Here is a 57,218-nt window from a genome sequence, read left to right as displayed (position 1 = left end):
TTCGGCGAGACCGCCAACAGCACGGCGTTGTCGGGTGACGGCACCTTCGCCAAGATCTGGCGGGCCGTCGCGGCCGTGTCGTCGCCGAGGTCCCCCAGGTACACCGCGAACCGCGCCTTGGCGGCGCGTGAGCCGTACTTGAGCGCGTCGTCGAGACGGACCAGATCCGTCACCGGGAACGGGTACGTCACCGACAGCTCGCCGGGCTCGGTGACCCCGGAGATCCGTCCGCTGCTCGTGACGACGAAGCCGCGCGGCAGCTCCGCTACTTGCGCAGACGAGGTCGTTGCGACATCACCACTTGCCACTTGCGCCGCCTCCTACCGTGACCGGGTGCGAACCATGTCCGCCGTGACCGTGGTCGGCGGGTTCATCGGCCGCCCACAGGATCGGTTCGTGCGTCCAGGGCTCGGACAACTTGTAAGTCGCCGGGTGCGGGTTCTTGCGCTTCGGGCCGACCACGTAGACCAAGAAGATCAACACCAGCAGCACGGCCAGCGGAATCCCCCCGATGAGGGAATGGGTAAGTGCTGTGCTCACGCGCAAACCGTATCAGTCACGCGTCAGGCCGCACCTTCACCCAGATATCGCACCCACGCCGGGTCGAGTTCCTTCACGCTCGACAGCAGTCGCCAGTGTTGGCCCTTGGGCGGTACCGGGACCGCGCGCAGCGACCAGCCCAGCTCGGTGAGCAACCGGTCGGCCTTGCGGTGATTGCACGTCGAGCAGGCCGCGACGCAGTTCTCCCATGAGTGGTCGCCGCCCCGGCTGCGGGGCACGACGTGGTCGACAGTGTCGGCCTTACCGCCGCAGTAGGCGCAGCGGAACCGGTCGCGGTGCATGAGAGCGGCCCTGGTCATCGGGATGCGCGCCCGGTAGGGCACCCGCACGTAAGTGTGCAGGCGGATCACCGAGGGGACGACGATCGAGCGGGTCGCGGAGTGGATGACGGGACCGTTCGGGTCGTCGTGGACGACGGTCGCTTTTCCGCACATCAGCATGATGACCGCCCGCCGCATGGGCAGAGCGGTCAACGGTTCGTACGTGGAGTTCAGCAGGAGCACCCGCCGCCGGCCCCAGATCGAGCCTTCGCCGGTACTGGGCGGATGGGTGTCGACGCTGTGCAGGACGCGCGACTGCGCATGGGGTACCGCGGGCCCGGATATGCCCGCCGCGGCACCTTGCAGCCGCTGGCCAGCCCTTCTGGACGGGCCTTTCTTGCGATGCGCCATACGTCCTCCGCCCGACAGTTCACCATGGATTCCTGTCAATCGCACGACAATTCTGCACGTGTTCGCTGGTCAGTCCGATGAACATCGAGTGACGTGCCCGGCCGAGCGCCGGTTACCGGCGACAAGACACAATGGTGGCGTGACACAGGCGCAGCGGTCGTTCTACGACGAAGTCGGTGGCCATGAGACCTTCAACGCCATCGTGTCGCGCTTCTATCAGCTGGTGCGCGAGGACGAGATCCTGCTGCCGCTCTACCCCGAGGACGAGCTCGACGCTGCCGAGGAGCGGCTCCGGATGTTCCTCGAGCAGTACTGGGGCGGCCCGCGGACCTACTCCGATCAGCGCGGTCATCCACGGCTGCGCATGCGGCACGCGCCGTTCGTGATCGGCTACATCGAACGCGACGCGTGGCTGCGCTGTATGCGCACGGCGGTCGCGGAGATCGACTCGGAGACGCTGGACGACGAGCACCGAGCCGAGCTGTTGGCCTACCTGGAGATGGCCGCGCAGTCGATGGTCAACTCGCCCTTCTAGTCATGCGTGACACCTATGCGAACGCCCAGCCGATGTCGGCCCCGTGGTGGTCGCGAGCGCTCTTCTACCAGGTTTATCCGCGATCGTTTTACGACAGCAACGGCGACGGCCTGGGCGACCTCGACGGCGTGACCGCCAAGCTGGACTACCTCAAGGCGCTCGGCGTCGACGCGATCTGGCTCAACCCGGTCATGGTGTCGCCGATGGCCGACCACGGCTACGACGTGGCGGACCCGCGCGATGTCGACCCGATGTTCGGCGGCATCGAGGCGCTGGACCGGTTGACCGACGCCGCCCACGCGGCGGGCATCAAGGTCACGATGGACCTGGTGCCCAACCACACCAGTTCGGCGCACCCGTGGTTTCAGGCGGCGCTGGCCGCCGGTCCCGGCAGCGAGGAGCGTGACCGCTACATCTTCCGCGACGGCACCGGCCCCGGCGGCGTCCGCCCACCGAACAATTGGGTGTCGATCTTCGGGGGGCCGGCGTGGACGCGCGTCGTCGAGGCCGACGGCAGCCCCGGCCAGTGGTATCTGCACCTGTTTGATGCCGCGCAGCCGGATCTGAACTGGGACAACCCCGAGGTGTTCGACGATCTCGAGAAGACGCTGCGGTTCTGGCTGAAGCGCGGCATCGACGGTTTCCGCATCGACGTCGCACACGGCATGGCCAAGCCGCCGGGACTACCCGACATGGAGGTCATCAAGGGCGAGGTGCTGCTGGCCGACATGGACGACGACCCGAGGTTCAACAACGACGGCGTCCACGACATCCACCGGCAGATCCGCAGGGTGTTCAACGACTATCCGGACGCCGTCGCGATCGGCGAGGTGTGGGTTTACGACAATGAACAATTCGCGCGGTATGTCCGCCCCGACGAACTTCATCTCGGCTTCAATTTCCGGCTGCTGCGCGCGAAGTTCGACGCCGACGACATCCGCGGCGCCATCGCCAATTCGATGGAAGCAGCGGAACTGGTGGATGCGACGCCCACCTGGACGCTGGCCAACCACGACGTCGACCGCGAACCCACCCGCTACGGCGACGGTGCGGTCGGCCTGGCCAGGGCGCGGGCGATGATGATGGCGATGCTCGCGCTGCCCGGCGCGGTGTTCGTCTACAACGGTGAAGAACTCGGCCTGCCGAACGTCGAGCTGCCCGACGAGGCGCTGCGCGACCCGGTGTGGGAACGCTCGGGCCGCACCCGACGCGGACGCGACGCGGCCCGGGTGCCCGTGCCGTGGCAGGGTGACGGGCCGCCGTTCGGCTTCTCGGACAATCCCGACACCTGGTTGCCGTTGCCTGCGGATTGGGCGGCGTTGACGGTTGAGAAGCAGATCAACGATCCGGCATCCATGCTTTCGTTCTACCGGACCGCGATCGAATTGCGTCGGGACCGAAGCGAATTCGACGGCAAATCGATCGAATGGCTCGACTCCCCCTCAGACACTCTGGCGTTCCGGCGCAGCGGCGGGCTGGTGTGTGTGCTCAACGCGGGCACGCGCACGATACCGCTGCCCGTGGGCGAGGTGCTGCTGGCCAGCGCGGAACTAATTGACGGCAAGCTGCCGCCCGACACCGCCGCCTGGCTGGTCTAGCGGAGGACCAGGGCGGGGTCGCCGCGCCGCCGGTACACCGAACCGAAGCGGGCGTCGACACGCAACCACGCAGGCTGCACACGCACGCGAACGATCTCGTCGCCGGCCAACCCCTCCCCCGACTGCGGCAGGAAACCCATTGCGGTCAAGGCGAATACACACCGCATCGGAATCCCGACGCTGACATCGCCCGCACTGACCGCCACCACCTCCTGATCCAGCAACGACGCGGGCGGACCGAACGAGCTCGAGTGCTCCTTCGCGAGTGCGATACCGCGCTGCGCCAGATCGAGCATCACTCTCGCAGGAACATCGTCGAGATGCTCGAACCCCGAGTCGGGCGGCAAACCGCCGCGCCACGCCGAGTCCATGCCGAAACCGGGGTCGACGTAGCCCCCGGCGCTCATCGCGGAAAGACCGGCGGCCAAGGCATCGGCACCCGCGGACAGGTCAGCGGGTTTGACCCGACCGACCACTACGCGGCTGGCCAACACGTCGAAACCCGTTGAGACCCAGGCCACGATCAGCCCGCCTTCGCGTTCTCGCAACCGGATCACCGCCGCGTCGTCCAGTCGTAGTGCCCGCTCGACGAATGCCGCGAGGTCCTTGCGGTCGGCGGGGCTGTCAACCCAGAGACCCCGCTCCGGCTGTGTCATCTCAGCCACTGCTGCAAGTACGCGCGTTGGCTCTCCGAAAGCCGTTGCAGTCGTTGCTCCTTGATGTGCACGGCGGCCAGCTGTGTCTCAGCGATCACCGCCGGCTTCGAGTCGGGCGGCGCACCGACCGACCGCACCTCGTATCCGATGGTGAAGTCGACGGACCGCACCCGCTTCGACCACATCGTCACCTGCAACGGCGAATCGATGAGCCGCAGCTGCGCCTTGTAGGTGATGTGCACGTCCGCGATGAGCAGGCCGATGGTCTCGATCTCGGGGCCGAACGGCTCACGCAGAAACGGGATCCGGGCCTCCTCGAGGAGGGTGACCATCGTGGCGTGGTTGATGTGTTGGTACATGTCGATGTCCGACCAGCGGACATGCACCGGCGCCACAAAACCAACTGTCACCCTCAGGTCCCCGTTCCACTCGTCCGTGTCATGCTGCGGATCTGGCGGGCCGCCACCGACAGCGTCGCCAGGTCGAGGTTGCCGCCCTCGTAGATCTCGGCGAGCGTCCGTCGCGCACGCGTGACGCGGGAGCTGTTGGTCAGCTCCCATTCCGCGATCTTCTCCTCGCCGCTCTCGTCGGGTTCGCCCACCGCAAGCACGTCGAAGCACAGCGCCCGCAGCGACCCGTAGATGTCATCCCGAATCGCCAGCCGCGCCAACGAATGCCAGCGATCCTCGCGTTCGAGTCGCGACACCGCGGTGAGCAGACCGTCGGTGTTGAAGTGATCCATCAGCGCGAAGTACGTGTCGGCGACCTCGGCCGGCTCGCGGTCCACGATGTCGGCGATGTCGATGACGTCGAGCAGGCTGTACTGGTAAAGCCCGGTGGCGACCATGTATGCCAGATCGCTCGACACACCGTGGGAGCTGAACTCCCCGGCTTCCTTGGCGACGATCGCCTTGTCGTCGCCGCGCAGCCACTCCGACATCCGCGGTGTCAAGGCTGCGACTTTGGCTGCGAACCGGTTGATCTCGGCGCCGACGGCGAGGGGCTGTGGCCGGTAGTTGAGCAGCCAGCGCCCGGCGCGATCGATGAGCCGACGCAGATCCAGCGTCATCCGATCTGACACCGCGACCGACACACCGTTTTCGCTGGCCGCACGGATCTGCCGTAGGACGTCGCTGATTCGGAAGATCGCATCGGTGGCGGCATAGCTGCGGACCGCGTCCACCGGTCCCACCCCGACGTCCTCCGTCACGCGATAGGCATAGGTGATGCCGCTGGTGTCGACGAGGTCGTTCACGAGCATCGTGGTCACGATCTCGCGGCGCAGTTGGTGCGAGCGGATTTCGCTGCTGAACCTGTCACGGAGCTGGGCTGGGAAGTACGCAGGCAGCCGCGACGCGAACACCTCCTGATCGGGCAGGTCGCTGGCCAGCACGTCGTCCTTGAGGGCCAGCTTGACGTGAGCCATCAGCGTCGCGAGTTCCGGTGAGGTCAAACCGATCCCGTTCTCAGTGCGACGCCCGATCTCCTTCTCCGAGGGCAGCGCCTCGAGTTCGCGGTTGAGGCCGCGATCCGCGACGAAGTCCTTGATCATGCGCGCATGTACCGGCAACAGGCTGGCCGCATTCGCGCGGCTGGTACCCATCAGGTCGTTCTGATCCTTGTTGTCCTGCAGGACAAGACGACCAACCTCGTCGGTCATCGACAGCAGCAGTTCGGTGCGGTCCTCGGGGCGGACTTTGCCCGCGGTCACGAGCGAGTCGATCAGGATCTTGATGTTGACCTCGTGGTCGGAGCAGTCGACACCGGCCGAGTTGTCCAGCGCGTCGGTGTTGATCCGCCCGCCGGCGAGGTCGAACTCGATACGCCCCAGCGAGGTGACGCCGAGGTTTCCGCCCTCGCCGATCACCTTGGCGCGCACCTGATTGCCGTTGATTCGCACCGGATCGTTGGCGCGGTCACCGACGTCGGCGTCGGATTCGCTCTCGGCCTTGATGTAGGTGCCGATGCCGCCGTTGAAGAGCAGGTCGGCAGGCGCCTTCAGAATCGCCTTCATCAAAGCGGGCGGCGTGAGTTCCTCGACATCGTCCTCGATGCCCAGTGCGGCGCGGGCCTGCGGGCTGATCGGGATGGCCTTCTGCTGCCTGCTGTAGACGCCGCCGCCCTCGCTGATCAGCGAGGGGTCGTAGTCCTCCCAGCTGGACCGCGGGAGCTCGAAGAGGCGCTTGCGTTCCTCCCACGACCGCGCGGCGTCGGGGTTGGGGTCGATGAAGATGTGCCGGTGGTCGAAAGCCGCGAGCAGTCGAATGTGCTTGGACAGCAGCATCCCGTTGCCGAACACGTCGCCGCTCATGTCGCCGACACCGACCACGGTGAAGTCCTCGGTCTGGGTGTCGACGCCCATCTCCCGGAAGTGCCGCTTGACCGACTCCCACGCACCCTTGGCGGTGATACCCATCGCCTTGTGGTCGTATCCCACCGATCCGCCGGACGCGAACGCGTCACCGAGCCAGAAGCCGTACGACTTCGCCACCTCGTTGGCGATGTCGGAGAACGTCGCAGTGCCCTTGTCGGCCGCGACCACCAGATAGGCGTCGTCACCGTCGCGCCGGACCACGTCTTCGGGAGTCACCACGGCCCCGGTGGCCTTGTCCACGTTGTCGGTGACATCCAGCAGGCCGGAGATGAAGAGCTTGTAGCAGGCCACGCCTTCTTCACGCTGCGCATCGCGGTCGGCGGCGACACCGCCGGTCGGCAACGGCGGGTCCTTGACCACGAATCCCCCCTTGGCGCCCACCGGCACGATGACGGCGTTCTTCACCGCCTGGGCCTTGACGAGGCCGAGGATCTCGGTGCGGAAGTCCTCGCGACGGTCCGACCAGCGCAGGCCGCCGCGGGCCACATACCCGAACCGCAGATGTACGCCCTCTACCCGCGGCGAGTAGACGAAGATCTCGAATTTCGGTCGAGGCAACGGAAGCTCGTCGATCAAGCCAGGATTGAGCTTGAAGGACAACACGTTCTGCGCGCGGGCGGAGTCCTGCCGTCTGATGAAGTAGTTGGTGCGGAGGGTGGCCTGGATCATCGATGCGAACGCGCGCAGGACGCGGTCGGTGTCCAGGCTGACCAATGCGTCGATGTCGGCGGCGACGGCCGCGGCGGCCGCCTGGGCGTCGCGTCGTCGCGGCTCGCCCTCCGTCGGAGTAGAGGGGTAGAACAGCGCCTCGAACAGTTCGATCAGCGACCGCGCCGTGCCGGCGTTGTCGTTGATGACGGTCTCGATGTGTGCCTGGCTGTACGGGAAGCCCGCCTGCCTCAGGTACTTCGCATAACTGCGCAGCACCGCCACCTGCTGCCAGGACAGACCGGCGCGCAGGACCAGTTCGTTGAACCGGTCGATCTCGGCGTATCCGTTCCAGATGGCGGTCAGCGCATCGGCGAAACGTTCTTCCGTCGCTTCGCGTTCCGGACCGGCCGGCACCTCCGGAATCGACTTGTGGGGCGAGATCTTGAACTGATAGATCCACACCGGCAGCCCGTCGGGGCGGGTCACGGTGAACGGCCGCTCTTCCAGCACGACGACGCCCATCGACTGCAGCATCGGCAGCAGATCGCTCAGCGACGCGGAGTGGCCACCCAGATAGAGGGTGAGTTGGGCGATGCCATCCTCGGCGGTGTCGACGAGGACCGGCTTGACCGAATCGTCCTGCAGCTCTTCGATGATCGCGATGTCGTGGATCGCGTCGGCCGGCGCGATGGCCTGCTTGTACGCCGGAGGAAACGCCCCCGCGTAGTGCTCGGCCGTGGCCTGGTCGATGGAGCCGGTCTTGACGGCGCCGAGCAGCCGGTCGCCCCACGTCCTCGCCGCTTCGGTGAGCAGGTTCTGGATCCGGCTCTCATTTGCTAGTGAAGTATCGATGTTCTCCGGACGGGAGTCATCGGGCATGCGCACCGTGAAATGCACAACAGCCCACGGTGATTCACTGACACGCGCAGTGTACTCGATGCTCACACCGCCGAGTTCGCGAACCAGGATGTCCTGCATCTCGAGCCGAACAGCGGTGGTGTAGCGGTCACGCGGCAGATAGACCAGACACGAGACGAAATGGGCGAGCGAATCCGCCCGCAGGAACAACAGTGTGCGGCGCCGCGACCCGAGGTCGATCACCGCCTTGACCATGTCGAGCAGTTCCTGGGCGGACAAGGCGAACAATTCCGAACGCGGAATCGTCTGGATGACGTCGAGCAGCAACTGGCCGGGGTGGCTGGGGTCGCGGTGCGCCAGCGCCAGCGCGTCACGCACCCGCCGTGAAATCAGCGGTATCTCAAGCACGTTGGCGTTGGTGGCGGCGACGGTGAACAGGCCGACGAAGCGGTGTTCGATGGCCATCGTGCCCGGATGCTCGCGGACCACGACGATGTAGGGGTACGCGCCGTAGCGGAGGTAGCTGGGAATGGTCGCCTGCGCCAGCACCAGCAGGTCGTTGTTGTGGGTCAGCTGCGGCAGCACGTCCTGGCGTAACCGAAGAACACCGAGCCGGCTCGACAGGTCCACCGACGAGCGTCCATCGCTGACCGGGCAGCGTTGATATCCGAGCAGGATGAAGTGCCCGTCGGCGAGCCAACGGAGCAGCGCCGCAACATCTTTGCGGTCACGGCCGGGGAACCGGCCTTCGGGGTCGTGGTCGAGTTCGTGGGCCAGACCGCGCATGGTCGCGACCATCGCATTGGAGTCGATGGCGACCTGCCGCGCGTCGGCCAACACGCCCGGCAGCAGCTGCGCGACCTGCGTGAGCGCCTTGCTGTCCGCCGCCTGCGCGAGCTGGACGTGGATCCAGGTCTCGTCGACGCCCTCCTGGGACGCCCCGACATCTGCGAGCGGCCGCATGTCGAGCAGTTCGCCGGTCGGGCCGCGGCGCACCCGGAAGACCGGGTTCATGATCGCCGTGTAGGACACCCCGAATCGGTGCAGCAGCACCGTGACCGAGTCCATCACCATCGGCGTGTAGTCGGTGACGATCTGCAACGCCGGACCGAATCCCGCCGGATCGTCGGCGCCGTAGACCGCGACGCGGGTGTCGCCGACCGGCCGCCGCAGCCCCAGTCGGTGATGCGAGGTCACCATGGAGGGGCCGATCATCTGACGCGTGGACATGTCCACCGGCAGGGTCACCGACGAATCTGCGGCGGGTGCGTCGTGCGGACCGCGGTACGTGTTCAGGTACGCGTGGGCAAGCCGCGCGATCTGGTCTGGGCTCAGCTGAGGCGCCGCTGCTGCGGCAGCAGGGTCAGCTGGTCCCACGGCTCCCGGGTTCACCGACATGCCACGCTCCTCGCCCTACCCGCGGACCATCCGTCGTTGGCTGTCGGCGCCACCCCGGAACCGGAGGTGGCGTCGTGGTCCGCTGATCGACACTAGTCGCGTGTGAGCTTCCGGTGGGTCACCCTGTGCGGACGCGCCGCCTCGACCCCGAGCCGCTCCACCTTGTTCTCTTCATAGCCGGCGAAGTTGCCCTCGAACCAGAACCATTTGGCCTCGTTGTCCTCGTCGCCCTCCCACGCCAGGATGTGGGTGCAGGTGCGGTCCAGGAACCAGCGGTCGTGGGAGATCACCACGGCACAGCCGGGGAAGTTCTCCAGCGCGTTCTCCAACGACGACAGGGTCTCCACGTCGAGGTCGTTGGTGGGCTCGTCGAGCAGAATGAGGTTGCCACCCTCCTTGAGGGTGAGCGCCAGGTTGAGCCGGTTGCGTTCACCGCCGGACAGCACGCCCGCCGGTTTCTGCTGATCCGGGCCCTTGAAGCCGAACGCCGAGACGTAGGCACGCGAGGGGATCTCGTTCTGGCCGACCTCGATGTAGTCCAGCCCGTCCGAGACGACTTCCCACACCGTCTTCTTGGGGTCGATGCCCGCGCGGCTCTGGTCGACGTAGCTCAGCTTGACCGTCTCGCCGATCTTCACGGTGCCGCTGTCGGGCTGTTCGAGACCGACGATGGTCTTGAACAGCGTGGTCTTACCGACACCGTTGGGCCCGATGACGCCGACGATTCCGTTGCGCGGCAGGGTGAACGACAGGTCCTTGATGAGGGTGCGTCCCTCGAAACCCTTGTCGAGGTGCTCGACCTCGACGACGACGCTGCCCAGTCGCGGGCCCGTCGGGATCTGGATCTCCTCGAAGTCGAGCTTGCGCGTCTTCTCGGCTTCGGCGGCCATCTCCTCGTAGCGCTGCAGACGGGCCTTGCTCTTGGCCTGGCGCGCCTTCGCGCCGGACCGAACCCAGGCCAGCTCCTCCTGCAGCCGCTTCTGCAGCTTGGCGTCCTTACGACCCTGCACGGCCACGCGCTCGGCCTTCTTCTCCAAGTAGGTCGAGTAGTTGCCCTCGTAGGGGTAGGCGCGGCCGCGATCCAGCTCGAGGATCCACTCCGCGACGTTGTCCAGGAAGTAGCGGTCGTGGGTGACTGCCAAGATGGCGCCCTTGTACTCGGCGAGGTGCTGTTCGAGCCAGAGGACGCTCTCGGCGTCGAGGTGGTTGGTCGGCTCGTCGAGCAGCAGCAGGTCGGGCTTGGACAGCAACAGCTTGCACAGCGCGACGCGGCGGCGCTCACCACCCGAAAGGTGGGTGACGGGCTCGTCGGGCGGCGGGCAGCGCAACGCGTCCATCGCCTGTTCCAGCTGGGAGTCGATGTCCCACGCGTCGGCGGCGTCGAGCTCCTCCTGGAGCTTGCCCATCTCCTCCATCAGCTCGTCGGAGTAGTCGGTGGCCATCAGCTCGGCGACCTCGTTGTAGCGGTTGAGCTTCGCCTTGATCGCGACGCCGTCCTCCACGTTCTGGCGGACCGTCTTGGTCTCGTCCAGCGGGGGCTCCTGCTGCAGGATGCCGACCGTCGCGCCCGGTTGGAGCAGCGCATCACCGTTGTTGGGAGTGTCTAGCCCGGCCATGATCCGCAAGACGCTCGACTTGCCCGCCCCGTTCGGACCGACAACGCCGATCTTCGCGCCTGGAAGGAAGTTCAGACTGACGTCGTCAAGGATGACCTTGTCGCCGTGCGCCTTGCGGACCTTCCGCATCGAATAGATGAATTCGGCCATGCCGTGGTGTTGCCTTTCCAAGATGGTTCAGTCGTTTATCGGGTGTATCCGCGTGTATCCGCGTGTATCGCCGCCGACCATCCTAGGCGTGGCCCCATCGGCCGAGCCGAGTGTGTGTTCCAGCGGCTGATTCGACCGTGTACCTGCGCCTACGCCGTCAGTGGCAGCGCCTCGCCGGACTGGTCCGCTTCGTCGTCGTTGTCAGCAGTGCTGTCGGCGGCTTCGTCGTTGGCGATAGCCTCGTCGCCGAGGCTGGTGATCCGCGCTTCGGCCCGTTGCCTGCGGTCGATTCGTGCGTCGCAGCGGGCCAGGTCAGGGCCGACGGATGTCGCCCGTACCTCGACCGATGAGCGACGGTTGCCGTCCCGGTCCTCGTACTCACTGGTGTAGACGTGGCCGACCACGATCACCGGATCGCCCTTGACCAGGGCGGCGCTGGCACCGGCCACCGCGCGCCCCCAGCAGGTCACCGTGACAAACAACGAATTACCGGGCTCCCATGTTCCTTCGGCGGTGCGACGGCGTGAATTGCTGGCGACGCGGAACCTGACCATCTCCTGTTCGCCGACCTGGCGGTGGATCGGATCGGTGACGACGTTGCCGACGATATGGAAGGGCGTCTCGAACATGATGCTTCCTTTCATTTATGGCGACGACCCGGGACCCGGCTCGTCGGTGACACCCCCATTGGCCGTCGGACCACTGACAGCCGATCCACAAGACCTGCTCGGGCGCCGACGGCTGTGGATGAATCGGCGGTTGTGGACAGCCGCCGTCGCGTGACCGCTCGCCGTAAGTTGAACGGCATGAGCGAGGATCTGGAGCTGGTGGTGTTCGGCGCGCACCTGCGGGGCGGACCGCTGGCACATCAACTCACGGACCTCGGTGCGCGGTGGGCCGGTGAAATCAGAACCGCACCGCGGTACCGGATGACCGTCCTTCCGACCGAGCCGCCCAAACCGGCGGTCACCCGTGTGCCCGATCGCACTTCCGGCGCGTCGCTCATCGGTCATCGATGGCTGCTGTCCCCGAGCGCGCTCGGGCGGTTTCTCGACGCGTTGCCGCCGCCGATGCAACTCGGCAAGGTCGAGTTCGACGACGGCACGTGGCGCACCGGTTTCGGTTGCGATGCCTCGGCCGCCACCGGGCCTGATATCAGCGAATACGGCAGCTGGCTGGCAGCGGTCGAGGCGCGGGCGGTTTAGCGCTCGTCCCGGCGGGCGAGTTCGGCGAGCATCCTGTTGTACGCAGCGAGGTCGGCCTCGTCGTCACGGTCGGCAGCTCGGTCAAGCCGTTTGGCGGTGCGTTCGTCAGTGCGGCGCCACTGGATCAGCAGCGCGATCATCACAATCACGAGCGGCACCTCCCCTGCCGCCCAAGCCATTCCACCGCCCAACCGCTGATCACCCAGCAGGTCGGTGTGCCAGTACAGCTGCAGTGACTTGTAAAACGGTTCTCCCAGAACGGTGTTGGTGCTCATCAGCACGACGCCGAAGAAGGCGTGAAACGGCAACGACGCGAACACCATTCCGACCTTGCCCAGTGGGGGGATCGGGCGTGGCGTCGGATCCACCCCGATCACGACCCAATAGAACAGATAGCCGGACAGCAGGAAGTGCAGATTCATGGCGAGATGCGCCGGATGACTGTCGACCGCTGCATCGAAGATCCCGCCGAAGTACAGCCCGTAGAACCCGACGACGAATATGACCGTCGCGACCAACGGATTGGTCAGCACGCGCGACACCCGGGAATGCAGGGCGGCGAGCAGCCACTCCCTCGGACCGGGCGGATCGCCGCGCCCTGCGGCGGGCAATGCCCTCAGCGCCAGCGTGACCGGAGCCCCCAGCACGAGCAGGATCGGCGCGAGCATCGACAGCAGCATGTGCGCTGCCATGTGCATGCTGAACATGGCCGGCATATATCGACCGACACCCGAAGACGTGGCGAGCAGCAGCACCAGACATCCCAGGAGCCACGCCGCGGTCCTGCCGACGGGCCACGCGTCGCCGCGGCGGCGTAACCGGATGACGCCGAGCACATACATGATCGCGAATACGATTGCGGCCGTGCCGAATATCAGGTCGAAACGCCAGTCGAACAACAGGCGGGCGACCGTCGGGGGCCCGGCGAGGTCGTAGCCGATCTCGATCGCCGGGATCGAGGGATTGAAGACCGGAGGGGGTGGAGGTGGTGTCCGGCCCAACGCGACGGCGATACCGAACGTCAGCCCGAAGACGACCGCCTCGACGAGTGCCAGTCTGATCAGTGCGCCGCGCGCACCGGGATCCGCTTTCAGGGCCGCGACACCGCGCCGTCGTTGCAGCCAGCCGATCACCCCGAGCACGCCCAACGCCGCCGCCTTGCCCAGGATCAACCACCCATAGGTGGTGTCCAGCAGGTCGGCCTGGCGCACACGAACGAGCGCGTTGACGACACCGCTGAGCGCCATGGCCACAAAGCACCACAGCGCGACCACCGAGAACCGGCGCGCGGCCAGATAGCCGTGTTCGCCGCCACGCAGCGCGTGCACCAGCAGCGCCAGCAGGCCACCCGCCCACAGCGCACCGGCCACGAGGTGGATGAGCAGACTGTTGGTGGCCAGGTCGTGCGAACCACCCGAGGACGAATGTCCGGTGAGCGCAAGCGGCAGCAGGGTGATCAGGGACCCGGCGAACAGCAGCGGTGTGGGCGACCAGCGCAGCACCGGGATGCTGGCGATGGTCACGGCGGCGGCCAGAAACGCGGTCCATCGCCACGCGCCTGCGATGTCGACCAGGCTCGCCACCGACCAGATCGCCATCGGATCAAGGCGCGACGCCAGCGGTTGGCCGGTGATGTCGGACACGGTCAGCGGTACCAGGAGCGCGGCACAGACGGTCCACACTCCGGAGGCGACGGTGCCGAGTCGCAGCGCACGGTAGCCGCCCGCGTCGAGCACACCGTTGGTCTGCGGCGGCACCAGGAACGCGGCGAGCAGGAAGGATCCGACGGCGACGACGGCCGCGATCTCGCCCGCCGCGCGCACAAACGGCAGGCCATAGGTGGTGACCGGGCCGGGATCGGGCAGCCCGGTCGCCGTCAACGCATCTGTGATCGACAACGCGGACAGCCCCGCCGCGACCGCGCCGGCCAACACCGCCACCCCGACGAGCACCGGCCACACCGCGCTGCTGCGCAGGCCAGAGGCGGTCGTCGTCATGCGTCCAGCGTATGGCGTGACGGCCGTTACTCCGCAGGCGCCAGCCGGAACGCCGTCCCGACGCGAGCAATGGACCCGCTTCATCCGCCCGAAACTGAAGTTATGCAGCAGATTCGGCCGATCGGCCTGCACAACTTCAGTTTCGGCGGGAAGCAGCTTTGCGGCGCAGCGCTTCGCGCTGGAAGAACTGGTCGCGGGAGATCTGGTCGACCTTATCCATATCGAGCAGGATGCCGCGTAGTTCGTCGCGGAACGCGGTGCGCCGTTCGGTCAGATCGGCCGCGGGCGTGAGCAGGTTCTGGTCGGCGACGACCTGGCGGGCCGTGGCGAACAGCAACGCGGACACCGACTCGTTGTTGCGGACGCGGCCCTGCGCGACGTACTGCTTCCCGAGGCCCAGCGCCCGCTTGGTCAGGTCCTTCTCATCGATCTCGGCGGGTGCATCGCGCAGCACATCGGCGACGATCTCGTAGGCCTCGAAGAACGGGCGCAGCAACGCGCCTGCGATCATCGGCCGCTTCGCGTGGAGCAGTTGGTCGATCTTCGTGCTGCCCGCGACGACGGCACCCTCCCAGTCGTCGAACCACGACAGCTCCTCCATCAGGTGTTCGCGGAAGGCGGCGGAGTCGGCGAAGTAGAAGTCGAACTTGAGCAGATCGCGCAGCCGCAGCGCCTGATTCCAGAACGCCTCCAGCCGATCTCCGTCCGACCGCGCGGCGTACACGAGGGCCAGTTCCACGATCGAGGTTTCCAGAAAGGCGTCGATGAGGGTGTTGCGGTAGAACGCCGCCTCGTGCTCATCGCTCGGCGCGATTCGCCAGACCGGTTCCCGGCCGCTGTCGACGCACGTGACGGGATGGCCGTTGGACAATGCATCGAGCGCGGCGCGCACCCCGTCCGTCGTGCGCAGTCGCAGTGCGCTGTTGGTCATCGGAGTCTGCTTGCGCTCCAGGTAATCCAGCGAATCCTGCAGCGTGTGGTGCAGCTGATCGACCGTGAGCGCGACGCCGCGCGCGGTCAGCAACAGCGCAGACACCAGCGCGGTCGCGTTGACCGGGGTCGCGCGCAGGATCCGCCATGACACCTCGAACGCCATCTTCTGCATCGCCAGTCGTTTGGCGGCCTCGTCCTCGACCATCGGACCATGAGGTTCGCCGAGGTAGTCGCGCATCGACACGGCCTCGGGGAATCGGACGTAGATCTTGCCGTAATTGCGCTCCCCTTGCGCCCGAATGTAATTGACGAGCCACGACAGTCCCTCGGGCGTCTTCTCACCACCCTGCGCATAGGCGGCGTACTCGGCGGTCTCGTGCAACTGGTCGAAGCTGATCGATACCGGCTGCAACAGGATGTCGTCGCTGCGGCCGTCGAGATACGCATCGGCGACGTAGGCGAGCAGACCCAGCTTGGGTGGCAACATCTTGCCGGTTCGCGACCGCGTGCCTTCGATCGACCAGCTGAGGTTGAACCGCTTCTCGACGATGTAACCGACGAACTGCCGCAAGACGTACTTGTACAACGGGTCGTCGAGTCTGCGGCGCAGGAAGATGACGCCCGAATGGCGCATCAACGGACCCATGAACCCGAAGGACAGATTGATGCCCGCGAACGTATGAACCGGGGGTAACCGGTTCTCCTGCATCGCCACCGGGACGATCACACCGTCGAGATACGACCTGTGCGAGAACAGCAGCACCGCTGGATGGCTCTCCAGGTTGCGGCGCATCGCCTCGACCTCGTCACGGTCATAGTCGATGTTCGGATCGAACCCGCGACTGAATATGGCGCGGCCCAGCGACGGGATCAGATCTACCGAGAACCGGCTCCATCCGGTGGAGAGTTCATCGAGCATCTCCCCCGCTTTGGCGACGGTTGCGTCCGGAATCTGTTCCAGGCCTTCACGAAACCGCGACGAGGCGAGTATCTCGGGCTTGATCAGTCGCGGAGATTTGTATTCCGGTCCGAGCAACCGGAGCTCGACGCGTTCGATCGCCAGGACGGCGCGGCGGATGACGAATCGTGCGAACTCGCGCGAATTCTCGGCCACCGTCGTGTCGGCCCACTGCTGGCGAAGCTCTGACACCTTTGCGGGCTCACCGGCGACCACCCTTGCGCGGGACGGGTCCCGGCGAAGGATCCGGCGCTGAATGATCTCCGGCGGCCGGTAGGTGTCGCGACCCGACAGCAGCGCAACGACTTTCGACCGTGTTGGGAGGCCTCCCGGCACCCAGAACACCCGCACCGGTACGACGGACCGGTCCTCGTCGGCCTCCAGTTCCGCCACGAGCTGCGCCAGTACCGCGGGCGGCGGATCGTCATGCGGCAGTCGCAGAACGTCGACCTTGGAGTCCGGATGCTCGCGACGCTGCTCCTCCAACCAGTCGTTGAGCAGTTCCTCTTCGGCGGGCGACGACACCGACGCGAGCACGAGCGCGTCGTCGGTCGTCGTGAAGGGCGCGTAGTGATCCGCGGAGATTTTCACGGCCGACCCTTCGGCGCAGCCTTTTTCGCGGCTGCCTTTTCGGCAGGGGCCTTCGTCGCCGCCGCTTTCTTGGTCGTTGATTTGTTGGTGGACGCCTTGCTGGCGGTAGCCTTCTTCGACGTCTTCTTCGCTGACGTCTTCTTCGTTGCCGCCTTCTTCTTGGCCGCCTTCGTGGGGGCGTTGCGCTTGTACAACTCCGGTGTCGGCAACTCGTCCTGCGGCCAGTCCTTCAGCGTGTCGAGGTAGAGCTGGCGCACCTCGGCAATGCGTTCGGGCAGGTTGTCGTGCGTCCAGTCATCCACTGGGATCGGCGGATAGACCACCACGTCGACGATTCCCGGATTGAAGGTGCTCGAGTCGCGGGCAGCGATGACCTCGGCATTGCGAATCACAATGGGAACGATGGGAATCCCCACCGACATCGCGATCCGGAACGGGCCTTTCTTGAACGGGCCGACCTCGGTGGTATCCAGCCGGGTGCCCTCGGGCGCGATGAGGATCGACAAACCCTTGCGCGCCAGTTCCTCGACCTTCTTGAGGCCCTCGACGGCCTTCTCCGAATCATCGCGGTCGATGAACGCGGCATCCAGGATCCTGCCCATGGTGCCGACGATCGGGTCCTTCTCCAATTCCTTCTTACCGACCGACGTGAAATTGGTTTCCACCAATCGACCCGCGATGAGCGGGTCCGCCTGGTTTCGGTGATTGAAGATGAACACCGCAGGCCGCTGGGCGGTCAGGTTCTCCTTACCGAGCACATTGAGCTCGACGCCGATGGCCCCGAGAAGCGTGCGGCCGAACGTCGACGTGAAGAAGTTGACGCCGGTGCGCTTGCTCCGGGTCAGCAGCCCGATGCCGATCGCGCCGGCGGCGACCGGCATCATCGTCGCGATACCCGCCGCGGTGCGCAGCTGGGACACCGGGCTGCTGCCGCTGCGGCTGCTGAATCGCAATATCGGCCATCCGCGCTTGGCGGCGACGGCCGCGAGTTTGCCCGCCGGGTTGGTGGGCCGCGGATTGCCGACCAGATACATCAGGGCGACGTCCTCGTCGCCGTCGGCGTAGAAGTAGCTCTTGGACAGGTCGACGCCGTTCTTGGCGGCGAACTCCTGCACCGCCCTGGCCTTGCCGGGGCCCCAGATGATGGGGGTGAGCACCTCGCCGGTGAGCAGGCCGTTCTCGTCGGTCTCGAACTTGTTGCTCAAGACGTTCTCGATGCCGAGGAACCGCGCGACGGGTTCGACCTGCACCGTCAACGCCGACGAACTGAGCACCACGGTGTGGCCACGCGCCATGTGAGCCCGGACGAGTTCACGCATCTCGGGGTAGATGCGCGAGACGATCTTCTGCACGAAGAGGCGCTCGGCCAATTCGTCGATGTCGGCGAGGGAGTTTCCGCGCAGCATGCGGGCGCCCTTGCCGATGAGGTCCTCGAACTCGGAACGGCCGAGTTGATGGTTGAGGCCGGCCTGCACCATCCCGATGAACTCCCCCACCGACATCTGGCGCCGACGCAGTCGGTCCTGCGTCATGATCACACCGGTGAACCCGGCGACCAGTGTGCCGTCGAGATCGAAGAATGCTCCGACCTCGGGCCCGGGCGGGCTCGCCTGGATCTCGGCGACCGAACCCGGCAGCCGCATGGTCCTGCGGATGGCTTGCGAAGCCTGACCGTTTCCCGAAGTCATTGCAGCGCACTTCCGTTCGGTGATATGTGGGCGGGTTCGGACGTCTCTACCGAGAACGACGCCGGTTCAGCGCGACCGTCACCGCCCAGAGCCAACACTTCGTTGAAACCCGCTAGCAGGCAGCGCGCCCATAGGTCTGGGTCATCGATGGCGGCGCGATCGTAGCGAGTGGTGATGGTGCAGTACCCGGACCGCGAGATCAGCACCACCATCATGGCGACACCCGGCAACGGGCCAATTCCATACTGCCGCAGGATCTTAGCGCCGGCGATGAATGTGTCGCCGGCATAGACCGGCACGTTACTGGCCTGCACATCCGAGTTGACGATCGATGCTGCCATCGACTCGAGCACCGAATCGGGCAGCAAGCTGACGACGGGGGCGATGGCGCCGACCATGTCGATCGCGCGTTCTTCACGCTTGCTCGTCATCTGCGATCGGATGTCTTTGATTCGCACCTCGGGATCCGCCAGCCCGATCGGCGCGGCGAGATTGACGCCGGCGAACCGGTTTCCACCGGCGGGATCCGCTTCCGACCGCAGGTTGACCGGCACCGCCATCGGCAACGCGTCGATGGGAACGCCCTTGGCGTCGTGGTAGAGACGCAGCGCGCCGCACAGGCCGGCCAGGTACGCATCGTTGATGGAGCCGCCGGCGGCCTTCGCCGCGCGATGCAGGTGTCCGAACTCGATATCGATGGCCTCGCTGCGCGAGGACAGGCTGCGTCGACGCAGCACGGGTGACGGCTGGGCGACCGGTCCCATCACCCGAGCCCCCGACATTGCGTAGTCGATGACGCTGCCCATGCGCGAGATCGGGTCGCGGATCGCCTCCCCCACCACATGTGCGGCGCCGGACACGACACCGCGCACCCGGCCAGCGATCGTGCCGGGCAGCCGGCTGATCCCTTGGCGCATCAGGTCGTTGGGCGACAGATCCTGTGGGATCGGCAGCGGCGGGACGGGCTGCGGCGGAGGTTCGCGTTCGAGATCGTAGATGTTGGCGAACATCTCAACGGCTCCCACACCGTCAGTCACCGCGTGGCTGAGGTGCATCATGATCGCCGCGCGCCCGCCCTCCAGTCCTTCGATGAGCGTCGCGGTCCACAGCGGGCGGGATATGTCGAGCGGGGATTGCGCCAAAACGTCCGCGAGATCCAACACCTGGCGCAGGGTTCCCGGTTCGGAGATCCGGATACGGCGGACGTGGAAGTCCAGGTTGAAATCGGGATCGATCACCCACCGCGGCGCGACCGTCGGCAGCGTCGGCGTCACGACTTTCTGCCGCAGCCGGAGCACCTTGCGCGAGGCGTAGTCGAACCGACGCCTGAACTTCTCCCAGTCCGGGTTGGTGTCGAGGACCTCCAGGGTCATGATCCCCGAGCGGGTGCGCGGGTTGGCCTCACCGCGATGCAGGATCTGATCGAATGCGCTGAGTTCCTCCGGGAGCCCATCCGCATCGAGGTCCGACACATCGCTCATGGCTCGTCGCTCTCCTTCCGGTCCCGCCGCTTCGTGCCCTCACCACGCTAGTCCGCTGCGCGGTGGTGCGAAGTGCCTTTAGTGGGCGTCGCGACACGTCGGCAAACTCGGCAGCTCACGAAAGGCTGCTGCGTCCAGAACTCCTGCTTTTTGGCCGTTCTTGCTGGGCGCAATCCGGAGCGTGACCGACGCGCCATACGCGTCGGGCCGGACGTAGTAGCACTCGTCGGTTTCCGGGCAGTAGATGCACACCGTGTCGATTGCGCCTTTATCCATCCGTGTGGTGTGTGTCCCGTTGCGGTCCGCCCACGTCGACCGAAAATTCACGATGACGGCACCCGTGCGCGCCGACCGGTACTTCACCTGGAGGCGGTTGAATTCTCCCGCTGCGTATGCCACGAGGTCGAACGGTGCATGTTCCGTCGCCGGAAACAGGACCGTAAAGCCCTGGCTCACCAAATCGGCGTGGGCTTTGGCGATGCCCAAGTCGCCCTTGTCTTTCGTGTGGTGCGCCATCGATTCGAGACTAATGGACGGGGCGTCGATCGGTTTGCGGGAATTCGGTTAAGGTGGGTGCGCTGTTTACATAGGTCAGAGACGGGGCGGCCCACATCCGGCCTCGCCATGATCCGGCGGCGCGTTCGCGAAAGGAGTCGGCGACCCCATGTAGGCCTCGTCGCGATCCATAGGTAGTTTCTGGGTCGTATGTCGTGATCATTTGCCCCCGTGGCGCAACGGATAGCGCAGCGGATTTCTACTCCGTAGGTTGCAGGTTCGAATCCTGCCGGGGGCACTTTGTGATGTCTCAAGACATCGGAATAGCCGTGGACCTGCTTTAGGTCTGCGGTTTTTTCCGTTTGGGGCCTTTGGGTGCTCCGGTGGGTTGGTAGTCCCTGGTGGGGTCGAGGGTGAAGTCGCGCAGTACTTCTCCGGTGGCGGCGTTGATGACGGTGGTGTTGAGGTCCTGGATGAGGATCAGGACGCGGGTTCGGTAGTGGTGGCGTCCGTTGACGCGCAGGGTGACTGATCCGGCTTGGTCGACGCGGTCGGTGCGTACGCGGTTGTGGGTGTCGGTGCGGGTTGCTGGGGTGGCTTTGGGGCGGCTGGTGTAGATGACTGTGGGGGTGGCTTGGTGGGGCAGGGATCGGTGGGGTCGGCGGTGGTTGTATTCGTCGGTGAAGGCGTCGAGTTGGGTTTGTAGTGCGGCGATGGTGGTGGCCGGCGGTTGGCCGGTGAGCCATTTTTTGAGGGTTTGGTGGAAGCGCTCGACTTTTCCGCAGGTGGTGGGGTGGTTGGGGGTGGAGTTGATTTGGCGGACTTTCAGGCGGTGCAGTTGGGCTTCGAATTCGTTGCGGCCGCCTTTGCCGCCGGCGAAGCGGGTGGTGAAGACCATGCCGTTGTCGGTCAGTGTGGAGTAGGGGATGCCATGTTGGGCAGTGGCTTTGGTGAATTCGTTGGCGACGATGGTGGCGGTGACGCGGCGGTGAGCGGTGACCGATATTGCGTAGCGGGAGTGGTCGTCGAGCCAGCACAGGATTTCGGTGGTGGTGCCGTTGGCCAACCGCCAGTGGGTGAAGTCGGCTTGCCAGAGCTCGTTGGGCTGGTGGGCGGCGAATCGCAGGTAGGAGGATTTGGGTCGTTTGGCTGGTGTGGGTTCGACCAGGCCGGCGCGGCGCAGGGGGCGGCTGATCGAGGCGGTGGAGACGTGTAGCTGATGGTGGTGGTGTAGGTGCCAGGCGATGGTGTGGGGTCCGGCGTCGAGTCCTTTGCCGGTCAGGGTGTGGCGTAGCTCGATGATCAGATCGATGGTGGTCTGCGGCAGCCGCCCCGGGCTGGTGTGAGGGCGTCGGGAACGGGGTTCGAAGGCGGCGTCGCCTTCGAGGGTGTAACGGCGGATCAGTCGTGAGATCCAGCCTTGGGGGCGTGTCAGATGTTTTGTGTAGCTGTGGCTCCTGATGAATTGGAGCAGTATCGATGGATGTGACCACTGACGAGCCGATGTCGGGCGCTGATGCCATGGAGGCGTTGAAGTCTGCGGGTGTGTTGGATGATGTGTTAGCCAAGATCGATGCCGGTCAGTTGCAGTTGACCGGTGAGGGCGGGTTTCTGCCCGAGATGGTCAAAGCCGTTCTGGAGCGCGGGTTGGCCGCTGAGCTCACTGACCACCTGGGTTATGAGAAGGGTGATCCGGTCGGGCGTGAACTACCCAATGCTCGTAACGGGTTCACACCTAAGACCGTGGCCAGCGAGGTCGGTGACGTCGGGTTAGCGATCCCGCGCGATCGCGACGGGAGCTTCACTCCGACGCTGGTCCCTAAGGGTGCACGGCGCCTGGGCGGTCTGGACGACATGATCATCTCGCTTTACGCCGGCGGGATGACGATCCGCGATATTCAGCATCATCTGGCCACCACGATCGGCACCGAGCTTTCCCACGAGACGGTCTCCAAGATCACCGATGCAGTGCTCGAGGAGGTCATTCAGTGGCAGAAACGGCCGCTGGAGGAGCTCTATCCGATCGTCTATCTCGACGCGCTGGTGATCAAGATCCGTGACGGTCACCAGGTCAAGAACCGCGCCGCCCACATCGCCGTGGGTGTCGATCTCGATGGCATCCGCCACGTGCTGGGGATCTGGGTGACGGCCAACGAAGGCGCGAAGTTCTGGGCCGGGGTCTGTGCCGAGCTGGCCAATCGTGGGGTCAAGGACATCCTGATCGTGTGCACCGACGGGTTGAATGGGTTCGCCGAGGCTGTCGAGGCGACGTGGCCGCAGGCCACTGTGCAGACCTGCGTGGTGCATCTGATCCGCAATTCCATGCGGTTTGTCTCCTACGGAAAGCGCAAGGAGATCGCGGCGGCACTGAAGACCATCTACACCGCTCCCACCGCCGACGCGGCAGCCGAGGCGTTCGAGGAGTTCGCTAATTCGGCTCTGGGACAGTCGAATCCGACGACAGTGATCGCCTGGCGTAATGCCTGGGAGCGGTTCATCCCGTTCTTGGCGTTCCCGCCAGATCTGCGGCGAATCATCTACACCACCAACGCGATCGAATCGCTGAACTACCAGTTACGCAAGATCATCAAGAACCGCGGACACTTTCCCAGTGATCAGGCCGCGGTCAAGCTGCTGTGGCTGGCGATCTGCAACATCGAGGACAAACGCGCTCGAGAACGCCAGAAGTTCTACGACGACCCACTCAAGACCGGAGACCGCTCACGCACCAAGCGCCTCGTCGAGGGAGCACGCACCAACGGCTGGAAACAAGCACTAGGCGCACTGGCCCTGACCTACCCCGAACGAATCAACCCCTACCTGTAAACCAGCCACCTACACAGAAATCTTGACAAGCTCAGCCTTGGGAGACTCCGTAATCGCGGGCGACCTGCGACTGAGAGCGCCCCTCAATGAGTACAGCGGTGATGACCAGACGAGCCTTCGACACCAGCTGAAACTGGCCGACCACCTATTCCGATGTCTTGAGACATCCCATTCCGATGTCCTGAAACACCACACTGCCGGGGGCGCTTGCACGGACGCTTACGAAAGCCCCGCTGACTCGCGTAGCATCCCCGTCAGCGTTAGGGTTTGCTGGAAAATCCTGTCGGAAGAGGCAACACATGGCCGGGCCACGGACAAAGCCCGCGGTCAAGGTCGCGATCGGTGCCGCCGCCATCGGGGTGGCCACCAGCGTCGGATGCGTTGCAGCTACCCAACCTGCGTCCATCTCGGCATCCCTTGTCGATCTCACCGCCCTCATCGTCGTGGGCAGCTCGACACACCCCAGCGGAGCGGGTGTCGAGGACTTTTACGGCCGAAAGTTCCGCGACGATCCGACCTACACCGGACCTGATCTCGACGACATCGTCCACGTGAACTTCTGGGACGGCCCGGCCGGCATCCAGGCGGCTTTGGACGCCAACGCCGGCGAGGACAACGCCGTCATCGCGTCCGGCTGGGGCGCCGCGAACACGAGTTTGCTGCTGCTGAGGAACGACACCGATCTGAGCAGAACCGTGTTCATCCTCGACAACGACGTCGCCCGACCCGACGGAGGCTTCGGCACCCGGTATCCGTTGTTCGCGCTCATCGGTGTGAACCCGTACCCCACGCCGAGTCAGACCGGCGCGTTGAGAGTCGTCAACACCGGCTATGAGTACGACTACAACTCGAACGCCCCTGGGTACGTGCTCAACCCCTTCTCCGCTCTCAACTCGCTGGCCTCATGGTTCACGACACGTCTGAGTCAGGACGACGTCGACCTGCCCGTGGACGCCCAGGGCAGGCCGGTCGCCCCGGACGGCTCACCGCTCGACTGCGGGGCGAACACCTGCGCGTTCACCGACAACGGCGCCGTACTCGCTTGTCCCGACGCCAGGTGCGTCTCGCCGGTCGGCGACCGGATCAGCGCGTACGTCACGACGCGGGGCAACACCACGTACGTCACCTATACGGCCAGGGAGCTGCCGCTGACCACGTTGATCCGCGGCATCTTCGGTGACTACATCGCAAACGTCACTGCGCCGCTGCTGAAATGGGCGGTCGACTTCGGCTACTACGGCGGCAACCCGATTCCGTCGGACCCGAGCGCGTACCGCCCCGGCCGGTTCATTCCGTCGATCGGCGACATGCTGACGGCGTTGGTCAAACTTCCCGGCGCGATCCTGGAAACCATCGCGGCGATCTTTTCGCCGTTCCTGCCGAGGGCGGCGCAACCCGTGTCCGTAGCCAGACAGTCCGCGCCGCTCGACGAGATCGTCGGCGCGGCCACCGACTCGAATCCGGAGGGCCTCAACGCGCGGCAGATGCCGATCACGGGCGAGGGCCTTGACGCGGTGCCCGGCGGCGATCACGACGATGGCTCTGGGGACGACGGCACCGCCGGCGTCACCGATTCAGGACCGGAACCGCAGGACGACGATCAAGGCAGTGGCCAACAGACGGACCTCTCGCAGAACCAGCTGGCCGGCGGGGGAACCGGCACCGAGACGGGCTCGAGGGCCAGCATTACGAACACCGACACCGACAACACCGCTGTCGACACCGACACAGACCCAGACAAGGACGTCGACACGGATACGAACGCCGGCGCTGAGACAGGCACGGCCACCGGCAACGGCACCAACACCGGGACGACGTCGACCGGCACCGGCACGGGAACCAGCACTGGCACGAACGCCGGGTCCAACGACGCCGGGTCCAACGACGCCGGGTCCAACGACGCCGGGCCCAACGACGCCGGGCCCAACGACGCCGACAAGAACGACAAGGACAACGACAACAGCGATGCTGCGGCGGCATAGCGGGCGACCGCCCGCGCGATCCGGCTCCCGGAGCGCGCGCTGCTCGATAGACTCCACGTCGTGAAAACGAAGGTCGCAACGACAGCGGCCGCCGCACTAGTGGCGGTTGCGCTCGCCGCCCCGGCGTACGCGAGCCCGCCAAGCTACGGCAGTAACGGCGTGTTCAACGTCGCCACCAACCCGCGAGACGGGTGGGCGACGGCATTCATTCAGCCCGGTCGCTACCGAGTCGATCAGGCGCCGAGCATGTTCCCGTATCAAAGTGCGCCCGGATTCTGGTACCGGTGCAACAACTTCCCGTGCAGCCCCAGCTTTCCGGGCAACATCATCGCGTCAGGCCCCGCGGTCCGCGACGCTCCCACCTTCATGGACATCTTGCCTAGCGATGTCGCGGTGTCCCTGAACAACGTCACGTTGACGGTCGCCTGAACCGCCTCGCACGGCTGTCCGCCCTGGAACGCGCAGCGGCTCACCGCAATTCGTGATGACTGCCGGGCGGGTGGCCACAGCGTAGCCACCACTGTCGGTGGATTCGTCTCAATGAGGCAGCGTCAAGCGGCTGCGGGCTGACGAAGGAGCCGCGCACCACTGCTGCGCCAACGAAGTCCTGGTCCTCCGTGTAATCCGTGGTGACGACCACGGTGGCGACCCCCGCCGCGGTCGCCGCCCGCAGTCCGATCTCGGAATCCTCGATGGCAAGTACATTTTCAGGGCGCACATCGAGTTGCTCGAGCGCGCGTTGGTATGCGGCGGGGTCGGGCTTGAGTCGGGCGACGTCGTCGCCGGTCACCATGGTCTCGGCGACACCGTTGCCGAGGATCCTCGCTATCAATGGTTCCACCCAGGCGGCTCGCCCGGTGGTGGCGATGGCGATTCGAATCCCGTCGTCCACCAGACTGCTCACCAAATCGGTCAGTCCCGGTCTCGGCCAGACGCTCCCGGCAACGATGCGCGTCCGGAACAGCTCCGTCTTGGTTTCGTGGATTTCGGTGGCTAGTTCCCCCGCACGGTCGCCGAAGCCGCGTGCGCGCAGGTCCGCAGCGATTCGGTGTCGCCCGCCGGTGATCCGCAGGAGCCGTCCGTACTCCTGCGGACTCCAGGTGACGTCGAGACCGTGGGCAAGGAACGCATCGTTGAAAGCCGGCAAGTGGCCTTCGCGCTCGGTATCGGCGATGGTGCCGTCTACGTCGAAAATCACAGCCAGCAGATCCGGCGTCGGCAGCATCGGTCTCAACCATCACAGATCACGGCGAGACGATTCGGCTACTACCGTCATCCCATTGGGCGCCTTGCTGTCCGAGCGCCGTCAAGGCGGCATTGGCGACGGCCGACGCAGTCAAACCAAGGTGAGCGGCCACCTGCGGCCCCGGCCCACTTTCGCCGAATCGATCCAGGCCGATGACGTGGTCACGGTCTCGCGCGATGGCGCGCCATCCCGTCGTTGCGCCGGCTTCCGTCCAGACCACAGGGCAGTTGGGCAATGTCCCCGGATCGGCAGATAGCGCCGCCTCCAACCGGTCCCGCCACATCACTGACAACACCGCGGCCTCGACACCCCGCCCCGCGAGCAGGTCCGCCGCCTCCAGCGCCAGCGACACTTCCGACCCAGTGGCCGCGAGCACCACCCTCGTCTCGTTGAAATCGCCACGAACGATACGAAATCCGCGCTCGCGAACGTCTGACAATCCGTCCCCGCCGAGCGCGGGCACGCTCTGCCTCGTAAGCACCAACGCCGTGGGGCCCGAGAGGTTCTCCACAGCGATCTGCCAGGCCAACGCAGCCTCGGCGGAATCGGCGGGCCGTAACACCGTCACCCCGGGTATGAGTCGCAAGGATTCGATGTGCTCGATCGGCTGATGGGTCGGCCCGTCCTCGCCGACATGGATCGAGTCGTGCGTGAAGACGTATATGACGGGTTGGCCCATGAGCGCCGACAACCGCACGGCCGGACGCAGGTAGTCGGAGAAGACCAGGAATGTGCTTCCGAACGGGCGTAGGCCGCCGTGCAGCGAGATTCCGTTCATGACCGCGGCCATCGCGTGCTCTCGGATACCGAAGTGAATCGTCCGGCCGGCGTAGTCGCCCTCCCGCACATCCCCGCCCGGTATCGCGGTGTTGGTCGATCCCGCCAAGTCTGCGGATCCTCCTACGAGCGCCGGGTATTCGGCGGCGAGCGCGGTGAGAGCCGCGCCGGATGCTTGACGGGTCGCCATCTTGGCGGGCGACTCGAACAACCGCGCGAGGGCGTCGCAGTTTGACGGGGCGGGGACACGGTCGAGCGGAAAGTCCACTGCGAGCTGCGGATTGTCGGCGGTCCAATTCGCATATCTCTGAACCCAACTCAGGTGTGCGGCAGCGCCTTTGGCGCCCAGCTCCGCAGTAACAGACCGTAGCGTCGTCGGCACATGGAAGGGTGCTGACGGCCAGTCGAACTTCACCCGCATCGCCGCCAGGTTCTCCGCCCCCAGCGGGCTGCCGTGCACCTTCGACGTGCCTTCGACGCCTGGCGCGCCGTAACCGATGGTCGTGCGCACCTTGATGAATGTCGGAGCAGATTCCACCTCGCGTGCTTGAGCGAGCGCCCTGTCGATGGCACGCACATCGTTTCCGTCCTCCACCGACAGCGTGTGCCAGCCATAGGCTGCGAATCTGCCGAGTGCGTCGTCACCACAGCTGAGGTCCGCCGGTCCGTCGATCGTGATGTTGTTGTCGTCGAAGATGACAGTCAACCGGCCGAGGCCGAGTCGTCCGGCCAGCGACGCAGCCTCATGGCTGATGCCCTCCATCAGGTCGCCATCTCCGGCGAGCACCCACGTGCGATGGTCGACGACGCGGTGCTCGGCGTCGTTGCACCGGGCCGCGAGCATACGTTCGGCCAACGCCATACCGACCGCATTCGCCAAGCCTTGACCCAGCGGGCCGGTCGTAGTCTCCACTCCGGGGGTCATCCCGAACTCGGGATGTCCTGGGGTTCGCGATCCGAGCTGTCGGAAGTGCGCGAGGTCGTCCAGCGTCACGTCGTAGCCGAAGACGTGCAGCAGGGCGTACAACAACGCCGAACCGTGACCCGCCGACAGAACGAACCTGTCCCGGTCCGGCCAGCGGGGGTGCGCCGGATCATGACGTAGGTGACGCGACCACAGCGTCCACGCGACCGGCGCGGCACCGAGCGGCAGGCCCGGGTGGCCACTATTGGCCGACTGCACCGCATCGGCGGCCAAGAATCGCAGTGTGGTGATCGCCAGGCGGTCGACCTCATCGGTAAGCAGGTCCGCGCTCGTCGAGCTCGGTGCGATGCTCATCGCGACTCCATTCCGTCGGCGGCTGCACTGCGCAGCGCGGCCGTTCGTTCCTCGAGGGTGCCGTCACCGTTGAGCAGCGCCGAGCCCGCACAGAAGACATCCGCCCCCGCGATCGCTGCCCCGCCGATCGTCGCCCCGGCGATTCCACCGTCGACCTCGAGCTCGATATCGAGTCCGCGCGTGTCGATCTCGGCTCTGGCGGCGGCGATCTTGCGCTCCATCGAAGAGAGATACCGCTGACCGCCGAAGCCCGGATTCACCGTCATCACGAGCAGGAGGTCGACCAGATCGAGCACGCTGGTGACCGCCTCCAACGGGGTCGCAGGGTTCAGTGCGACACCCGCTCGTGCGCCGAGATCGGCGATGGCACCGAGGGTCCGGTGCAGATGCCGGGTCGCTTCGGCGTGCACGATGACGATCTCGCAGCCGGCTTCCACCCATCGAGACAGCATATGATCGGGATCGTCGACCATCAGGTGTGCCTCGAACCCCATTGATACGAGCCCGCGGTTTGCACTGATCACGTCCGGACCGAAGGTCAGGTTCGGCACGAACCGGCCGTCCATCACATCCCACTGGATCCGGTCGACGCCCGCCTTCTCCAGCCGCCTGACCTCTTGACCGAGCTCTGAGAAGTCCGCGGGCAGCACGGAAGCGACCAGCGTCGGCTCGCAGGTTTTCATCCAGCCTCCTTAGGGGTCGGCGGCGATGCTATGGACGGAAACGGGCCACCGGCTCCCCCCAGTACGGGGGATTGAGCGGGTTATATGTGTTCTCAGGGCCGAAAGTCCCACGACGACACCGGTATGGCGGCTCTATGGTGTCCGCATGACGACGACGGTCACCAGTCCGGTGCGACTTGTGTTGGTGGATGACCATGAGATGGTCATCGAGGGTTTGAAGGCGATGCTTGCCGGCTTCGGCAGCAAGGTGCGGGTGGTCGGCCAGGCTGTCGGTGTCGAGCGGGCGGTGAATGTCGTCGACAGTCTCGACCCCGACGTGGTGCTGTGCGACGTCCGGATGCAGGGCTCCAGCGGGCTCGACCTGTGCCTGGCTCTGCGGCAACGCAACCCTGATCGCAAGGTCGTGATGCTGTCGGTCTATGACGACGAGCAGTACCTCTTCCAGGCCATGCGGGTCGGCGCGTCCGGCTACCTGCTCAAGAGCATCAGCAGTGACGACCTGGTCCGCCAGCTCGAGCTGGTGCGCGACGGCGAAAGCGCGATCGACCCTGGCCTCGCTCTGCGTGCCGCCGACACTGCATCGCGGCTGCAGCGCGACGAGTTCTGGCCAGGCGCGCGACAGGGGTTGACCCAGCGGGAAAGCGAGATTCTGTCGTACATGGTGACCGGGCTTTCGAATCGCGGCATCGCGAACAAGCTGGTCATCGGCGATGAGACGGTCAAGAGCCACCTGCGGTCCATCTACCGCAAGCTCGGAGTGGCCGACCGAACGGCCGCCGTGGCCACCGCCCTGCGAGAAGGCATCTACCAGTGAGCAATACAACGTCCGTCCGGCATCTCGGCACCGCCGAACGCACAAACGGCGTGCGGGATCTCGTCGAGGCGGACAGCGAATTGGCACTGCTCCGTGAGCTGATTCAGGCGGCGTCACACGGGCCGGAGGTGGAACTGCTGGCCGCGGCTGCCGCGCGAATGATCACCCACGCGACCAACACAGACGTCTGCTTCGTGCATGTGCTCGACGACAGTGACCGTTCGCTGACCCTCGCTGGAGCGACACCGCCGTTCGACCGTGAAGTCGGTCGGGTTCGCATGCCGCTCGGCTCCGGCATCTCGGGCTGGGTCGCCAACCATCGGGAGCCGGTTGTCATCGTCGAGGACAAGGAGTCCGATCCTCGATACCTACCAATCGACGCGCTACGCGATTCGCGCTTTACGTCGATGGTTTCGGTACCGATGGAGACCGACCCCGGCGGACTGGTCGGCGAGCTGACAGTGCACACGTTCGAACGCCGTGAATTCACGGCACGAGATGTGGAACTGCTGTTGGTGATCGGGCGTCTCATCGCGGGTGCGCTGCATCAAGCGCGGCTGCATCGTCAACTGGTCGGGCGGGAACGCGCGCACGAGAACTTCGTCGAGCAGGTGATCGAGGCTCAGGAAATCGAAAGACGGCGTCTGGCAGGCGATATCCACGACGGGATCTCCCAGCGGTTGATCACGTTGTCCTACCGCCTCGATGCCGCAGCCCAGGCCGTCGTCGACGATCCGAGCGAGGCATCGGTACAGCTGGCCGCCGCCCGCGAACTGGTAGATCTGACACTGCAAGAAGCGCGCGCAGCTATCGGCGGGCTGCGGCCGCCGGTACTCGACGATCTAGGCCTAGCAGGCGGACTGGCGAGCCTCGCCCGATCCATCCCCCAGCTGCGTCTCGAGGTGGAGCTGACCGAGGCTCGCTTACCCGAACACATCGAGATCGCGCTGTACCGCATCGCGCAGGAATGTCTGCAGAATGTCGTGAAACACGCGGGGGCTACGGTGGCGCGGCTCACCTTCTCGGTCCAGGACGAGACCGCCCAGCTCGAAATCGTCGATGACGGAGTCGGATTCGACACCTTGCAGCATCCACTCGGTCTGGACGAAACAGGTGGCTACGGGCTGCTGTCGATGTCCGAGCGGGCTGAGCTCGTCGGCGGCCGGCTGCATATCCGTTCGCGGCCCGGCTCGGGAACCGCCGTGACCGCGACTATTCCTCTGCCGCAGACGCGGGACTAGATCGCACCCGTTTCTCGACCTCGACGAGCGCCTGTTGCAGAGCGTGCAGATCATCGGTTCCTACACTCTCCACAAAGTGGACGAGCGCGGACGTGCGATCCCTCGAATCGTCCACCTGATGCAGCACGTCGACCATCAGGCCGGCCACCAACTCGTCGCGACCGTGCACTGCCGCATACCGGTGGGCTCGATCGCCGCGGTGCTGTGCCACCAGACCTTTGTCAGCGAGCCGCCGAAGTACCGTCATGACGGTCGTGTATGCGAGTGCACGAGGCGGTGACACCACCGCATGCACCTGCCGGACGGTCTGCGGTTCCGTTGCGCTCCAGAGGTGTTCCATCACCCGACGCTCGAGCTCGCCTAGCAGCCTCCACTTGGCCATGTCGCTCTCCTCTGCCGACGAGACCCGCGCCCGATCGGAGAAACGTATCGGCGGCGCCTGCCGGCGTCGTCACCCAGGAGGAGGACCGGCCGGGGGATTAATAAACCATTCACTTCACATTCCACACCTTATTCCCAATAGACATGTTCAGTGTTTGGTGGCAGCATTCACGCCATGACAGAAGGACGCGGCGGCTGCGCGGACACTGAGGCGGTCATCGGCACATGACGCAGTCAATGGCCGAAACATCGCGTCGCTCTTTTGGTTTCAAGCCTAACCAACTGGAAGCACCGACGATCGACGAGCCGGGTGAGGTGTTGCTGGCACCTGATGCGACGGTTGATCTCGCTGCTGCCCGCCGAGAAACGGGTGTCGACGACGTGCTGTCGAAACTCGATTCGGAACTCGTGGGCCTGGCGCCCGTGAAGACCCGAATCGCGGAGATCGCTGCGCTGCTGCTCGTCGATCGGATACGTGCACGCTATGGCATCAGCGCGCCGCAGCCCACGTTGCACATGTGCTTCACGGGCAATCCCGGGACCGGCAAGACCACCGTGGCGTTGAGGATGGCCGACGTGCTGCATCGGCTCGGGTATCTGCGCCGCGGCCATCTCGTCAGCGTCACCCGCGACGATCTCGTCGGCGAGTACATCGGGCACACCGCGCCCAAGACCAAGGAAGTGATCAAGAGGGCGATGGGCGGCGTGCTGTTCATCGACGAGGCCTATTACTTGTACAAGGTCGAGAACGAACGCGACTACGGCTCTGAGGCGATCGAGATCCTGTTGCAGGTGATGGAGAACAACCGCGATGACCTCGTCGTGATCTTCGCCGGATACGCGGACAAGATGGACCAGTTCTTCTCCGCGAACCCCGGGATGCAGAGCCGCGTCGCCCATCACGTCGACTTTCCGGACTACTCCATCGACGAACTCGAGCAGATCGCGGTGCTGATGGCCGAGGACCTCGGCTACACCCTGTCCGCCGACGGGCGGGTTGCGCTGCGGGAGTACCTGCATCTGCGCATCGACCAACCGTGGTTCGCCAATGCTCGCAGTGTCCGGAATGCCATGGAGCGAGCGCGATTACGACACGCTCGGCGCTTGGTGGCCCAGACCGATTCGCGGGTCGATCTTGCCGCGCTGACCACCATCGAGGCCGCCGATCTGCTCGCCAGCCGAGTCTTCGGCGAAGACGCGAAGAAGTCATCGGCGTGACCACCAACGCCCGCCTCCGGGCGCTCGTCGAGCTTGCCGACACCGGGTCCGTTCGCGGCGCGGCGGAACGTCTGGTGGTGACCGAGTCGGCCATCTCGTCGGCATTGAGCAGCCTGAGCACAGAGGTCGGTGTCCCTCTCGTGGACCGGCATGGCCGCGGTGTCCGGTTGACACCGGCGGGCCAACGCTACGTCGACTACGCCAGAAGGATTCTCGGACTTCACCACGAAGCCGTCATGGCTGCACGTGGCGAGGTCGATCCCGAGAACGGGTCCATCCGGCTGGCCGCGGTGACGACCGCGGGCGAACTCCTGATCCCCTCGCTGCTCGCATCGTTCATCGCGAAGTACCCGAGCGTCGACTGCAAGCTCGTCGTCGCGTCACGAAATGCGGTCTGGCCCATGCTCGCCAACCACGATGCCGATGTGGTGGTCGCGGGCCGGCCGCCCGCAGAGCTCGACCAGGTTCAGGTCAGGGCGGTCAGCCCCAATGCCCTCGTTGTGGTGGCACCTCCCGAAACCGCTCGCCGCTTCGATCCGGCGAAAACCACCTGGCTGCTGCGCGAATCCGGTTCGGGCACAAGGGCCAGCATGATGGCATTACTCGAGGAGATCGAGGCTCAACCGCCACAGATGATTCTGGGTTCGCACGGCGCGGTGGTAGCGGCTGCGGTCGCCGGCCTCGGAGTGACGCTTGTCTCGCGACAAGCGGTACGTCGTGAACTGGAGGCCGGTACCTTGGTCGAAGTCGAGGTGCCCGGCACCCCGCTGGAACGCCCGTGGCACGTCGTCACCCAGTCGCCCTGCACGGGAACGACCGAACTGTTGATCTCCCATCTGCTCGCCCATCGCGAGCTCGGTTGGCGATCCGCTGCCTAAGCCACCCAACAAGCCCCCCAGAAGGGGGATGGTTGCGCGCTGTCACAGGAATAGCTCTTCAGGTAGCTCTACACCTAGGAGGAGACGTGGCAGACACACACGATCCCATCGACCATTTCCGCACCACTCACCAGCATGCCGGTGAATCCTTCATCGATATCTACTGCTGGCCAGGACTGCTGTCCATTGCGCTGGGTGTCATCTCCCTCATGGGCGGTGTCGCCGCGGCCGCATACCGGCACCATGACATGGTGCTCACCACGGGGATCGTCGGTGCGCTCGCCATCGCGGGTGGTATCGCTTGGCTCGTGGTCGAACATCACCGCGTGCTGCGAATCGAACAGCATTGGCTGGCTGAACATCCCGAATGCCGGGCGGCGCATCGTCCCGAGTTGACGCGCCGGCGCGACCCGGTGCTGCTAAACAAGCATTCTGTCGCGCAGTAGCGGCAGTACCTCGGCCCGCAGCTCAAGCGGGTCGACGGGGTGCGACACCACCGCGTCGGCCCGCGACCAGCAGGCTAGCCATGCGTCGTCGGGCCGCGCGGTGATGACGACGATCGGCAGGTACTGCAGCAGTTCGTCTTTCAACTGCTTGGCCAGACCGATCCCACCGCATGGCGTCGCCTCGCCGTCGAGTATGGCTAGGTCGATCGAGCCCGTGGCCGTTATGCGGAGAACAGCCGCGGCCGTTGCCGCCTCGACGAAATCCAGTGGGGCGACCGCACTGTCAGGCAATCGACCCAGCGCACTTTGGATTCGTGTTCGTACGTCGGCGTTGCTGCTGTAGACCAGAACCCGCAGCGGCGTGAAGAGACTCGCGCTCTTTGCTTCTTGAATCACGTAGCGGATCGTAACGATTTGGCCCCAGTGCGTGAATCCCCTTGCTCCTCCCCCTATTCGGGGTGCTGAACGACCACGGTATTCGTCACCGTGGAGATTGCCCATTCGTCACCGGAAGGCCGAAACGTGAACGCCTTTACCCCGATCCTGGTGCTCGGCGCGGTCGCGGCTGCCTTCGCGGTCGTGTCGGTCACGATTGCGGTGGTGGTCGGTCCGCGGCGGTTCAACCGGGCCAAGCTGGGTGCCTATGAGTGCGGCATCGAGCCGCTGAGCAATCACACCGTTTCGACACAACGGTTTCCGGTCCGCTACTACGTGACGGCGATGTTGTTCATCATCTTCGACATCGAGATCGTCTTCCTCTACCCGTGGGCGGTCGCATTCGACAATCTCGGACTGTGTGCGCTGGTAGAGATGCTGCTCTTCATGGTGGTGGTGTTTGTGGCCTACGCCTATGTCTGGCGGCGGGGAGGTCTGTCATGGGAATAGAGGAGAAGCTGCCCGGCGGGATCCTGCTCTCGACGGTGGAGAAGGTCGCTGGCTATATCCGCAAAGGCTCGCTGTGGCCGGCAACGTTCGGGCTGGCCTGCTGCGCGATCGAGATGATGGCCACCGCGGGACCGCGGTTCGACATCTCACGCTTCGGCATGGAGCGGTTCTCGGCGACCCCGCGGCAGGCCGATCTGATGATCGTCGCCGGCCGGGTCAGCCAGAAGATGGCCCCGGTGCTGCGCCAGATCTACGACCAGATGACCGAGCCCAAATGGGTGCTGTCGATGGGGGTGTGTGCCTCCTCGGGCGGGATGTTCAATAACTACGCGATCGTCCAAGGCGTCGACCACATCGTCCCGGTCGACATCTACCTGCCCGGCTGCCCGCCCCGACCGGAGATGCTGCTGCACGCAATCCTCAAGCTGCACGACAAGATTCAAGAGATGCCGTTGGGCGTTCACCGCGAAGAAGCCGTCCGCGAAGCTGAAACCGCTGCATTGGCCGCCACGCCGACACTTCAGCTCGAATGGTCGGCGCGATGAGTGTCAACGGTGCGCGCCGCGGCATGTTCGGGGTGACGGGGAGCGGTGACACGACCGGCTACGGCAGATTGGTGCGCCTAATACCGTTGGCGAACAATGTCTCCCGCCCGTTGGGGGGCTATTTCGACGACGTCGTCGACACCTTAGAAGCCGCGCTCGGTGAGGACGGCTACGCCGAATCGATCGAGCGGGTGGTGGTCTACCGCGACGAGCTGACGTTGGAGGTCGACCGCACGCAGTTGCCCGCCGTGGCGCAGGCGCTGCGCGATGATCCCGGGTTGCGGTTCGAATTGTGTCTGGGAGTCAGCGGGGTGCATTACCCCGAGGACACCGGCCGCGAGCTGCACGCGGTGTATCCGTTGATGTCGATCACCCACAACCGCCGCATCCGGGTGGAAGTGGCCACCCCTGACGCCGACCCGCACATCCCATCGCTGTACGGGGTGTATCCGACCGTGGACTGGCACGAACGCGAAACCTACGACTTCTTCGGGATCATCTTCGACGGCCATCCCGCCCTGACGCGCATCGAAATGCCCGACGACTGGGTGGGACACCCGCAACGCAAGGACTACCCGTTGGGCGGGATCGCGGTGCAATACCACGGCGCCGAGATCCCGCCACCGGACCAACGGAGGGCCTACAACTGATGAATTCAGCTGACACCCCGACCAATCCCTTTGGATCGGGCGGTACCGAAACCGTGGTCGTCGTCGGCGGGCAGGACTGGGATCAGGTCGTCGAGGCCGCCAAGCACAACGCCGCCGCACACGCCGGTGAACGCATCGTGGTGAATATGGGTCCGCAGCATCCGTCCACCCATGGGGTGTTGCGGTTGATTCTGGAGATCGAGGGCGAGACGATCGTCGAGATCCGCTGCGGGATCGGCTATCTACACACCGGCATCGAGAAAAACCTCGAATTCCGCACCTGGACCCAGGGGGTCACCTTCGTGACCCGCATGGACTACCTGTCGCCGCTGTTCAACGAAACCGTCTACTGCCTGGCGGTGGAGAAACTGCTCGGCGTCACCGACGACATCCCCGAACGCGCCAACGTCATCCGCGTGATGATGATGGAACTCAACCGCATCTCCAGCCACCTGGTCGCGCTGGCCACCGGCGGCATGGAACTGGGCTCCATGGGCGCGATGTTCTACGGCTTCCGCGAACGCGAACAAATCCTGTCGATCTTCGAAACCATCACCGGGCTACGGATGAACAACGCCTACATCCGCCCCGGCGGCGTATCGATGGATCTGCCCGACGAAGCCATCCCCCAACTACGCCACATGCTCGAGCTGATGCCCAAACGGCTCAAAGACCTCGAGGACCTGCTGAGCGAGAACCTGATCTGGAAAGCCCGCACCCAAGGCATCGGCTACCTGGATCTGACCGGCTGTATCGCGCTGGGAGTCACCGGGCCGGTGCTGCGCTCTACCGGGCTGCCCCACGATCTGCGCAAGGCCCAACCGTACTGCGGATATGAAACCTACGACTTCGACGTCATCACCGACGACGCATGTGACTCCTACGGCCGGTATCTGATCCGGGTCAAAGAACTACACGAGTCGCTGAAGATCATCGCCCAGTGCGTGGACCGCTTGGATGTGCCCAACCCGGGGCCGGTGATGATCGAAGACAAGAAACTGGCCTGGCCGGCAGATCTCAAACTCGGCCCCGACGGGCTGGGTAACTCCCCCGAACACATCGCCAAAATCATGGGCCACTCCATGGAAGGACTGATCCACCACTTCAAACTCGTCACCGAAGGCATCCGCGTCCCACCCGGACAGGTCTACGCCGCCATCGAATCCCCACGCGGCGAACTCGGGGTGCACATGGTCTCCGACGGCGGCACCCGCCCCTACCGCGTGCACTACCGCGACCCCTCCTTCAACAACCTCCAAGCCGTGGCCGCCATGTGCGAAGGCGCCATGGTCGCCGACGCCATCACCGCCGTCGCATCCATCGACCCCGTCATGGGAGGCGTCGACCGATGACCATATTCCTTCCACTGAACCCGAAACCTGAAGAGCCGCAGGATGACAGCTATCCAGCGGAGACCCTGGCCCGGTTGGAGGACGAAGCGCGCGAAATCATCGCCGGCTATCCTCAAGCCCGCTCGGCGTTGCTGCCGCTGCTGCACCTGGTGCAATCCGAAGACGGTTACCTGACCGCAGCGGGAGTCAACTTCTGCAGTGAGCTGCTCGGGCTTACCGGCGCGGAAGTCGCTGCGGTGGCGACGTTTTACTCGATGTACCGTCGCACGCCGACCGGTGAATACCTGGTCGGGGTGTGCACCAACACCCTGTGCGCCATCATGGGCGGCGACGCGATCCTCGACACACTACAAGAGCACCTGGGTGTGCATGCCGGCCAAACCACCCCCGACGGCCGCGTCACCCTCGAACACATCGAATGCAACGCCGCCTGCGACTACGCACCCGTCGTCATGGTCAACTGGGAATTCTTCGACAACCAAACACCCACCTCCGCCCGAGACCTCGTCGACGCACTACGCGAAGGCCGACCACCCGTGCCCACCCGCGGCGCACCCCTGTGCACATTCAAGGAAACCGCGAGAGTCCTTGCTGGCCTGCCCGACGACCGACTCGATTCCAGTGGCGCGGGCGCGGCCACCTTGGCAGGACTGCACGTCGCTCACGAAAAGGGCATGGCTGCAAGCGGTGTGGAAGGCGAGGACTGACATGACGCTGACTCCTGTCATGAGCCGCTACTGGGACCACCCGCAGTCCTGGACGTTGGACACCTACCAGGCCCACGACGGCTATCGCGCATTGCAGAAGACACTGGCAATGGAGCCCGACGAGGTGATCGAAACCGTCAAGTCGTCGGGCCTACGCGGCAGGGGCGGCGCCGGGTTCCGAACCGGGGTGAAGTGGTCGTTCATCAAACAGGACAACACGGGTCCGCACTACCTCGTCGTGAACGCCGACGAGTCGGAACCCGGTACGTGCAAAGATGTTCCGCTGCTCATGGCCACCCCGCATCTGCTGATCGAGGGTGCGATCATCGCGGCGTACGCCATCCGCGCCCATCACGCGTTCGTCTACGTGCGCGGAGAGGTGGTCCCAGCGGTGCGGCGGTTGCGCACCGCAGTCGCCGAGGCCTATGCAGCCGGCTATCTGGGCACGGACATCAACGGCTCGGGCTTCGACCTCGAACTGAAGGTGCACGCCGGGGCGGGCGCCTACATCTGCGGGGAGGAGACCGCGCTACTGGACTCGCTGGAGGGCAGGCGGGGCCAACCGCGGCTGCGGCCACCGTTTCCCGCCGAAGCAGGACTGTACGGGTACCCCACCGTCGTCAACAATGTCGAGTCGCTCGCATCGGTTCCGTCGATCATCCTCAACGGCGTTGACTGGTTTCGTTCCATGGGAACCGACGACTCCCCCGGGTTCACACTGTTCTCGCTGTCCGGGCATGTCACGAGGCCCGGGCAATACGAAGCACCGCTGGGCACGACGCTGCGCGAACTGCTCGGGTGCGCCGGCGGTGTTCGTAGCGGGCATCGATTGAAGTTCTGGACGCCCGGCGGATCGTCCACACCACTGCTCACCGACGAACATCTCGATGTCCCACTGGATTACGAGGGAGTGAGCGCCGCGGGCTCCATGCTGGGCACCAAGGCGCTGCAGATCTTCGACGAGACCACCTGTGTGGTGCGTGCGGCGCGCCGCTGGACGCAGTTCTACGCGCACGAATCGTGCGGCAAGTGCACCCCGTGCCGCGAAGGTACCTACTGGCTCACGCAGGTCTACGAGCAACTGGAGTCGGGCACCGGAACCGCCGACGACCTCGATCGGCTCCTCAGCATCGCTAATGGAATGAACGGAAAGTCGTTCTGCGCGTTGGGTGACGGCGCAGCCAGCCCGATCCTGTCGTCGATCAAGCACTTCCGCGACGAGTACATCGCGCATCTGCACGGAGGCTGCCCGTTCGACCCGCATGCCTCGACGCTGATGGCAACGGAAGCGGTGAGTGTCTAGATGGCGCGCGAGTTTCCTGCGCGAACAGACGCAAACTGTCCCGACACGCCGACGAAATGGCGCACTTTGCGTCTGCTCGCCGAGGAAGGGGTGGGGGTCTAGATGACCGTGACCGAACCGGCCCACGACGCCCCCGCCGTCGAGATGGTGAGCCTCACCATCGACGACATTCCGGTCAGTGTGCCCAAGAACACCTTGGTGATTCGCGCCGCCGAACTGATCGGCATCCAGATCCCGCGGTTCTGCGACCACCCGCTGCTCGACCCGGTGGGTGCCTGCCGCCAGTGCCTCGTCGAGGTCGAGGGCCAGCGCAAGCCGATCGCCTCCTGCACCGCGGTGGTGGCCGAGAACATGGCGGTTCGGACGCAGCACTCCTCGCCCCTCGCAGCCACCGCTCAGCAGGGCGTCATGGAGCTGCTGCTGATCAACCACCCGCTCGACTGCCCGGTGTGCGACAAGGGCGGTGAGTGCCCGCTGCAGAACCAGGCCATGTCCACCGGCGCGCCCGAAACCCGATTTCTGGGCACCAAACGCACCTTCCCCAAACCGATTCCGATCTCACCCCAGGTGCTGCTGGACCGCGAGCGGTGTGTGCTGTGCGCGCGCTGCACCCGCTTCTCCCGCCAAGTCGCGGGTGACCCCTTCATCGATCTGATGGAACGCGGGGCGCTGCAACAAGTCGGTATCCACAGCGGCGAGACATTCGACTCCTACTTCTCCGGCAACACCGTGCAGATCTGCCCGGTCGGCGCGCTGACCGGCACCGCCTATCGATTCCGGGCGCGGCCGTTCGACCTGGTGTCCAGCCCGAGCGTGTGCGAGCACTGCGCCTCGGGGTGCGCCCAGCGCACCGACCACCGGCGGGGCAAGGTGCTGCGGCGACTGGCGGGTGACGACCCGGAGGTCAACGAGGAGTGGAACTGCGACAAAGGGCGCTGGGCGTTCCGGTATGCCCCTGTGTCGGAACGGATATCCACCCCGATGATCCGCGGAGGCGACGGCACCCTCGCCCCGGCGTCGTGGTCGCACGCACTCGCCGCGGCGGCGGCCGGTCTCCGAACCGCATACGGCCGGACAGGCATCCTGGTCGGTGGTCGGAGCACATGGGAGGACGCCTACGCGTATGCCAAATTCTCGCGGTTGGCGCTGGGCAGCAACGACATCGACTTCCGCGCCCGACCGCACTCGGTCGAGGAAGCCGACTTCCTGGCCGCCCACGTCGCGGGAAGGCCGATGAGCGTTACCTACCGCGACCTGGAATCGGCTCCGGTGGTGCTGCTCGTGGCATTCGAGCCCGAAGAGGAGTCGCCCATCGTCTTCCTACGACTGCGCAAAGCCGTCCGAACTCGTGGGCTGCCCGTGTACTCCGTCGGTCCGTTCACAACTCGCGGCCTGACCAGGATGTCGGGCACCCTTCTTCGGACAGCGCCCGGCGAAGAACCGTTCGTGTTGGGCGGTCTCATTGCAGGGGACGTCGCCGACCTGCTGCGTCAACCGGGCGCCGTCATCATGGTCGGCGAGCGATTGGGCGCGATCGCGGGCGGCCTTTCGGCGGCGAGTCGACTGGCCGAGGCGACCGGTGCACGGCTGGCATGGGTGCCCCGACGTGCGGGCGAACGCGGCGCGCTCGAAGCGGGGGCGCTGCCGAACCTGTTGCCCGGCGGCCGTCCCAGCGCACAGCGGGGTCTGGACACCGCAGGCATACTGGCCGCCGCGGCCGACGGCACCTTGGCGGCGTTGGTGATCGGCGGTGTGGAGGTCGCCGATCTACCCGACCCTCAGAGCGCGCGGGCAGCGCTTACGAAGGCGCCGTTCGTGGTGAGCCTGGAATTTCGCCACAGCGAGGTCACCGCACACGCCGACGTTGTCTTCCCGGTCGCACCGGTCGCCGAGAAATCGGCGACCTTCCTCAACTGGGAAGGCCGCCAACGGTACTTCGCATCGGCGCTGCGTAATTCCGAGGCGATGCCCGATCTGCGGGTACTGCATACGCTGGCGGCGGAGATGGGCGTCGGGTTGGGTCTGCCCGACTCAGCGGCCGCTCGAACCGAACTCGACCGGATTGGTCAATGGTCTGGTCTGCGTCCCGACCCCCCGTCGGTATCCCCGGTTCAACCGCCGCATCCGCATGCCGGCCAGGCGATTCTCGCCGGTTGGCGGATGTTGCTCGACGGTGGCCGGCTGCAGGACGGCGAACCGCACCTGGCTCAGACGGCCCGGCCTTCGGTGGTGCGCCTCTCCGCGGCAACCGCGGCGGAAATCGGTGCCGCCGAGGGTGCCCCCGTCACTGTCAGCACGCCATCGGGTGCTGTCACCCTGCCCTTGGCAGTCGCCGATCTTCCCGATCGGGTCGTGTGGCTACCTCTGAACTCGACCGGTTCTCCGGTCCATGAGCAACTGGGCGTCGCCGTGGGCGCTCTCGTCACGATCGGAGCGGCGGGATGACCAGCGAGATGACTGATGCGTGGTGGCTGGTTCTGCTCAAGGCGGTTGCCGTCTTCGGCTTCCTGGTGCTGACGGTGCTGGTCGCGATCCTGGTCGAGCGTCGAGTGCTGGCCCGGATGCAGATGCGGTCCGGACCGAACCGCGTCGGGCCCGCCGGCGTGCTGCAAAGCCTGGTGGACGGCGTCAAACTGGCGCTCAAGGAGGGCATCACGCCCTTCGGAGCGGATAAGGCCATTTACCGCCTCGCTCCGGTCATTTCGGTGGTACCCGCCATCATGGCATTCGCCGTCATTCCATTCGGACCAGAAGTTTCCATCGCGGGGCATCGCACGGCCCTGCAACTGACCGACTTGCCCGTCGCCGTGCTGTACATCCTCGCCGCCGCATCGATCGGTGCGTACGGAATCGTGCTGGGCGGCTGGGCTTCCGGTTCGATTTATCCCCTGCTCGGCGGGTTGCGATCCACTGCGCAGGTGATCTCCTACGAGATCGCGATGGCGCTGTCGTTCACCACCGTATTTCTGTACGCGGGGACGATGTCCACTTCCGGCATCGTCGCCGCACAGGAGGGCGCGTGGTACGTCTTTCTCCTGTTGCCGTCATTCCTCATCTATGTGATTTCGATGGTCGGCGAAACCAACAGGGCGCCTTTCGATTTGCCCGAGGCGGAGGGCGAGCTGGTCGGCGGTTTTCACACCGAGTACTCGTCGCTGAAGTTCGCGATGTTCATGCTCGCCGAGTACATCAACATGACGACGGTGTCCGCGCTTGCGGCGACATTGTTCCTCGGCGGCTGGCGCGCGCCGTGGCCGATCGGAATGTGGGACGGCGCCAACACCGGCTGGTGGCCACTGCTGTGGTTCGTCGGCAAGGTGTGGGCCTTCCTGTTCGTTTTCGTATGGCTGCGCGCCACGCTTCCCCGGCTGCGGTACGACCAGTTCATGGCTATCGGCTGGAAGGTACTGATCCCGGTCTCACTGGGATGGCTCATGACGGTGGCCGTCGCGCGGGGCATGGAATCAGCGCTCCACACCCCGTCGTGGAGTACGGCAATAGCCGGTCTGGGCGTCGTGCTCGCCGCTGCCGTGACCGTCAGGCGCACATCGGCGAGCAGCTCGCCTTCTGACCGCCGAAGCGGCACAACCGGTTATCTCAACCCGATGGCCACGGGGTACCCGGTGCCACCTTTGCCCGGACAACGGATCGCGGATCCGGTGATCATCATCCGACGGGAAGACATCGATGCCTGAATTCACCAAAGTCATCGCGGGTTTCCAGGTCACGTTCGGCACCATGTTCAAGAAGCCGATCACCGAGGAGTATCCGGAGAAGCCGGGTCCGGTGGCCAAGCGCTATCACGGTCGGCACCAACTCAACCGCTACCCCGACGGGTTGGAGAAGTGCATCGGCTGCGAGTTGTGCGCGTGGGCCTGCCCGCCGATGCCATCTACGTCGAGGGCGCAAGCAACACCGAGGACGAACGGTACTCCCCCGGTGAGCGTTACGGCCGCGTCTACCAGATCAACTACTTGCGCTGCATCGGTTGCGGGCTGTGCATCGAGGCATGCCCGACGCGCGCGCTGACGATGACCAACGAATACGAGATGGCCGACGACAACCGTGCCGACTTGATCTGGGGCAAGGACAAACTCCTCGTTTCGGAGCCAGGACGATGACCGGCGAGGCGGTGTTGTTCTGGGTGTTCGGCACCATAGCCGTCGCCGGCACGTTTGGCGTGGTGATGGCCGCCAAGGCAGTCTATTCCGCGCTGTTCCTGGCGATGACGATGGTCGCGCTGGCCATCTTGTACATCGCGCAGGACGCCCTCTTCCTCGGGATCGTACAAGTGGTGGTCTACACCGGCGCGGTGATGATGCTGTTCCTGTTCGTCCTGATGCTCATCGGCGTCGACTCTTCGGAGTCGCTGGTGGAAACCATTCGGGGACAACGCGTTGCGGCGGTTGTCGTCGGGGCGGCCTTCGGCGTACTGCTGATCGCGGGTATAGGCACCGGGTCGGTGGCCGGGTCCACTGGGCTGGCTCAGGCCAACGCCGACGGCAACGTGGAGGGTTTGGCGGCGCTGATCTTCACCCGCTACCTGTGGGTGTTCGAACTCACCAGCGCGCTGTTGATCACGGCGGCGGCGGGTGCGATGGTCCTTGCGTATCGCGAGCGCAGGAAACACCGTAAGTCGCAACGTGATCTTGCTATCGAACGATTCCGGTCCGGCGGACATCCGACGACGTTGCCGGGTCCGGGGGTGTTCGCCCAATACAACGCCGTCGATGTTCCCGCGTTGCTTCCCGACGGTTCGCCTGCGCGCGAATCGGTGTCGCGGATATTGCAACCGCGCGCGATTACACCACGTACTACGCATGTACCGGGGCGGTCGCACGTGCGGTTGGTGACGCCGCCGCCAGACGTCGGCACCGACTGGGTTGACGACTGGGCGTACAGCACGAACGGGAACGGCGGCGGAAAAGACGAATGAATCCCGATAATTATTTGTATTTGTCTGCGTTGTTGTTCACCATTGGTGCGGCCGGAGTGTTGTTGCGGCGCAACGCGATCATCATGTTCATGTGTGTGGAGTTGATGCTCAATGCCTGCAACCTCGCGTTCGTGACGTTCTCGCGCATGCATGGGCATCTCGACGGTCAGATGGTGGCGTTCTTCACGATGGTCGTCGCCGCCTGTGAGGTGGTGGTCGGGTTGGCCATCATCATGACGATCTTCCGTACCCGCCGCTCGGCCTCGGTCGACGACGCCAGCCTGCTCAAGCACTGAGGTGACGATGACACTTCCGGTGTGGCTGACCATCGCCCTGCCGCTGGCCGGCGCGACCATCCTGCTGCTGGGCGGACGACGCACCAACAGCTGGGGACACCTACTGGGCTGTGCGGCCTCACTGGGCTGCTTCGCCGTCGGCGCGGTGCTGTTCGCCGACATGCTCACCCGCACCCCCGAACACCGCGGCGTGACCCAAACCCTGTTCACCTGGGTGCCGGTCGCGGGGCTGCAGGTCGACTTCGGCCTGCAACTGGATCAGCTGTCGATGTGTTTCGTGCTGCTGATCACCGGCGTCGGCTCACTGATCCACATCTACTCCATCGGCTACATGGCCCACGACCCCGACCGCCGACGGTTCTTCGCCTACCTCAACCTGTTCCTGGCCGCGATGCTGCTGCTCGTACTGGCCGATAACTACCTCGGCCTCTACGTCGGCTGGGAAGGCGTGGGCCTGGCGTCGTATCTGCTGATCGGGTTCTGGCAACACAAACCCTCCGCGGCCACCGCGGCCAAAAAGGCGTTCGTGGTCAACCGCGTCGGCGACATCGGCCTGGCCGTGGCGTTGATGGTCATGTTCGCCCACATCGGGTCGGTCTCCTTCGCCGGCGTCTTCACCGCCGCCCCCGGCGTCTCCGAAGGCGTACTGACCGCCATCGGGCTGCTGCTGCTGCTGGCCGCCTGCGGCAAGTCCGCGCAGGTGCCGCTGCAGTCCTGGCTGGGCGACGCGATGGAAGGCCCCACCCCGGTCTCGGCGCTCATCCACGCCGCCACCATGGTCACCGCCGGCGTCTACCTCATCGTGCGCTCCGGGCCGGTGTTCGACCTGGCCCCCACCGCCCAGCTCGGCGTGGTGATCGTCGGCGCGGTCACCCTGCTGTTCGGGGCGGTCATCGGCTGCGCCAAAGACGACATCAAAAAGGCGCTGGCCGCATCCACCATGAGCCAGATCGGCTACATGGTGCTCGCCGCCGGCCTGGGCCCGGCCGGATACGCGTTCGCGATCATGCACCTGCTGACCCACGGCTTCTTCAAAGCCGGACTGTTCCTCGGCGCCGGCTCGGTCATGCACGCGATGAACGACGAGGTCAACATGCGCCGCTACGGCGGCCTACGCACAGCCCTGCCGATCACCTTCGCCACCTTCGGGCTGGGGTATCTGGCCATCATCGGCATCCCGCCGCTGGCGGGGTACTTCTCCAAAGACGGCATCATCGAAGCCGCCCTGGGCGCCGGCGGGGCCAAAGGCATCATCCTGGGCGGCGCGGCCATCCTGGGTGCCGGGATCACCGCGTTCTACATGACCCGGGTCATGCTGATGACGTTCTTCGGCCAGCAACGCTGGGCACCTGAGGCGCATCCGCACGAATCACCGGCGGTGATGACCTGGCCGATGATCCTGCTGGCCATCGGCTCGGTGGGTTCGGGGGCAGCCTTCGCCATCGGCGGCACCCTGCAGCACTGGCTCGAACCCGTCGTCGGCACCCACGAAATCCACCACATCGCCCCCGTCTGGGTCATCACCACCATCATCCTGGCCGCCGTCGCCATCGGCATCGCCATCGCCTACCGCAACTACGCCACCAAACCCATCCCCAAACAAGCACCCGCCGGCTCCAAACTCACCATCGCCGCCCGCAAAGACCTCTACAGCGACACACTCAACGAAGAACTCATCATGCGACCAGGTGGGCGGCTGGTAGGCGCGTTGAAGGCGGTGAACGACACCATGATTGAAGCGACCGTCAGCGCGATCGCCGCGACTACCGCGCGAACCTCGAATCGATGGCGACGGTGGCAGACGGGCTACGCCCGCTCGTATGCCCTCTCGATGCTCGCGGGGTCGGCCGTTGTCGTCACCGCGCTTGTCGCGGTGGGGTTGTCATGACCGGCGCTCCGTGGTTAACCATCCTGTGGCTCGGTCCACTCGTCGGCGCAGGCATCGTGCTCGTAATGCCACGTCCCGAGCTCGCGAAGTGGGCAGGCTTGATCGCATCGTCGGCTGTCGTCGTTGTCACCGGAGTGATCGCGGTTCAGTTCGACGCCCTTGGTAAGCAGTACCAGTTCGTCGAAACGCACAGGTGGATACCGTATTTCGGCGCCGGATACACCGTCGGTGTCGACGGCATTGCGCTCGTACTTGTCGTGCTCACTGCCGTCCTGGTTCCGATACTGATCATCGCCGGATGGAACGAAGCCAACCACCGAGCGTTGGTGACCCATACCTATGTGGCGTTGATACTCGCCGTCGAGTCGTTCGTCATGCTGTCCTTTGTCGCCCTCGACGTGCTGCTGTTCTACGTCGTCTTCGAAGCCACGTTGATTCCGCTGTACTTCCTGATCGGGCGGTACGGCAGCTCGGGTTCCTCGCCGGCCGCACTGAAGTTCCTTCTCTACAACCTGTTCGGTGGCCTCGTAATGCTGGCCGCGATCATAGGGTTGCACGTCTCGTCCGGCACATTGGACTTCCGTACACTGCTGACCCTCACACCAGATGCAGATCCGGCCATCCAGAGACTGCTGTTCCTCGGGTTCATGGTGGCGTTCGCGATCAAGGCGCCCATGTGGCCGTTTCACACCTGGCTGCCACCTGTCGCGGCGTCAGCGAAACCGGCGACTGCTGTATTGATGATGGCCCTCGTGGACAAGGTCGGCACCTTCGCCATGCTGCGGTACTGCCTGCAGTTGTTCCCCGACGCTTCAACGTACTTCCGGCCGTTGATCATCACACTGGCCGTGATCAGCACCATCTACGGCGCCGTCCTGGCGATAGGCCAAACCGATGTGATGCGCCTGATCGCCTACACCTCGATCTCGCATTACGGCTTCATCATCCTCGGCATCTTCGTGATGACCAGCCAGGGCCAGTCCGGGTCGACGCTCTACATGGTCAACCACGGCCTATCCACGGCGGCGCTGTTCCTGATCGCCGGCTTCCTGGTGTCGCGCAGGGGAACTCGCTTGATCAGTGCCTTTGGCGGGGTGCAGAAGGTCGCACCGGTACTCGCCGGCACCTTCCTCGTCGCGGGTCTGTCCGCACTCGCCCTACCGGGTTTGGGCCCGTTCATCAGTGAGTTCCTGGTGTTGATGGGCACATTCACCCGGTACCCGGCCGCCGCGGTCGTGGCGAGCGCCGCACTGGTTCTCTCTGCGGTTTACATCCTGTGGATGTACCAGCGGATGATGACCGGCCCGGTCATGGACGGCAACGAAAAGCTACGCGATCTGCTCCCCCGCGAGCTCGCAGTCGTTACGCCGCTGATCGCCCTGCTGCTCGTCCTCGGCGTCTATCCGAAACCCATGCTCGACGTCATCAATCCCGCAGTCAGCCACACCATGACGGTCCTCGATCAGATAGACCCCACACCGAAGGTGGCCGCCAAATGACGTTACCTGCACCGAATATCGAATTCGCCGCCCTCTCACCCATGCTGATCGTGTTCGGCGCCGGCATTCTCGGAATCCTTCTCGAAGCGTTGCTGCCGCGGGACCGCCGGTACCCGGCACAGGTCACCCTGAATGGCACCGCGCTCTGTGCAGCGTTCATCGCGGTCATCCTCCAGACGGGCCACCAAGGCCATGCGGTCATGGGCTCCGTCACGATCGACGGACCGACACTCTTTCTCCAGGGCGCCATCCTGATGGCCTCCGCCATCTCGATCGCGCCGATCGGCAGCCGTCGACTCGCGGCATTCACCCCGCAGGGCTCGTCGGTCCCTGGCAGCGCCGATGAGCGGGACGCACAACGGGAGGGCGCCTTGCAAACCGAGGTGTTCCCACTCTTCATGTTCGCTGTCGGCGGCATGCTGCTGCTTCCAGCCGCGTCGGACCTGCTGACGATATTCATTGCTGTTGAAGTGCTTTCGCTGCCGCTCTACGTGCTGTGCGGACTTGCCCGAACCCGGCGGCTGCTCTCACATGAGGCAGCGCTGAAGTATTTCCTCCTCGGCGCATTCTCATCCGCGATCTTCCTCTACGGCATGGGGCTGCTCTACGGCTACGCGGGCACCCTCACGCTCTCGGGCATCGCCACGGCGCTCGATGAGCGCGGCGAGACGTCACTGGCGCTGATCGGTGTCGCGTTGCTGACTGCCGGGCTGTTGTTCAAAGTCGGAGCGGTACCGTTCCATTCGTGGGTCCCGGACGTCTATCAGGGCGCGCCGACGCCCGTCACAGCCTTCATGGCCGCGGCGACGAAGCTGGCCGCGTTCGGGGCCATGCTGAGGATCTTCTATGTGGCGCTGCCACGGCTCGTCACCGACTGGCGACCGGTGCTGTGTGTCATCGCGGCACTGACGATGGTGGTGGCCGCTGTGCTGACCGTCGTACAGACCGATATCAAACGGCTGCTGGGCTTCTCAGCGGTTGTCAATGCCGGCTTCCTCCTGCTTGGGGTTACCGGAACAGAGGCCGGGCTTTCGTCCACGCTGTTCTACCTGGTTGCCTACGCCGTCAGCACAATAGGGGCATTCGCGACGGTCACGATGATCCGCGGGCCGGACGGCGACGAGGAGACCGACACGTCGCGCTGGGCGGGACTCGGGCAGCGCTCCCCAGCGGTCGCCAGCGCGATGGCGCTGTTCCTGTTGGCGATCGCAGGCATTCCGCTCACCAGCGGCTTCGTCAGCAAGTTCGCGATCTTCCAGACCGCCGCGGCCGACGGCGCGGGTGTACTGGTGGTCATCGGTGTGCTGGCCAGCGCTGTCGCCGCCTATGCATATGCCCGCGTGATCGTGACGATGTTCTTCAACCCACCGAATACCGCTGCACCGCAGGCAGAACGGCCCGCTCTGGCGACCACGGCGGTCGTCACCATGGCCGCGGCGGCGACCATCCTCCTCGGCATCCTTCCGCAGCCGTTGTTCGATCTCACGATCAACGCCGGGGACTTCATCCGTTAAGGACGCCCGGTCGGAACCACCCCTCGATTACCCCAACAGGGGGCGGATGCCGTCGCTCTCGAGAGGCAGAGTGAGACACGACAAGTCACCGGAGGGAGCATCCGCAATGACCCGCATCGCAGCACAGATCGCGCCGTCATTTCCGCCTGGTTCGCGCCCTGCCGCCGGCGATCGGGTGCGGGTCGCCCACGGTGTCTTCGGCAAAGTGGGGCGAGTTCACTCGACCCCTCCCGGTCACGTTGTCGTGCACTATGACTGCGGCGGACGAGAGATCATCGATCTCACCCGCCGTTCCGTCTGGATCGTCGACTAGATCTCAGCAGGCGGCGGGGGCGGCGCGCCGTGGCAACGCCGCCCCCGCCGGGATATCAGACCGGCTGCAGTTCACCGCGCAGTCGCGCCGCGGCGCCGTTGGCGGCAACCCGGTCAATCAAGGCCGCCTGGCCGTCGGCGATGCGATCAGGATCCCCGCGCCACGCGGCGAGTGCGGGAGACACCAACGCGCGACCGAATGAGAAAGTCAGCGGCCACGGCGTCCGATGCGATTGCATCGCCTCGAGATTGGCGGTCGCCCGCTCCGGCGATTGGCCGCCGGACAAGAAGGCGACACCCGCCAGGTCATCGGGCCACGACCGCAGGACGCCGACGGTCATCTCCGCGACCCTTTCTGGACTGGTCTGTTGCGAATAGTCGCTTCCCTCCAGGACCATGTTCGGCTTGAGCACGATGCCGGCCAGATCGACGTTGAGAAGTGCCATCTCGGCGCGCACGGCCGCATGCACCTCGGCGGTCACGTCCCTGCACCTGCCCCGGTTGTGCGCCCCATCCATGAGCACCTCGGGTTCGACGATCGGCACGATCCCGGCCGCCTGGCAGGCGGCGGCGTAGCGCGCAAGTGCACTGGCGTTCGCCCGTATCGCACCCCGCGTCGGGGTCTCCGCGGTGATCGTGAAGACCGCGCGCCACTTGGCGAATGCCGCACCCATTTCGGCGTACTCCGCCAGTCGCTCAGGTAATCCGTCGAGGCCTTCGGTGACGGTCTCGCCGGGTAGCCCGGGGCACGGTTTGGCTCCGGTGTCCACCTTGATTCCCGGAAGTATGCCCAGTGCGGTGACCGCCTCGGCGAATGGCGTGCCGTCACTGAAGGTCTGACGCAGTGTCTCGTCGCAGAAGATGATGCCCGAGACGCTGTCCGCGAGGCCCGGCGCCGTGGCCAGGAGCTCGCGATACCGACGGCGGTTCTCGGCCGTCGGCTCGACACCGGCCTCCTCCAGTCGTTTCGACATCGTCGCGACGCTTTCATCGGCGGCGAGGATCCCTTTGCCGGGAGCCGTCATTCGTGCAGCTGTCTGTCGACAGGTCGTCATGTGCTCGTGCCCTTCGGTACGTGGATTGTCGGGTGAAAGCTATCCAGCACCGGTTCATGACGCCTCACCAAGGAGGTGGAGTCAGAGGGGGAATTAGTTAAGTAATCACTTCACTTTAGATGGCATACTCTCAATAGACATGTTCAGAATTGGCTGGCAGCATTCCGGGCATGACAGACAGATGGAATGCCGGGGTCATCCCCTACGCAGAAATGGGTTACTGGCAACCGGACTACGTGCCGAAGGATTCAGATGTCCTGTGCGCCTTCCGGATAACGCCTCAGCAAGGCGTGCCTCCCGAGGAAGCCGGCGCGGCGGTTGCGGGTGAGTCGAGTACCGCCACCTGGACGGTGGTGTGGACCGATCGACTGACCACCTACGAGCACTACCAGGCCAAGTGCTATCGCGTCGATGCGGTGCCCAACGCCCCGGGTCAGTGGATCGCGTGGATCGCCTACGACCTCGATCTGTTCGAAGAGGGCTCGATCGCCAACCTCACGAGTTCGATCATCGGCAACGTCTTCGGCTTCAAACCGCTCAAGGCACTTCGCCTCGAGGACATGCGCATCCCGACCCAGTACGTCAAGACGTTTCAGGGGCCCGCCCACGGCATCGTGATGGAGCGGGAGCACTTGAACAAGTTCGGCAGACCCCTGCTGGGCGCGACGACCAAACCGAAGCTGGGCCTTTCGGCGCGCAACTACGGTCGCGTGGTCTATGAGGCCCTGCGCGGCGGACTCGATTTCACCAAGGACGACGAGAACATCAACTCACAGCCGTTCATGCGCTGGCGCGATCGTTTCCTGTTCTGCATGGAAGCCGTGAACCGTGCCCAGGCGGCAACGGGCGAAATCAAGGGCCACTACCTGAATGTCACCGCCGGGACGATGGAAGACATGTATGAGCGGGCCGAATTCGCCAAGGAACTCGGCTCGGTCGTCGTGATGATCGACCTCACCGTCGGCTACACCGCCATCCAGTCGATGGCCAAGTGGGCACGCGCCAACGGAGTGTTGTTACACCTGCACCGAGCCGGCCACGGCACCTACACCCGACAGAAGAGCCACGGCATCAGCTTCCGCGTCATCTCGAAGTGGATGCGGCTCGCAGGCGTCGACCACATCCACGCGGGCACCGTCGTCGGGAAGCTCGAGGGCGATCCCAATGCCATCGCCGGGTTCTACGACACGCTGCGGCTGGACAACATCGCCGCGGATCCGGTGAAGGGACTGTATTTCGATCAGCAGTGGGCGTCGATGCCCGGTGTCATGCCGGTCGCATCGGGCGGGATCCACGCGGGGCAGATGCACCAGCTCCTGCACTATCTCGGCGAAGACGTCATTCTGCAGTTCGGCGGCGGTACCATCGGCCACCCGATGGGAATCGCTGCGGGCGCAGAGGCCAACCGCGTCGCCCTGGAGGCGATGATCAAGGCGCGCAACGAGGGCCGCGACTACTACTCCGAGGGCCCCGAGATCCTCAAGAAGGCGGCGGCACACAACCGGGCGCTCGACACCGCCCTCGCCACCTGGGGTGACATCTCGTTCAACTACGAGTCCACCGACACCCCCGACGTGGTCGCCACACCCACCCTCAGCTGAGAAAGAAGGCATACCAATGAGAATCACCCAGGGCACCTTCTCCTACCTGCCCGACTTCACCGACGACGAGATCACCGCGCAGATCAACTACGCGCTGGACAACAACTGGCCGTTGTCGGTGGAGTTCACCGACGACCCACACCCCCGCAACGTCTACTGGGAAATGTGGGGCCTGCCGATGTTCGATCTCAAGGATGCGGCCGGTGTGATGTTGGAGGTGAATGCGTGCCGCAGCGCATACCCGAACTCGTATGTGCGACTCAACGCCTACGATGCCCGCCTCGGTCGGCAGACCACCGCCTTCTCCTTCATCGTGCAGCGACCCGCCGAGGAGCCGGGTTTCCGCCTCGACCGGGCCGAAGGTTCCGATCGCCGAATCGGTTACACCACGTTCGCCTACGCTTCTCAGCAGCCGGCCGGTCAGCGGTACGAATCGCCATGATCAAAGCACCGCAGCGGACCGACCGCCCGTCGATCCATCGTGTCAATGCGATCGACGAGGTCGCGGTTCCGGTGATGGTGTCCGGCCCGGCAACGGGCCGGACGATCATCATGTTCGACGAAGGCCGCAACGGTCGCCCATACGATCTGGTCCGGGAACGGCTGCACGTCGCGATGTTTCGGACCGTGGTGATAGCCCGAAGTGACGAGTTGACGCCTAAGGCCGTCGTCTCAATTCTCGACCAGTTGAAGATCTCTGCGGCCCTACTGTTCGCCGACAGCAGGGCCGGCGGCCTGGCCTGGCGCCTTGCCGGTACGTACGGCGCACGCTTCACCGGCCTGGTGGTTGTCGACTGCGGGCACCCGAGCGTGCCCGACGTCCACGGCGAGATCCGCGACACCCAGTGCCCACCAGTGGAAGTCGACACCACATCACTCGTGAGCACGCCGGCGACTCACGCTGTCGCGCGGGCTAGCCGACGGTTGGTGCAAGGTGAGTTCCGGCTCGTGGAATTGGCGGGTCGGCGCGCATCCCGCCACTTCACCATGCAGGTGGCCGCCGAGATCGTGGTGCGCGCGCTGTCCCGTTAGCGCTCACGCCGTAACCAGATCGGCGTTACGCAACTCCGCGTTGCGTCGTTCCATCAACCGCATGATCATCGGCGTGAAGATGAGCTGCATCGCGAGATCCATCTTGCCGCCGGGACAGACGATGGTGTTGGGGCGTGACATGAACGAGTCATGCAGCATCGCAAGCAGATAGGGAAAGTCGATGCCGTGCGGATCGCGGAATCTGATGATCAACATCGACTCGTCCGCGGTCGGAATCGTTCTCGCAACAAACGGATTCGAGGTATCAACCACCGGCACCCGCTGAAAGTTCACATCGGTGTTCGAGAACTGCGGACAGATGTAGTTCACATAGTCGGGCATGCGGCGCAGGATGGTATCCGTCACCGCCTCAGAACTGTAGCCGCGAACCACTCTGTCCCGGTGCAGCTTCTGGATCCATTCGAGGTTGATCACCGGGACAACGCCGATCCGAAGGTCCGCGTGACGCGCCACGTCGACCGTGTCGGTGACGATCGCGCCGTGCAACCCCTCGTAGAACAGCATGTCGGTGTCGGCGGGCAGATCCTCCCACGGCGTGAAGGTTCCGGGCTCCTGGTTATATGGCGCAGCCTCCACGTCGTCGTGCAGATACTTGCGGAACCTGCCCGCCCCGGTCTCGCCGTAGAGGCGGAACAGCTCCTCGAGCTCGGCGAACAAGTTGGCTTCGGGGCCGAAGTGGCTGAACGTGTGGTCACCGCGCGCATGTGCTTCTGCGATCGCCTTTTTCATCTCCTGGCGATCGAAGCGGTGCAGGCTGTCGCCCTCGACATAAGCGACGTTGATACCTTCCCTGCGAAAGATCTGCTGGAAAGTGCGCATCACCGAGGTGGTGCCCGCCCCCGACGAGCCCGTGACGGAGACGATCGGATGCTTACGTGACATGACGATCACCCCACCGCGCTGCGGTATAGGCTGCGGGTGCGGTACAGCGGCATCGTGGAGGCAAGTTCGTAGTTCTCGGCGTGATACTCCTCGATTCGCGTGACTTCCTCTCGCGCACCGAAGATGAATGAGACGCGCTGATGGATATCCGCGGGAACCACGTCGAGCAGGCGCTGACGTCCGGTACTGGCCGCGCCCCCGGCCTGTTCGATCAGGAACGCCACCGGATTGGCCTCGTATAGCAGCCGCAATCGGCCGGGTTTGACCGGCTCGCGGGAGTCACGCGGGTACAGGAAAACACCGCCGCGGGTGAGGATTCGATGTGTTTCTGCCACCAGCGAAGCCACCCAGCGCATGTTGAAGTCCTTCAGCCGAGGGCCCGAGCGGCCTTGCAGGCACTCTTGGACATATCGCTGGACAGCCGGCTCCCAGAACCTCTGGTTGGACGCGTTGATGGCGAATTCCTTGGTGCTCGGCGGTATTTGGATTGACTGGCGGGTCAGTATGAACTCGCCGAGGTTGGGATCGAGCGTGAAGGCATGCACACCGGTACCCACCGAGAGGACCAGCATGGTCGACGGTCCGTAGATCGCATAACCCGCGCACACCTGCTGATAACCGGGCTGCAGGAAATCGTCGAGTTCGGGGTCCTTCCCAGGGTGCGGTGCCCGCAGAATCGAGAAGATGCTGCCCACCGACACGTTGACGTCGATGTTCGATGACCCGTCGAGCGGGTCGAACAGCAGGAGATACTTGCCGCGCGGATGTTCGGCCGGCAGCAGGTAGGGCTCGTCGAGTTCCTCGGAGACCATTCCCGCGACATGGCCGCTCCACTCCGTTGCACGCAGGAAGTAATCGTTGGCCAGGATGTCGAGTTTCTGCTGCACCTCACCCTGCACGTTGGTGTTGTCGACCGAACCGAGCACCCCGACGAGCGCGCCGAGTGCCACCCGGTTCGATATCGCCTTACACGCCAGCGCTACATCGAGGATCAGCGCGTTGAAGTCCCCCGAAGCGTCGGGGTGACGACGGCGTTCTTCGATCAGGAACTGCACCAACGTTGTGCGATCGGCAAGCATTCCCCAATGATGGTGCCGCCGTGACGAATGGCCATCCCCCTGATGGGTGGGTAGGCGGGGGTGGGCCGCCCGCCGGATCAGCTTATGGCTTCCGCCGCGTGCCGCGCGCGGTGCAGCTCGCACAGCCAGTCGCACCAGCGGTCGATGCCGAGCCCCGTTCGTGCGCTGGTCTCGATGGTGGCCACCCCGGGGTGAACCCTCTTGAGGTTGGCGTAGAACAGGTCTAGGTCGTAGTCGAGGTGGGGAATCAGGTCGATCTTGTTGACGATCACGAGGTCGGCCGACCGGAACATGACCGGATACTTCAGGGGTTTCTCCTCCCCCTCGGTGACCGAGTACACCATGGCGTTGGCATGTGAGCCGACGTCGAATTCCGCGGGGCACACCAGATTTCCGACGTTCTCCACGATCAACAGGTCGAGTTCGGCGAGCGGGAGCCGCGCCAGTGCCGAGCGCACCATCGGTGCGTCGAGGTGGCACTCCCCGCCGAATCCGTTCGCGGTGTTGATCAGCGAGATGGCCGCACCGAATCCGTCGAGCCGGTCGGCGTCGATGCTCGTCTCGATGTCGCCTTCGACGATGCCGACCGCCAGCCGTCCCTGCAGCAGTCGCAGGGTCTCCCGAAGCAGCGTGGTCTTGCCAGCGCCCGGTGACGACATCAGGTTCACCGCCGTCACGCCGGCGCTCTCGAAGTCGCGGCGATTGGCAGCTGCGGTCTGATCGTTCTCCTCGAAAATCCGCTCCAAGACCACGACCCGCTCGGTTCCCGTGGCATAGCCCGAGTGGTCACCGTGCTCGTGATCATGATCGCGCACGTGGTCATGCTCGTGGTCATGCTCGTGGTCATGGTCATGGTCATGGTCATGATGCTGTCCGTCGTCGTGCCGATGGAACCTGCCCATGACGTCACACCCCCGCGAGATCAAGTGAAGTGATGAGGAATTCGTCGCCCTCGATGAGATCGACTGCGCTGCTCGAGCAGATGCCACAGACGAAGGCGAGCTCGTTGAGCAGCTGATCATGACCACAACCCGTGCATCGAATCTTGGCGGGTACGCGCTCGACGAGGAGCTCGACACCTTCGAGCTCCGACTGCTCGGTGACCAGAGACCAGCAGTAAGTCAGTGTGTCGGGGACGATCTGGCGCATCTCGCCGATCCGCACGTGGACCGCCCTGACCTTTCTACCCGCGGCGTTATCCCGCACGATGCCCAGCATCGAGCTGCAGATCGAGAGCTCGTGCACGCCTACCCTCCTCGAGTCAGAGGCGACCATACACTCATCGGCGCCCTACTGTCGCAATGTTTCTGAAGGCGTTGTGCCCCATCGCTTCCGGTACTCCACGGCGAAGCTGCCCAGATGGTTGAACCCCCACCGGGTCGCCACATCGGTCACGGTCACCCTATCACTGGGCAGCGCATCAGCGAGCTCGGCGTGCACCCGCTCGAGCCTGCGGTCCCGGACATAGGTCATC

At 65.0% G+C, this 57,218-nt stretch carries 50 protein-coding genes, 1 tRNA gene and 3 pseudogenes (2 of these 54 running past the window's edge); 29 read left to right on the top strand and 25 right to left on the bottom strand.

Going from position 1 to position 57,218, the window contains the following annotated elements:
- The 3 genes in view from G6N43_RS12565 to G6N43_RS12555 are tightly spaced (at most 23 nt apart) and all read right to left on the bottom strand, a layout consistent with a single transcriptional unit that may run on beyond the window.
- On the bottom strand, nt 1-308 hold the 5' portion of the coding sequence (locus G6N43_RS12565) for a DUF5130 domain-containing protein (protein WP_083150220.1). Its footprint begins 175 nt before the window's first position; the window shows 308 of its 483 coding nt (coding positions 1-308); its start codon is at nt 306-308; its stop codon lies beyond the left edge, outside the window.
- Entirely contained in the window at nt 295-540 is a 246-nt protein-coding gene (ctaJ, locus tag G6N43_RS12560; RefSeq protein WP_083150221.1) for an aa3-type cytochrome oxidase subunit CtaJ, read from the bottom strand. The genes G6N43_RS12565 and ctaJ overlap by 14 nt, the downstream gene beginning before the upstream one ends.
- 23 nt (nt 541-563) lie before the next feature.
- Complete coding sequence (locus G6N43_RS12555; protein ID WP_083150222.1) at nt 564-1,232, bottom strand: HNH endonuclease; 669 nt, start codon at nt 1,230-1,232, stop codon at nt 564-566.
- Between the two features lie 139 nt (nt 1,233-1,371).
- Between G6N43_RS12555 and G6N43_RS12550 the strand changes: the two genes are divergently transcribed.
- Both G6N43_RS12550 and G6N43_RS12545 read left to right on the top strand, forming a co-directional pair.
- On the top strand, nt 1,372-1,767 hold the full coding sequence (locus G6N43_RS12550; protein WP_083150223.1) for a globin: 396 nt from the start codon (nt 1,372-1,374) through the stop codon (nt 1,765-1,767).
- Between the two features lie 2 nt (nt 1,768-1,769).
- Complete coding sequence (locus G6N43_RS12545; RefSeq protein WP_234810035.1) at nt 1,770-3,365, top strand: glycoside hydrolase family 13 protein; 1,596 nt, start codon at nt 1,770-1,772, stop codon at nt 3,363-3,365.
- Here G6N43_RS12545 and G6N43_RS12540 read toward each other — a convergent pair.
- The 5 genes from G6N43_RS12540 to ssb form a co-directional block, all read right to left on the bottom strand.
- A complete protein-coding gene (locus G6N43_RS12540) occupies nt 3,362-4,021 on the bottom strand; it encodes a DUF8010 domain-containing protein (protein WP_083150224.1) in 660 nt (219 codons plus the stop codon). The genes G6N43_RS12545 and G6N43_RS12540 overlap by 4 nt on opposite strands.
- Nucleotides 4,018-4,380, bottom strand: a complete 363-nt coding sequence (locus G6N43_RS12535; protein ID WP_275989593.1) for an acyl-CoA thioesterase — start codon at nt 4,378-4,380, stop codon at nt 4,018-4,020. The genes G6N43_RS12540 and G6N43_RS12535 overlap by 4 nt, the downstream gene beginning before the upstream one ends.
- A 53-nt stretch (nt 4,381-4,433) precedes the next feature.
- Nucleotides 4,434-9,302, bottom strand: coding sequence for an NAD-glutamate dehydrogenase (locus G6N43_RS12530; RefSeq protein WP_083150226.1), 4,869 nt, complete (start codon nt 9,300-9,302; stop codon nt 4,434-4,436).
- A gap of 92 nt (nt 9,303-9,394) precedes the next feature.
- Nucleotides 9,395-11,068 (bottom strand): energy-dependent translational throttle protein EttA, encoded by a 1,674-nt coding sequence (gene ettA, locus G6N43_RS12525; protein WP_083150227.1) that lies wholly within the window; start codon nt 11,066-11,068, stop codon nt 9,395-9,397.
- Between the two features lie 149 nt (nt 11,069-11,217).
- The gene (gene ssb / locus G6N43_RS12520) at nt 11,218-11,697 is read right to left on the bottom strand and encodes a single-stranded DNA-binding protein (protein WP_083150257.1); all 480 of its coding nucleotides are present in this window, start codon (nt 11,695-11,697) and stop codon (nt 11,218-11,220) included.
- Nucleotides 11,698-11,889: 192 nt separating this feature from the next.
- Between ssb and G6N43_RS12515 the strand changes: the two are divergent.
- Nucleotides 11,890-12,273, top strand: a pseudogene (locus G6N43_RS12515) (allophanate hydrolase-related protein); the annotation flags it as partial.
- Here the strand turns inward: G6N43_RS12515 and G6N43_RS12510 are convergent.
- From G6N43_RS12510 to G6N43_RS12490, 5 genes are all read right to left on the bottom strand, one after another.
- Entirely contained in the window at nt 12,270-14,270 is a 2,001-nt protein-coding gene (locus G6N43_RS12510) for a bifunctional copper resistance protein CopD/cytochrome c oxidase assembly protein (RefSeq protein WP_083150228.1), read from the bottom strand. The pseudogene G6N43_RS12515 and the gene G6N43_RS12510 overlap by 4 nt on opposite strands.
- 136 nt (nt 14,271-14,406) lie before the next feature.
- Complete coding sequence (locus tag G6N43_RS12505) at nt 14,407-16,752, bottom strand: glycerol-3-phosphate 1-O-acyltransferase (protein WP_083150229.1); 2,346 nt, start codon at nt 16,750-16,752, stop codon at nt 14,407-14,409.
- Entirely contained in the window at nt 16,749-18,440 is a 1,692-nt protein-coding gene (locus G6N43_RS12500) for an HAD-IB family hydrolase/lysophospholipid acyltransferase family protein (RefSeq protein ID WP_083150230.1), read from the bottom strand. Before G6N43_RS12500 ends, G6N43_RS12505 begins: the two co-directional genes overlap by 4 nt.
- On the bottom strand, nt 18,437-19,921 hold the full coding sequence (locus tag G6N43_RS12495; protein WP_083150231.1) for a wax ester/triacylglycerol synthase family O-acyltransferase: 1,485 nt from the start codon (nt 19,919-19,921) through the stop codon (nt 18,437-18,439). The genes G6N43_RS12500 and G6N43_RS12495 overlap by 4 nt, the downstream gene beginning before the upstream one ends.
- Nucleotides 19,922-19,999: 78 nt before the next feature.
- The gene (locus tag G6N43_RS12490) at nt 20,000-20,437 is read right to left on the bottom strand and encodes a group I intron-associated PD-(D/E)XK endonuclease (RefSeq protein ID WP_110810321.1); all 438 of its coding nucleotides are present in this window, start codon (nt 20,435-20,437) and stop codon (nt 20,000-20,002) included.
- 204 nt (nt 20,438-20,641) lie between these two features.
- Here G6N43_RS12490 and G6N43_RS12485 point away from each other — a divergent pair.
- A tRNA-Arg gene (locus G6N43_RS12485) sits at nt 20,642-20,714 on the top strand.
- Between the two features lie 42 nt (nt 20,715-20,756).
- On the opposite strand, the gene G6N43_RS30535 is transcribed toward G6N43_RS12485, so the two are convergent.
- Entirely contained in the window at nt 20,757-21,482 is a 726-nt protein-coding gene (locus tag G6N43_RS30535) for an integrase core domain-containing protein (RefSeq protein WP_197745404.1), read from the bottom strand.
- A gap of 369 nt (nt 21,483-21,851) precedes the next feature.
- Here G6N43_RS30535 and G6N43_RS12475 point away from each other — a divergent pair.
- The 3 genes and pseudogenes from G6N43_RS12475 to G6N43_RS12465 all read left to right on the top strand — a co-directional run bounded on the left by G6N43_RS12475 (nt 21,852) and on the right by G6N43_RS12465 (nt 25,653).
- Nucleotides 21,852-23,242, top strand: a pseudogene (locus G6N43_RS12475) (IS256 family transposase).
- 299 nt (nt 23,243-23,541) lie between these two features.
- Nucleotides 23,542-25,224, top strand: a complete 1,683-nt coding sequence (locus G6N43_RS12470) for an alpha/beta hydrolase family protein (protein ID WP_110810442.1) — start codon at nt 23,542-23,544, stop codon at nt 25,222-25,224.
- Nucleotides 25,225-25,284: 60 nt separating this feature from the next.
- Nucleotides 25,285-25,653 carry a hypothetical protein gene (locus G6N43_RS12465; protein WP_083153452.1) on the top strand — a complete coding sequence of 123 codons (369 nt, stop codon included), beginning with the start codon at nt 25,285-25,287 and terminating at the stop codon, nt 25,651-25,653.
- A gap of 40 nt (nt 25,654-25,693) precedes the next feature.
- On the opposite strand, the gene G6N43_RS12460 is transcribed toward G6N43_RS12465, so the two are convergent.
- From G6N43_RS12460 to rpe, 3 genes are read right to left on the bottom strand one after another with little or no spacing between them, the layout of a single operon-like run.
- On the bottom strand, nt 25,694-26,449 hold the full coding sequence (locus tag G6N43_RS12460; RefSeq protein ID WP_083153450.1) for an HAD-IA family hydrolase: 756 nt from the start codon (nt 26,447-26,449) through the stop codon (nt 25,694-25,696).
- Nucleotides 26,450-26,468: 19 nt separating this feature from the next.
- On the bottom strand, nt 26,469-28,526 hold the full coding sequence (tkt, locus tag G6N43_RS12455) for a transketolase (protein WP_083153448.1): 2,058 nt from the start codon (nt 28,524-28,526) through the stop codon (nt 26,469-26,471).
- Nucleotides 28,523-29,209 carry a ribulose-phosphate 3-epimerase gene (rpe, locus tag G6N43_RS12450; protein WP_083153447.1) on the bottom strand — a complete coding sequence of 229 codons (687 nt, stop codon included), beginning with the start codon at nt 29,207-29,209 and terminating at the stop codon, nt 28,523-28,525. Before rpe ends, tkt begins: the two co-directional genes overlap by 4 nt.
- Nucleotides 29,210-29,354: 145 nt before the next feature.
- Here rpe and G6N43_RS12445 point away from each other — a divergent pair, with 145 nt between their 5' ends.
- Together G6N43_RS12445 and G6N43_RS12440 are read left to right on the top strand one after the other, a co-directional pair.
- Nucleotides 29,355-30,023 (top strand): response regulator, encoded by a 669-nt coding sequence (locus G6N43_RS12445; protein WP_083153445.1) that lies wholly within the window; start codon nt 29,355-29,357, stop codon nt 30,021-30,023.
- 50 nt (nt 30,024-30,073) lie between these two features.
- Nucleotides 30,074-31,264 (top strand): GAF domain-containing sensor histidine kinase, encoded by a 1,191-nt coding sequence (locus tag G6N43_RS12440; RefSeq protein WP_083153509.1) that lies wholly within the window; start codon nt 30,074-30,076, stop codon nt 31,262-31,264.
- On the opposite strand, the gene G6N43_RS12435 is transcribed toward G6N43_RS12440, so the two are convergent.
- Nucleotides 31,236-31,646 (bottom strand): BlaI/MecI/CopY family transcriptional regulator, encoded by a 411-nt coding sequence (locus tag G6N43_RS12435; protein ID WP_083153443.1) that lies wholly within the window; start codon nt 31,644-31,646, stop codon nt 31,236-31,238. The two genes, G6N43_RS12440 and G6N43_RS12435, sit on opposite strands and share 29 nt — an antisense overlap.
- A gap of 224 nt (nt 31,647-31,870) precedes the next feature.
- Here G6N43_RS12435 and cbbX point away from each other — a divergent pair, with 224 nt between their 5' ends.
- The 3 genes from cbbX (at nt 31,871) to usfY (ending at nt 34,187) form a co-directional block, all read left to right on the top strand.
- Entirely contained in the window at nt 31,871-32,863 is a 993-nt protein-coding gene (cbbX, locus tag G6N43_RS12430) for a CbbX protein (RefSeq protein ID WP_083153441.1), read from the top strand.
- The gene (locus tag G6N43_RS12425) at nt 32,860-33,741 is read left to right on the top strand and encodes a LysR substrate-binding domain-containing protein (protein ID WP_083153439.1); all 882 of its coding nucleotides are present in this window, start codon (nt 32,860-32,862) and stop codon (nt 33,739-33,741) included. The genes cbbX and G6N43_RS12425 overlap by 4 nt, the downstream gene beginning before the upstream one ends.
- A gap of 86 nt (nt 33,742-33,827) precedes the next feature.
- Complete coding sequence (usfY, locus tag G6N43_RS12420; RefSeq protein WP_083153437.1) at nt 33,828-34,187, top strand: protein UsfY; 360 nt, start codon at nt 33,828-33,830, stop codon at nt 34,185-34,187.
- On the opposite strand, the gene G6N43_RS12415 is transcribed toward usfY, so the two are convergent.
- Complete coding sequence (locus G6N43_RS12415; protein ID WP_163658078.1) at nt 34,161-34,583, bottom strand: PleD family two-component system response regulator; 423 nt, start codon at nt 34,581-34,583, stop codon at nt 34,161-34,163. The two genes, usfY and G6N43_RS12415, sit on opposite strands and share 27 nt — an antisense overlap.
- A 126-nt stretch (nt 34,584-34,709) precedes the next feature.
- On the opposite strand from G6N43_RS12415, the gene G6N43_RS12410 reads away from it, so the two are divergent.
- From G6N43_RS12410 to nuoN, 14 genes and pseudogenes are all read left to right on the top strand, one after another.
- Nucleotides 34,710-35,072, top strand: a complete 363-nt coding sequence (locus G6N43_RS12410) for an NADH-quinone oxidoreductase subunit A (RefSeq protein ID WP_083153505.1) — start codon at nt 34,710-34,712, stop codon at nt 35,070-35,072.
- Complete coding sequence (locus G6N43_RS12405) at nt 35,063-35,617, top strand: NuoB/complex I 20 kDa subunit family protein (RefSeq protein WP_083153435.1); 555 nt, start codon at nt 35,063-35,065, stop codon at nt 35,615-35,617. The genes G6N43_RS12410 and G6N43_RS12405 overlap by 10 nt, the downstream gene beginning before the upstream one ends.
- Complete coding sequence (locus G6N43_RS12400; protein ID WP_234810145.1) at nt 35,614-36,267, top strand: NADH-quinone oxidoreductase subunit C; 654 nt, start codon at nt 35,614-35,616, stop codon at nt 36,265-36,267. The genes G6N43_RS12405 and G6N43_RS12400 overlap by 4 nt, the downstream gene beginning before the upstream one ends.
- Nucleotides 36,267-37,619 carry an NADH-quinone oxidoreductase subunit D gene (locus G6N43_RS12395; protein ID WP_083153431.1) on the top strand — a complete coding sequence of 451 codons (1,353 nt, stop codon included), beginning with the start codon at nt 36,267-36,269 and terminating at the stop codon, nt 37,617-37,619. Before G6N43_RS12400 ends, G6N43_RS12395 begins: the two co-directional genes overlap by 1 nt.
- Nucleotides 37,616-38,326, top strand: coding sequence for an NADH-quinone oxidoreductase subunit NuoE (gene nuoE / locus G6N43_RS12390; protein WP_083153429.1), 711 nt, complete (start codon nt 37,616-37,618; stop codon nt 38,324-38,326). Before G6N43_RS12395 ends, nuoE begins: the two co-directional genes overlap by 4 nt.
- Nucleotide 38,327: 1 nt before the next feature.
- Nucleotides 38,328-39,629 carry an NADH-quinone oxidoreductase subunit NuoF gene (gene nuoF / locus G6N43_RS12385; RefSeq protein ID WP_083153427.1) on the top strand — a complete coding sequence of 434 codons (1,302 nt, stop codon included), beginning with the start codon at nt 38,328-38,330 and terminating at the stop codon, nt 39,627-39,629.
- A gap of 102 nt (nt 39,630-39,731) precedes the next feature.
- Nucleotides 39,732-42,074, top strand: coding sequence for an NADH-quinone oxidoreductase subunit G (locus G6N43_RS12380; RefSeq protein ID WP_083153425.1), 2,343 nt, complete (start codon nt 39,732-39,734; stop codon nt 42,072-42,074).
- Nucleotides 42,071-43,324, top strand: a complete 1,254-nt coding sequence (gene nuoH, locus G6N43_RS12375) for an NADH-quinone oxidoreductase subunit NuoH (protein WP_083153422.1) — start codon at nt 42,071-42,073, stop codon at nt 43,322-43,324. Before G6N43_RS12380 ends, nuoH begins: the two co-directional genes overlap by 4 nt.
- Nucleotides 43,317-43,729 (top strand): annotated as a pseudogene (nuoI, locus tag G6N43_RS12370) (NADH-quinone oxidoreductase subunit NuoI); the annotation flags it as partial. The gene nuoH and the pseudogene nuoI, both read left to right, overlap by 8 nt.
- A gap of 17 nt (nt 43,730-43,746) precedes the next feature.
- On the top strand, nt 43,747-44,565 hold the full coding sequence (locus tag G6N43_RS12365; protein ID WP_234810144.1) for an NADH-quinone oxidoreductase subunit J: 819 nt from the start codon (nt 43,747-43,749) through the stop codon (nt 44,563-44,565).
- Nucleotides 44,562-44,861, top strand: coding sequence for an NADH-quinone oxidoreductase subunit NuoK (gene nuoK, locus G6N43_RS12360; protein ID WP_006245521.1), 300 nt, complete (start codon nt 44,562-44,564; stop codon nt 44,859-44,861). The genes G6N43_RS12365 and nuoK overlap by 4 nt, the downstream gene beginning before the upstream one ends.
- 7 nt (nt 44,862-44,868) lie before the next feature.
- A complete protein-coding gene (gene nuoL, locus G6N43_RS12355) occupies nt 44,869-46,749 on the top strand; it encodes an NADH-quinone oxidoreductase subunit L (protein ID WP_083153503.1) in 1,881 nt (626 codons plus the stop codon).
- Nucleotides 46,746-48,248, top strand: coding sequence for an NADH-quinone oxidoreductase subunit M (locus G6N43_RS12350; RefSeq protein WP_083153417.1), 1,503 nt, complete (start codon nt 46,746-46,748; stop codon nt 48,246-48,248). Before nuoL ends, G6N43_RS12350 begins: the two co-directional genes overlap by 4 nt.
- Nucleotides 48,245-49,762, top strand: a complete 1,518-nt coding sequence (gene nuoN / locus G6N43_RS12345) for an NADH-quinone oxidoreductase subunit NuoN (RefSeq protein WP_083153414.1) — start codon at nt 48,245-48,247, stop codon at nt 49,760-49,762. The genes G6N43_RS12350 and nuoN overlap by 4 nt, the downstream gene beginning before the upstream one ends.
- A 368-nt stretch (nt 49,763-50,130) precedes the next feature.
- Here the strand turns inward: nuoN and G6N43_RS12340 are convergent, their stop codons facing one another.
- On the bottom strand, nt 50,131-51,099 hold the full coding sequence (locus G6N43_RS12340) for a class I fructose-bisphosphate aldolase (RefSeq protein ID WP_234810143.1): 969 nt from the start codon (nt 51,097-51,099) through the stop codon (nt 50,131-50,133).
- Nucleotides 51,100-51,299: 200 nt separating this feature from the next.
- On the opposite strand from G6N43_RS12340, the gene G6N43_RS12335 reads away from it, so the two are divergent.
- The 3 genes from G6N43_RS12335 to G6N43_RS12325 are packed head-to-tail and all read left to right on the top strand — an operon-like array spanning nt 51,300 to nt 53,762.
- Nucleotides 51,300-52,730, top strand: coding sequence for a form I ribulose bisphosphate carboxylase large subunit (locus G6N43_RS12335; protein WP_083153405.1), 1,431 nt, complete (start codon nt 51,300-51,302; stop codon nt 52,728-52,730).
- Nucleotides 52,731-52,746: 16 nt separating this feature from the next.
- Nucleotides 52,747-53,172 carry a ribulose bisphosphate carboxylase small subunit gene (locus G6N43_RS12330; protein WP_083153403.1) on the top strand — a complete coding sequence of 142 codons (426 nt, stop codon included), beginning with the start codon at nt 52,747-52,749 and terminating at the stop codon, nt 53,170-53,172.
- A complete protein-coding gene (locus tag G6N43_RS12325; protein ID WP_083153402.1) occupies nt 53,169-53,762 on the top strand; it encodes a hypothetical protein in 594 nt (197 codons plus the stop codon). Before G6N43_RS12330 ends, G6N43_RS12325 begins: the two co-directional genes overlap by 4 nt.
- Nucleotides 53,763-53,765: 3 nt before the next feature.
- On the opposite strand, the gene G6N43_RS12320 is transcribed toward G6N43_RS12325, so the two are convergent.
- The 5 genes from G6N43_RS12320 to G6N43_RS12300 all read right to left on the bottom strand — a co-directional run.
- The gene (locus G6N43_RS12320; protein WP_083153501.1) at nt 53,766-54,665 is read right to left on the bottom strand and encodes a phosphoribulokinase; all 900 of its coding nucleotides are present in this window, start codon (nt 54,663-54,665) and stop codon (nt 53,766-53,768) included.
- A 5-nt stretch (nt 54,666-54,670) separates the two neighbouring features.
- The gene (locus G6N43_RS12315; RefSeq protein ID WP_083153401.1) at nt 54,671-55,744 is read right to left on the bottom strand and encodes a class 1 fructose-bisphosphatase; all 1,074 of its coding nucleotides are present in this window, start codon (nt 55,742-55,744) and stop codon (nt 54,671-54,673) included.
- 77 nt (nt 55,745-55,821) lie between these two features.
- Complete coding sequence (hypB, locus tag G6N43_RS12310) at nt 55,822-56,646, bottom strand: hydrogenase nickel incorporation protein HypB (protein WP_083153399.1); 825 nt, start codon at nt 56,644-56,646, stop codon at nt 55,822-55,824.
- A 4-nt stretch (nt 56,647-56,650) separates the two neighbouring features.
- Nucleotides 56,651-56,989: a hydrogenase maturation nickel metallochaperone HypA gene (locus tag G6N43_RS12305; protein ID WP_083153396.1), complete on the bottom strand. Its 339-nt coding sequence runs from the start codon at nt 56,987-56,989 to the stop codon at nt 56,651-56,653.
- Between the two features lie 45 nt (nt 56,990-57,034).
- Nucleotides 57,035-57,218, bottom strand: partial view of an AraC family transcriptional regulator gene (locus G6N43_RS12300; RefSeq protein ID WP_110810440.1) — the 3' end only. Its footprint extends 872 nt past the window's final position; only the last 184 of its 1,056 coding nucleotides appear in the window; its start codon lies beyond the right edge, outside the window — the gene reads right to left on this strand; it ends in the stop codon at nt 57,035-57,037.

It is taken from the genome of Mycolicibacterium moriokaense (assembly GCF_010726085.1).
Classification (GTDB): domain Bacteria; phylum Actinomycetota; class Actinomycetes; order Mycobacteriales; family Mycobacteriaceae; genus Mycobacterium; species Mycobacterium moriokaense.
The sequence above is the reverse complement of the archived record's forward strand: the minus strand, read 5'-3'. Positions and strand labels throughout refer to the sequence as shown.

Bases quoted from the DNA above. Each gene is read 5' to 3' on its own strand.
- G6N43_RS12495 (WP_083150231.1), bottom strand. From the start codon at position 19,921: ATGAGCGATGTGTCGGACCTCGATGCGGATGGGCTCCCGGAGGAACTC.
- ettA (WP_083150227.1), bottom strand. From the start codon at position 11,068: ATGGCCGAATTCATCTATTCGATGCGGAAGGTCCGCAAGGCGCACGGC.
- G6N43_RS12470 (WP_110810442.1), top strand. From the start codon at position 23,542: ATGGCCGGGCCACGGACAAAGCCCGCGGTCAAGGTCGCGATCGGTGCC.
- G6N43_RS12545 (WP_234810035.1), top strand. From the start codon at position 1,770: ATGCGTGACACCTATGCGAACGCCCAGCCGATGTCGGCCCCGTGGTGG.
- G6N43_RS12405 (WP_083153435.1), top strand. From the start codon at position 35,063: ATGGGAATAGAGGAGAAGCTGCCCGGCGGGATCCTGCTCTCGACGGTG.
- G6N43_RS12535 (WP_275989593.1), bottom strand. From the start codon at position 4,380: ATGTACCAACACATCAACCACGCCACGATGGTCACCCTCCTCGAGGAG.
- G6N43_RS12500 (WP_083150230.1), bottom strand. From the start codon at position 18,440: ATGACTTCGGGAAACGGTCAGGCTTCGCAAGCCATCCGCAGGACCATG.
- cbbX (WP_083153441.1), top strand. From the start codon at position 31,871: ATGACGCAGTCAATGGCCGAAACATCGCGTCGCTCTTTTGGTTTCAAG.
- G6N43_RS12340 (WP_234810143.1), bottom strand. From the start codon at position 51,099: ATGACGGCTCCCGGCAAAGGGATCCTCGCCGCCGATGAAAGCGTCGCG.
- nuoN (WP_083153414.1), top strand. From the start codon at position 48,245: ATGACGTTACCTGCACCGAATATCGAATTCGCCGCCCTCTCACCCATG.
- G6N43_RS12530 (WP_083150226.1), bottom strand. From the start codon at position 9,302: ATGTCGGTGAACCCGGGAGCCGTGGGACCAGCTGACCCTGCTGCCGCA.
- tkt (WP_083153448.1), bottom strand. From the start codon at position 28,526: ATGAGCATCGCACCGAGCTCGACGAGCGCGGACCTGCTTACCGATGAG.
- G6N43_RS12445 (WP_083153445.1), top strand. From the start codon at position 29,355: ATGACGACGACGGTCACCAGTCCGGTGCGACTTGTGTTGGTGGATGAC.
- G6N43_RS12315 (WP_083153401.1), bottom strand. From the start codon at position 55,744: ATGCTTGCCGATCGCACAACGTTGGTGCAGTTCCTGATCGAAGAACGC.
- hypB (WP_083153399.1), bottom strand. From the start codon at position 56,646: ATGGGCAGGTTCCATCGGCACGACGACGGACAGCATCATGACCATGAC.
- nuoF (WP_083153427.1), top strand. From the start codon at position 38,328: ATGACGCTGACTCCTGTCATGAGCCGCTACTGGGACCACCCGCAGTCC.
- G6N43_RS12460 (WP_083153450.1), bottom strand. From the start codon at position 26,449: ATGCTGCCGACGCCGGATCTGCTGGCTGTGATTTTCGACGTAGACGGC.
- nuoL (WP_083153503.1), top strand. From the start codon at position 44,869: ATGACACTTCCGGTGTGGCTGACCATCGCCCTGCCGCTGGCCGGCGCG.
- G6N43_RS12380 (WP_083153425.1), top strand. From the start codon at position 39,732: ATGACCGTGACCGAACCGGCCCACGACGCCCCCGCCGTCGAGATGGTG.
- G6N43_RS12400 (WP_234810145.1), top strand. From the start codon at position 35,614: ATGAGTGTCAACGGTGCGCGCCGCGGCATGTTCGGGGTGACGGGGAGC.
- G6N43_RS12490 (WP_110810321.1), bottom strand. From the start codon at position 20,437: ATGGCGCACCACACGAAAGACAAGGGCGACTTGGGCATCGCCAAAGCC.
- G6N43_RS12395 (WP_083153431.1), top strand. From the start codon at position 36,267: ATGAATTCAGCTGACACCCCGACCAATCCCTTTGGATCGGGCGGTACC.
- G6N43_RS12510 (WP_083150228.1), bottom strand. From the start codon at position 14,270: ATGACGACGACCGCCTCTGGCCTGCGCAGCAGCGCGGTGTGGCCGGTG.
- ssb (WP_083150257.1), bottom strand. From the start codon at position 11,697: ATGTTCGAGACGCCCTTCCATATCGTCGGCAACGTCGTCACCGATCCG.
- G6N43_RS12335 (WP_083153405.1), top strand. From the start codon at position 51,300: ATGACAGACAGATGGAATGCCGGGGTCATCCCCTACGCAGAAATGGGT.
- nuoE (WP_083153429.1), top strand. From the start codon at position 37,616: ATGACCATATTCCTTCCACTGAACCCGAAACCTGAAGAGCCGCAGGAT.
- G6N43_RS12435 (WP_083153443.1), bottom strand. From the start codon at position 31,646: ATGGCCAAGTGGAGGCTGCTAGGCGAGCTCGAGCGTCGGGTGATGGAA.
- G6N43_RS12325 (WP_083153402.1), top strand. From the start codon at position 53,169: ATGATCAAAGCACCGCAGCGGACCGACCGCCCGTCGATCCATCGTGTC.
- nuoH (WP_083153422.1), top strand. From the start codon at position 42,071: ATGACCAGCGAGATGACTGATGCGTGGTGGCTGGTTCTGCTCAAGGCG.
- G6N43_RS12540 (WP_083150224.1), bottom strand. From the start codon at position 4,021: ATGACACAGCCGGAGCGGGGTCTCTGGGTTGACAGCCCCGCCGACCGC.
- G6N43_RS12555 (WP_083150222.1), bottom strand. From the start codon at position 1,232: ATGGCGCATCGCAAGAAAGGCCCGTCCAGAAGGGCTGGCCAGCGGCTG.
- G6N43_RS12350 (WP_083153417.1), top strand. From the start codon at position 46,746: ATGACCGGCGCTCCGTGGTTAACCATCCTGTGGCTCGGTCCACTCGTC.
- G6N43_RS12330 (WP_083153403.1), top strand. From the start codon at position 52,747: ATGAGAATCACCCAGGGCACCTTCTCCTACCTGCCCGACTTCACCGAC.
- nuoK (WP_006245521.1), top strand. From the start codon at position 44,562: ATGAATCCCGATAATTATTTGTATTTGTCTGCGTTGTTGTTCACCATT.
- G6N43_RS12365 (WP_234810144.1), top strand. From the start codon at position 43,747: ATGACCGGCGAGGCGGTGTTGTTCTGGGTGTTCGGCACCATAGCCGTC.
- G6N43_RS12320 (WP_083153501.1), bottom strand. From the start codon at position 54,665: ATGTCACGTAAGCATCCGATCGTCTCCGTCACGGGCTCGTCGGGGGCG.
- rpe (WP_083153447.1), bottom strand. From the start codon at position 29,209: ATGAAAACCTGCGAGCCGACGCTGGTCGCTTCCGTGCTGCCCGCGGAC.